The 57,671-nt window shown below is 69.8% G+C and carries 42 protein-coding genes (2 of these 42 cut by a window edge); 28 read left to right on the forward strand and 14 right to left on the reverse strand.

Annotation, left to right across the window (positions count from 1 at the left end; all coding sequences use genetic code 11):
• Window positions 1-531, forward strand: the 3' end of a protein-coding gene (locus ACTWPT_RS32065; RefSeq protein ID WP_443181232.1) for a glycoside hydrolase family 95 protein. 1,884 nt of this gene lie to the left of the window's left edge; only the last 531 of its 2,415 coding nucleotides appear in the window; the start codon falls outside the window, past its left edge; the stop codon is at window positions 529-531.
• On the opposite strand, the gene ACTWPT_RS32070 is transcribed toward ACTWPT_RS32065, so the two are convergent.
• Window positions 507-932, reverse strand: coding sequence for a glutaredoxin domain-containing protein (locus tag ACTWPT_RS32070; RefSeq protein WP_443181233.1), 426 nt, complete (start codon window positions 930-932; stop codon window positions 507-509). The genes ACTWPT_RS32065 and ACTWPT_RS32070 overlap by 25 nt on opposite strands.
• A 121-nt stretch (window positions 933-1,053) precedes the next feature.
• Complete coding sequence (locus ACTWPT_RS32075) at window positions 1,054-2,169, reverse strand: FCD domain-containing protein (protein WP_443181234.1); 1,116 nt, start codon at window positions 2,167-2,169, stop codon at window positions 1,054-1,056.
• A 162-nt stretch (window positions 2,170-2,331) separates the two neighbouring features.
• Here ACTWPT_RS32075 and ACTWPT_RS32080 point away from each other — a divergent pair, with 162 nt between their 5' ends.
• The 9 genes from ACTWPT_RS32080 (at window position 2,332) to ACTWPT_RS32120 (ending at window position 17,168) form a co-directional block, all read left to right on the forward strand.
• A complete protein-coding gene (locus ACTWPT_RS32080) occupies window positions 2,332-3,615 on the forward strand; it encodes an ABC transporter substrate-binding protein (RefSeq protein WP_443181235.1) in 1,284 nt (427 codons plus the stop codon).
• Between the two features lie 26 nt (window positions 3,616-3,641).
• Window positions 3,642-4,544, forward strand: coding sequence for a carbohydrate ABC transporter permease (locus tag ACTWPT_RS32085; protein WP_443181236.1), 903 nt, complete (start codon window positions 3,642-3,644; stop codon window positions 4,542-4,544).
• Complete coding sequence (locus ACTWPT_RS32090; protein ID WP_443181237.1) at window positions 4,541-5,347, forward strand: carbohydrate ABC transporter permease; 807 nt, start codon at window positions 4,541-4,543, stop codon at window positions 5,345-5,347. Before ACTWPT_RS32085 ends, ACTWPT_RS32090 begins: the two co-directional genes overlap by 4 nt.
• Before the next feature lie 2 nt (window positions 5,348-5,349).
• Complete coding sequence (locus ACTWPT_RS32095) at window positions 5,350-7,257, forward strand: hypothetical protein (RefSeq protein ID WP_443181238.1); 1,908 nt, start codon at window positions 5,350-5,352, stop codon at window positions 7,255-7,257.
• A 63-nt stretch (window positions 7,258-7,320) separates the two neighbouring features.
• Window positions 7,321-8,088, forward strand: coding sequence for a hypothetical protein (locus ACTWPT_RS32100; protein ID WP_443181239.1), 768 nt, complete (start codon window positions 7,321-7,323; stop codon window positions 8,086-8,088).
• The gene (locus tag ACTWPT_RS32105) at window positions 8,085-9,902 is read left to right on the forward strand and encodes a right-handed parallel beta-helix repeat-containing protein (protein WP_443181240.1); all 1,818 of its coding nucleotides are present in this window, start codon (window positions 8,085-8,087) and stop codon (window positions 9,900-9,902) included. Before ACTWPT_RS32100 ends, ACTWPT_RS32105 begins: the two co-directional genes overlap by 4 nt.
• Window positions 9,899-11,680, forward strand: coding sequence for a right-handed parallel beta-helix repeat-containing protein (locus tag ACTWPT_RS32110; RefSeq protein WP_443181241.1), 1,782 nt, complete (start codon window positions 9,899-9,901; stop codon window positions 11,678-11,680). The genes ACTWPT_RS32105 and ACTWPT_RS32110 overlap by 4 nt, the downstream gene beginning before the upstream one ends.
• A gap of 159 nt (window positions 11,681-11,839) precedes the next feature.
• Window positions 11,840-14,779 carry a glycosyl hydrolase gene (locus ACTWPT_RS32115; RefSeq protein WP_443181242.1) on the forward strand — a complete coding sequence of 980 codons (2,940 nt, stop codon included), beginning with the start codon at window positions 11,840-11,842 and terminating at the stop codon, window positions 14,777-14,779.
• Between the two features lie 97 nt (window positions 14,780-14,876).
• Window positions 14,877-17,168, forward strand: coding sequence for a hypothetical protein (locus ACTWPT_RS32120; protein ID WP_443181243.1), 2,292 nt, complete (start codon window positions 14,877-14,879; stop codon window positions 17,166-17,168).
• On the opposite strand, the gene ACTWPT_RS32125 is transcribed toward ACTWPT_RS32120, so the two are convergent.
• From ACTWPT_RS32125 to ACTWPT_RS32145, 5 genes are all read right to left on the reverse strand, one after another.
• Entirely contained in the window at window positions 17,165-19,411 is a 2,247-nt protein-coding gene (locus ACTWPT_RS32125; RefSeq protein ID WP_443181244.1) for a BTAD domain-containing putative transcriptional regulator, read from the reverse strand. The two genes, ACTWPT_RS32120 and ACTWPT_RS32125, sit on opposite strands and share 4 nt — an antisense overlap.
• Window positions 19,412-19,587: 176 nt before the next feature.
• Window positions 19,588-20,652, reverse strand: coding sequence for a hypothetical protein (locus tag ACTWPT_RS32130; RefSeq protein WP_443181245.1), 1,065 nt, complete (start codon window positions 20,650-20,652; stop codon window positions 19,588-19,590).
• A 96-nt stretch (window positions 20,653-20,748) separates the two neighbouring features.
• Entirely contained in the window at window positions 20,749-23,679 is a 2,931-nt protein-coding gene (locus tag ACTWPT_RS32135; RefSeq protein WP_443181246.1) for a BTAD domain-containing putative transcriptional regulator, read from the reverse strand.
• 144 nt (window positions 23,680-23,823) lie between these two features.
• Complete coding sequence (locus ACTWPT_RS32140; RefSeq protein ID WP_443181247.1) at window positions 23,824-24,231, reverse strand: hypothetical protein; 408 nt, start codon at window positions 24,229-24,231, stop codon at window positions 23,824-23,826.
• Window positions 24,232-24,255: 24 nt separating this feature from the next.
• Entirely contained in the window at window positions 24,256-24,789 is a 534-nt protein-coding gene (locus ACTWPT_RS32145; RefSeq protein WP_443181248.1) for a hypothetical protein, read from the reverse strand.
• Window positions 24,790-25,024: 235 nt separating this feature from the next.
• Between ACTWPT_RS32145 and ACTWPT_RS32150 the strand changes: the two genes are divergently transcribed.
• Window positions 25,025-25,234, forward strand: coding sequence for a hypothetical protein (locus ACTWPT_RS32150; protein ID WP_443181249.1), 210 nt, complete (start codon window positions 25,025-25,027; stop codon window positions 25,232-25,234).
• 60 nt (window positions 25,235-25,294) lie between these two features.
• Window positions 25,295-26,743, forward strand: a complete 1,449-nt coding sequence (locus ACTWPT_RS32155; RefSeq protein WP_443181250.1) for a serine/threonine-protein kinase — start codon at window positions 25,295-25,297, stop codon at window positions 26,741-26,743.
• A 519-nt stretch (window positions 26,744-27,262) separates the two neighbouring features.
• On the opposite strand, the gene ACTWPT_RS32160 is transcribed toward ACTWPT_RS32155, so the two are convergent.
• From ACTWPT_RS32160 to ACTWPT_RS32170, 3 genes are all read right to left on the reverse strand, one after another.
• Complete coding sequence (locus ACTWPT_RS32160) at window positions 27,263-28,018, reverse strand: DUF998 domain-containing protein (protein WP_443181251.1); 756 nt, start codon at window positions 28,016-28,018, stop codon at window positions 27,263-27,265.
• Between the two features lie 279 nt (window positions 28,019-28,297).
• On the reverse strand, window positions 28,298-30,403 hold the full coding sequence (locus ACTWPT_RS32165) for an ATP-binding protein (RefSeq protein ID WP_443181252.1): 2,106 nt from the start codon (window positions 30,401-30,403) through the stop codon (window positions 28,298-28,300).
• Window positions 30,400-32,730 (reverse strand): ATP-binding protein, encoded by a 2,331-nt coding sequence (locus ACTWPT_RS32170; RefSeq protein ID WP_443181253.1) that lies wholly within the window; start codon window positions 32,728-32,730, stop codon window positions 30,400-30,402. The genes ACTWPT_RS32165 and ACTWPT_RS32170 overlap by 4 nt, the downstream gene beginning before the upstream one ends.
• Window positions 32,731-33,093: 363 nt before the next feature.
• Between ACTWPT_RS32170 and ACTWPT_RS32175 the strand changes: the two genes are divergently transcribed.
• The 3 genes from ACTWPT_RS32175 (at window position 33,094) to ACTWPT_RS32185 (ending at window position 37,311) form a co-directional block, all read left to right on the forward strand.
• Complete coding sequence (locus tag ACTWPT_RS32175; RefSeq protein ID WP_443181254.1) at window positions 33,094-34,554, forward strand: pectinesterase family protein; 1,461 nt, start codon at window positions 33,094-33,096, stop codon at window positions 34,552-34,554.
• Between the two features lie 29 nt (window positions 34,555-34,583).
• On the forward strand, window positions 34,584-35,822 hold the full coding sequence (locus ACTWPT_RS32180) for a hypothetical protein (RefSeq protein ID WP_443181255.1): 1,239 nt from the start codon (window positions 34,584-34,586) through the stop codon (window positions 35,820-35,822).
• Window positions 35,823-36,288: 466 nt separating this feature from the next.
• Window positions 36,289-37,311, forward strand: a complete 1,023-nt coding sequence (locus tag ACTWPT_RS32185; protein WP_443181256.1) for a sugar-binding transcriptional regulator — start codon at window positions 36,289-36,291, stop codon at window positions 37,309-37,311.
• Here ACTWPT_RS32185 and ACTWPT_RS32190 read toward each other — a convergent pair.
• The gene (locus tag ACTWPT_RS32190) at window positions 37,301-37,459 is read right to left on the reverse strand and encodes a hypothetical protein (protein WP_443181257.1); all 159 of its coding nucleotides are present in this window, start codon (window positions 37,457-37,459) and stop codon (window positions 37,301-37,303) included. The genes ACTWPT_RS32185 and ACTWPT_RS32190 overlap by 11 nt on opposite strands.
• 340 nt (window positions 37,460-37,799) lie before the next feature.
• On the opposite strand from ACTWPT_RS32190, the gene ACTWPT_RS32195 reads away from it, so the two are divergent.
• The 13 genes from ACTWPT_RS32195 to ACTWPT_RS32255 are packed head-to-tail and all read left to right on the forward strand — an operon-like array spanning window position 37,800 to window position 55,674.
• Window positions 37,800-40,094 carry an Ig-like domain-containing protein gene (locus ACTWPT_RS32195; protein ID WP_443181258.1) on the forward strand — a complete coding sequence of 765 codons (2,295 nt, stop codon included), beginning with the start codon at window positions 37,800-37,802 and terminating at the stop codon, window positions 40,092-40,094.
• A 22-nt stretch (window positions 40,095-40,116) separates the two neighbouring features.
• Window positions 40,117-42,093: an ABC transporter substrate-binding protein gene (locus ACTWPT_RS32200; RefSeq protein WP_443181259.1), complete on the forward strand. Its 1,977-nt coding sequence runs from the start codon at window positions 40,117-40,119 to the stop codon at window positions 42,091-42,093.
• Complete coding sequence (locus tag ACTWPT_RS32205) at window positions 42,093-43,088, forward strand: ABC transporter permease (protein WP_443181260.1); 996 nt, start codon at window positions 42,093-42,095, stop codon at window positions 43,086-43,088. The genes ACTWPT_RS32200 and ACTWPT_RS32205 overlap by 1 nt, the downstream gene beginning before the upstream one ends.
• The gene (locus ACTWPT_RS32210) at window positions 43,085-44,218 is read left to right on the forward strand and encodes an ABC transporter permease (protein ID WP_443181261.1); all 1,134 of its coding nucleotides are present in this window, start codon (window positions 43,085-43,087) and stop codon (window positions 44,216-44,218) included. Before ACTWPT_RS32205 ends, ACTWPT_RS32210 begins: the two co-directional genes overlap by 4 nt.
• Complete coding sequence (locus ACTWPT_RS32215; RefSeq protein ID WP_443181262.1) at window positions 44,196-45,185, forward strand: ABC transporter ATP-binding protein; 990 nt, start codon at window positions 44,196-44,198, stop codon at window positions 45,183-45,185. Before ACTWPT_RS32210 ends, ACTWPT_RS32215 begins: the two co-directional genes overlap by 23 nt.
• Window positions 45,182-46,219, forward strand: coding sequence for an ABC transporter ATP-binding protein (locus ACTWPT_RS32220; protein WP_443181263.1), 1,038 nt, complete (start codon window positions 45,182-45,184; stop codon window positions 46,217-46,219). The genes ACTWPT_RS32215 and ACTWPT_RS32220 overlap by 4 nt, the downstream gene beginning before the upstream one ends.
• The gene (locus ACTWPT_RS32225) at window positions 46,216-47,289 is read left to right on the forward strand and encodes a sialidase family protein (RefSeq protein WP_443181264.1); all 1,074 of its coding nucleotides are present in this window, start codon (window positions 46,216-46,218) and stop codon (window positions 47,287-47,289) included. The genes ACTWPT_RS32220 and ACTWPT_RS32225 overlap by 4 nt, the downstream gene beginning before the upstream one ends.
• Entirely contained in the window at window positions 47,286-48,440 is a 1,155-nt protein-coding gene (locus tag ACTWPT_RS32230) for a sialidase family protein (protein WP_443181265.1), read from the forward strand. Before ACTWPT_RS32225 ends, ACTWPT_RS32230 begins: the two co-directional genes overlap by 4 nt.
• Complete coding sequence (locus ACTWPT_RS32235) at window positions 48,437-49,861, forward strand: ABC transporter substrate-binding protein (RefSeq protein ID WP_443181266.1); 1,425 nt, start codon at window positions 48,437-48,439, stop codon at window positions 49,859-49,861. Before ACTWPT_RS32230 ends, ACTWPT_RS32235 begins: the two co-directional genes overlap by 4 nt.
• Window positions 49,858-51,249: a DUF5060 domain-containing protein gene (locus ACTWPT_RS32240; protein ID WP_443181267.1), complete on the forward strand. Its 1,392-nt coding sequence runs from the start codon at window positions 49,858-49,860 to the stop codon at window positions 51,247-51,249. The genes ACTWPT_RS32235 and ACTWPT_RS32240 overlap by 4 nt, the downstream gene beginning before the upstream one ends.
• Window positions 51,246-52,253 carry a DUF5605 domain-containing protein gene (locus ACTWPT_RS32245; RefSeq protein ID WP_443181268.1) on the forward strand — a complete coding sequence of 336 codons (1,008 nt, stop codon included), beginning with the start codon at window positions 51,246-51,248 and terminating at the stop codon, window positions 52,251-52,253. Before ACTWPT_RS32240 ends, ACTWPT_RS32245 begins: the two co-directional genes overlap by 4 nt.
• A complete protein-coding gene (locus ACTWPT_RS32250; RefSeq protein ID WP_443181269.1) occupies window positions 52,250-54,352 on the forward strand; it encodes a hypothetical protein in 2,103 nt (700 codons plus the stop codon). Before ACTWPT_RS32245 ends, ACTWPT_RS32250 begins: the two co-directional genes overlap by 4 nt.
• Window positions 54,349-55,674 (forward strand): glycoside hydrolase family 28 protein, encoded by a 1,326-nt coding sequence (locus tag ACTWPT_RS32255; RefSeq protein ID WP_443181270.1) that lies wholly within the window; start codon window positions 54,349-54,351, stop codon window positions 55,672-55,674. The genes ACTWPT_RS32250 and ACTWPT_RS32255 overlap by 4 nt, the downstream gene beginning before the upstream one ends.
• A 39-nt stretch (window positions 55,675-55,713) precedes the next feature.
• On the opposite strand, the gene ACTWPT_RS32260 is transcribed toward ACTWPT_RS32255, so the two are convergent.
• The 3 genes from ACTWPT_RS32260 to egtD all read right to left on the reverse strand — a co-directional run.
• The gene (locus ACTWPT_RS32260) at window positions 55,714-55,908 is read right to left on the reverse strand and encodes a hypothetical protein (protein ID WP_443181271.1); all 195 of its coding nucleotides are present in this window, start codon (window positions 55,906-55,908) and stop codon (window positions 55,714-55,716) included.
• A gap of 128 nt (window positions 55,909-56,036) precedes the next feature.
• The gene (gene egtE, locus ACTWPT_RS32265) at window positions 56,037-57,251 is read right to left on the reverse strand and encodes an ergothioneine biosynthesis PLP-dependent enzyme EgtE (protein ID WP_443181272.1); all 1,215 of its coding nucleotides are present in this window, start codon (window positions 57,249-57,251) and stop codon (window positions 56,037-56,039) included.
• A protein-coding gene (egtD, locus tag ACTWPT_RS32270) for an L-histidine N(alpha)-methyltransferase (RefSeq protein WP_443181273.1) crosses the window boundary here: on the reverse strand, window positions 57,248-57,671 show its end. Its footprint extends 557 nt past the window's final position; only the last 424 of its 981 coding nucleotides appear in the window; the start codon falls outside the window, past its right edge; its stop codon occupies window positions 57,248-57,250. Before egtD ends, egtE begins: the two co-directional genes overlap by 4 nt.

Below are 57,671 nucleotides of genomic sequence, written 5' to 3' on the forward strand. Positions count from 1 at the left end.
CTGGCCGCGGCCGCCCGCCGGACCTTGCAACTGCGCGGCGAGGCCGGGGCCGGGTGGTCGCTGGCCTGGAAGATCAACTTCTGGGCGCGGCTGCTGGACGCGGCGGAGGCGTACAAGCGGCTGGGGAACCTGCTGGTGCCGGCCAGGACCGCGCCGAACATGTTCGACCTGCACCCGCCTTTTCAGATCGACGGCAACTTCGGCGGCACGTCGGGGATCACGGAGATGTTGTTGCAGAGCCATGCCGGCCAGGTGCATGTGCTGCCCGCCCTGCCGGCCGCCTGGCCTTCCGGGTCGTTCCGGGGGCTGCGGGCGCGGGGCGGCTTCGAGGTGTCCCTGGAGTGGGCCGGCGGGGCGCTGACGCGCGGCCGGATCCGCTCGGACCTGGGCCGCCGGCTGACCCTCCGCACCTCGAAGCCGGTCACGGTGACGCAGGACGGCCGCCCGGTCGAAGCCGACCGCCCGGAGCCCACCGTGCTCGTCCTCGACACCCGCCGCCACGCCGTCTACGACATCGTCCCGTCCCCCTGACCCAGCTGTCCGCGCACCCATGCGGGATCGGGGTTGACGTACGGCCGGCCCGCCAGCACCACGGTCGGCACCGTCTCGTCGCCACCGGTGGCCGCCCTCACCGCTGCCGCACCGGCCGGGTCGCGCCAGATGTCGACCCAGTGCAGCCGGCGGGCGTCGCGACCCAACCGGGTCCGCAGCCGCAGGCAGTATTTACAACCCGCCCGCCAGTAGACGATCGGCCGGCCGTCCTCAGCGCTGCGGCGTTGCGCCTCCACCGCACCGATCGACCTAGGGAAGGCCAGTGGCGAATACCGTACGGCGAGCAGGAGAAACACCACCAGGAGTACGGCGGCGACGCCCGGGGGACCCGCGGCGATCTGGCCGATCGCAACGACCGAACCGCCCAAGACAAGCACCATCGGCCAGATCCAAGCCCGCGTCATGACGACACATGCTAGCTATGGCGCGGGTCCTGCCGATCGGCGGCCGGGCGTGCGGCCCCTGGCCCACTGCCCGGTCCCGCCATGGGCGTGGAGCCTCCTACGCCGGGGCGGTGGCAGCCTCGGCGGTCGCCTCCGGGCTCGCCGTGTTGGCGTGGGCCCGGGGGCGGGTGCGGGAGGCCTCACCGCGGGCGTGGGCGGCGAACAGGCGGGCCGCCTCGTCCGAGTCACCCGATGCCAGCGCGGCGACCAAGTCGTCGTGGTGGCCGGCCATCGCCGTCCAGTCCCCCTCGTACAGCGGGTTGCCCACCACGTGCAGGCTCCACAGATTCGACTCGATCGTCCGCCACAACCTCAGCAGGAAGGAGTTGCCGCACACGGCGCACACCCGCCGATGAAACGCCAGGTCCGCGTCCCTGAACGCCCCGATGTCACCGTCCTTGGCCGCCTTCCGCATGGCCAGGACGTCGGCCGACAGCTGCCGCAACGTGTCGGCCTGGATGCGGACGGCCGCACCCCGCGCCGCGTACTCCTCCAGCAGGACCCGCATCTCGCGCACCTCCCTGGCCTGCTCGTCGGAGATCTCCGCGACGTAGCTCCCCCGGTTGGGATAGGAGATGACCAGCCCTTCGTGCGCCAGCCGCTTGATCGCCTCCCGGGCAGGGGCCTGGCTGGTGCCGACCCGCCGGGCGATCTCCGCCTCCACGAGCCGCTGTCCCGGCAGCAGCTCCCCCGACACGATCCAGCCGCGCAGCAGCGCGTAGACCCGGTCGGACAGCAGCTCCCTGGGCAGCAGCCGGTCGGCGGGCGGCGCGATCTGCTGCTCTTGCCAGATGCGCGCGACCGTGGACTGCGACAGCCCGAGCTGCCTGGCCATGGTGCGGGTGGACGGCACGGCGGAGCCGCCGGCCGCCGCCGCGATCACCCGCTCGGCCTCCTCACGCTCCGGGCTGCGCGGCCGCCCTGGCCGCGGGGCGTCGGACAGCCCGTCCAGACCCCGCTCCACGAACCTGGCCCGCCACTTGGCGACCGTCGCCGGGCTCACCGCGAGCCGCGTCGCGATCTCCTTGTGCGGCAGCCCGTCGGCGCACGCCAGCACGATGCGGCTGCGCAGCGCCAGCCCGCCGCCCGGCTCCTTCGCCTGCGCCTGCAGCGCGGACAGCTCCTCCGCGCTCAGCACCAGCCGCTTGTCGTCCTCGCCTCCGAGTCCTGCCACAGGCCCCACCTTAACGTATTTATGACTCAGTCACCGGCCAGAAACGGATTTGTCGTGACACGAAACCCCTTGACCGACCCAGGTTACCAACGTATTAAATAATCGCTAATCGAGTAACGACCCATTAAAAGGCGTCGCAGATCTCGCCCCCTTGGAGGTGCGATGCGTTCCCCCCGCCCATCCCTCGCCCCGCTGACCAGCATGGCCGCCATCGGCTGCCTCTTCCTGCTCACCGCGTGCGGCGGAGGTGGATTCACCGACGAATCCCGAGCGCAGCAGAGTGAGGGCGGCCAGGTCACGGTCAGGATGCTGGTCAACATCAGCCCCAACCTCACCCAGGCCTACTGGGACGGGCTGGTCAAGCCGTTCGAGCAGGCCAACCCGGGCATCGACGTCAAGATCGAGGCCCCGACCGGCAAGGGCGTGGCCGACACGCTGCCGCAGCAGCTCGCCGCGGGCAACGCCCCGGATGTGGTCGAGACGCTGATGGCGGACGAGACGCTGGCCAAGCAGATGCTCGACCTGACCGACCAGCCCTGGGCGGGGAACACGCCCCTTGCCGAGCAGGCCAAGCTGGGCGGCAAGATCTACTCGGTGGGCGTCGGCGTGCAGGCGCAATCGCTGGTCTTCTACAACAAGAGCGCCTTCGACAAGGCCGGGATCGGCCGGCCGCCGACGACGTTCGACGAGTTCGACGCGGCAATGGGCAAACTCAAGGACGCCGGCTACCTGCCGCTGCAGACCGGTGGAGACTTCCTCACCGGGCTGCAACTGCTCCAGCTGTCCAACCCGAGCCGGGCCCAGCTCCACCCCGCCTGGCAGCAGGACGTCAAGGCGGGCAAGCTCAAGGCCGGCGAGTCGCTGCTGCCCTACCTGGAGCGCTACCGCACCTGGATCGACAAGGGGTACGTGGACAAGAACGCCCTCGGTATGAAGTACGCCGACGCCGAGACCGCGTTCCTGTCCGGCAAGTCGGCCATGTACGTCATGGGCAGCTGGTTCACCGCCAGCGAAGCCAAAGCCCAGAAGGACTTCGAGGTCGGCGTCTTCCCCGCCCCGGTCGACAAGGGGCAGAGCCACCCCGGCCCGCAGGGCGCCACGCTCGCGGCCCCGTACATGATCCTGAAGTCCACTCCGAACAAGGACGCGGCACTCAAGCTGGTCCAGTGGCTCGTCACCGACCCGGCCGCAGTCAAGAGCCAGCTCAAGCAGGACGGCAACTTCCGCACCGGCGTCGAGCGCGAGTTCACACCGCTGGAGAAGCAGGTGCAGGAGATCCTCGACGGCGCGCCCTCCGGGGTCCCGCAGGGCGAGGGGTACGGCGACGCAACCCTGCCCAAGGGCTTCAACGCCGCGTGGAACACCGAGGTCCAGGGCTTGTACGTGGGCAAGTCCCCCAAGGAGGCGGCCGAGGGCGTGGACCGCTGGCTGGCCGGCCGCTCATGACCCTCACCCGAGAAGCACCCCCGATCGTGACCCGAGCCGTCGCCGAGCAGCCGAGAAAGCGCCATGACGGCCTGGTCACCGCGATCATGGTCGGTCCCGCAACCGTCCTCTACACGGTGATGCTCATCGTCCCGGTCGGTCTGGCGCTCTACCTGAGCCTGACCGACTGGGACGGCTTCAGCGCCAACCCGGCCTTCGTCGGCGCCGCCAACTACGCCGACCTGCTCGACGACCCCGACCTGCGCCGCGCCGCCCTGGTCACGCTGCTGATCGCGACGGCGGGCACGGCCGGGCTGAACCTCCTGGGACTCGGCTTCGCGCTGCTGGTGAACGGCGCCTCGCGGGCCAACACGTTCTTCCGCATCGTGCTGTTCTACCCGCACGTGCTGAGCGCCCTGGTCGTCGGCTTCCTCTGGTCGGCCATCCTCGGGACCGGCGGGGCGGTCAACAACCTCATCACCACCTGGGGCGGGGAGGTGATCCCGTTCCTGTCCGACCCGGCGTGGGCCACGGTCACCATGATCGCGGTGCTGGTGTGGGCCGGGTTCGGCGTCAACGTGGTGCTCTACCTGGCGGGGCTGCAGGCGGTGCCGCACTCGCTGATCGAGGCGGCGCGGATCGACGGGGCGACGCGGTGGCAGGTGTTCAGGCACGTGACGCTGCCGGCGCTCGGCCCGTCCGTGACGGTGAACATCGTGTTGTCGCTGGTGACGCTGCTGAAGACGTACGACCTGGTGGTGTCGCTGACGGCGGGCGGGCCGGCCGGTCAGACGCAGACCGTCGCCTACCTCATCCTGTGGAACTCCTTCCACGACGCCCGCCTCGGGTTCGGCTCAGCGCAGTCGGTGATCCTCATGCTGGTGACGGCGGCGCTGGCGTTCGTGGTGACGAGGCTGCGCAGGCGCGGCGAGCTGGCGGTGCACCAATGAGAAGGACCTTCCTCTGGGCGACCGTCGCGTTCATGCTCGTGCCGCTCTACGTACTGACGGTCAACGCGTTCAAGGGCCAGCAGCACATCCTGGCCGACTCGTTCGGCCTCGGCGGGCTCACGCTCGAACCGCTGGGCAGGGCACTGACGAACCCGCAGTTCAACGTGGTCAAGGGGTACGCGGTCACGTTGTTGTTCGTGGTCGCGGTCAACGTGTTGTCGGTGCTGCTGGCCGCCCCCGCCGCGTACGTGATCGCGCGTAGCCCCAAGCGCAGGTTCCGGATCCTGATGTTGTTCTTCCTGGCCGGGACGTTCATCCCGGGCCAGGTGCTGGTCATCCCGGTCGTGTACGTGCTCAAGACCCTCGGCCTGATGGGCACCATCCGGGGGTTCGTCCTGTTCGAGACCGTGTTAACGCTACCTTTCTCGATCTTCCTGTACGCCGGCTACATCGCCACCATCCCAGCCGTGCTCGACCAGGCGGCGGCCGTGGACGGGGCGGGGCGGCTACGGACGTTCTGGCGGATCGTCTTCCCGCTGATGCGGCCCGCGGTCGCCACGATGGTCATCCTCAACACCTTCTCGGTGTGGAACGACTTCGTGAACCCGCAGATCATCCTCGGCCCCGGCAGCGGCCTCTACACGGTGACGACCGGCGTATACGCGGCGGTCAGCCAGTACTCCACCGACTACACGGTGGTCTTCCCGACGCTGCTGCTCGCCATCGCTCCCCTGCTCGTCTTCTTCGTCTTCATGCAACGGCACATCATCAGCGGCCTCACCACAGGTGCGACGAAAGGTTGAAGATGCGGGAAATCCACGCGACCGTCCCGCTCGGCGAGCCGCCGGCCTGGGCGGTGCTCGAGCGCAGGCTGTTCGACACGCTCGACGAGGCCTGGCGGGCCTTCGCGGCCCGCTACTGCGGGCCCGACGGGCGGCTCATCTACCACGGCCCCGCCGCCGACAGGGACGGCGCCGACGACTTCTACGAGGCGTTCTTCAACTGGCCGGCGCTCTACCAGCTGGGCGGTGCCGACGACCTGCTCGACCAGGCCAAGCACCACTGGGAGGGCGTCACCGCGCAGCTCACGGAGCTGGGCTACCTGGTGGACGAGTTCGAGCGCGGCTACGACTGGTTCCACCAGGGCGAGTCGCTGCTGCTGCTCTACGGCATCTGCGCCGCCGACCCGCGCGACGAACGTTTCCGCGACCGTGCGTACCGCTTCGCCGACCTGTACCTGCCCGGCTCGGCGAACTACGACGCCGAGCACGACATCATCCGCGCTCCGCACAACGGCGCCGGCGGCCCCCGCTACGGACTGCAGTGGGAATGGGCGTCCTACCACACGGACCTGGTCAGCATGCGGCCGTACGGGCTGCCGTTACGCGACCTGCCGGGCATCACCGAGTGGAAGGACCTCGGTGACCCGCACAACGCCGCTCGCATGGGCGCGGCGATGAGCGAGCGCCTCGGCCGCGGTGACGTGGCCGTCAACCTGGCCGCGACCAGCCTGGCCGTCAACGCCTGGCTGTACGAAGGCGACGATCGCTACCGCGACTGGGCCCTGCGGTACATCGGCGCCTGGCAGCGGCGGGCCACGGCCAACAACGGGATCCTGCCCGACAACGTGGGCCCGTCGGGCGTGGTCGGCGAGCTGCACGGCGGCCGCTGGTACGGCGGCAACTACGGCTGGCAGTGGCCGCACGGCCTCTACAGCGTGGGCGCCGCCGCCGCGATCGCCGCGGTGAACGCGCACCTGCTGACCGGCGACGACGACGCGCTGGCCATCGGCCGTGACTCCCTGGAGACCGTGTACGGCCGAGCGATCCAGGCCAGCGTCACCGAGACCGACATGAGCATCAGCGACCGCTGGCTGGCCGAGCTGGGCGACGAGGCGGGCAAGCCGACCATGCTGGTGCCCAACCGGCACGACGACCAGGGCTGGTTCGACTTCCAGCCGCCGCAGCTGGGCCTGCCGGTCTGGCTCTGGCACGCCTCGCTGGGGCGCGGGGACGCCGCCAGGATCGACCGGCTGCGGGCCGCCGCCGGCTACGACTGGGCCACGGTGCGGCCGTTCCGTAACAAGGAGGAGGCCGGGCACGAGGCGCCCTGGCTGGAGTTCCTGCGCGGCGCCAACCCCGGCTTCCCCGAAGCGATGCTGACCACCGCGCTCGGGCAGGTGCGGCGGCGGATGGCACTCATCGAGGCCGACGCCGCCGACCCGGCCGCCATCCATGTGCACCACTGGCAGCGGCTCAACCCGGTGGTCACCGAGGCGCTACTGCAGCTGGTCACCGGCACCCCGCAGGTGCTCTACAACGGCGGACTGCTGCCTGCCCGGCTGGCGTACTTCGACGCCGACCGCCACCGCCCGGGCCTGCCGCCGGACGTGGCCGCGCTGGTCGACTCGGTACGGCCCGGCGGCGTCCGCGTCGAGCTGGCCAACCTGGGCCTGACCCGCACCCGCCGGGTGGTGGTGCAGGGGGGCGCGTTCGGCGAGCACCGCATCGACCACGTGATCGCCTCCCAGTCCGGCGACGGCGACTACCCGGGCGACCCGCGTTCCTACACCTCTCCCCCGATCACCGAGACCGAGCGGGAGGTGACGGTGGGCGGGCCGCGGCTGCTCGTGGAGCTGCCGCCCGGCCGCCGCATCCGGCTCGACCTGCACACGACCGCGCGCGTCCGCACGCCGTCGCACCAGCACTACTGAGCCCGCCCGCACTACTGAGTCGCACCCGCACTAGTGAGTCGCACAGCACTACTGAGGAGATACATGGACGACGCCATCTGGGATCTGCCTGTTCGCGGGTCGCTGCCCGCCGAGCCCGATCCCGCCCTCGTGGAGGGGCTGTCACGGATCAGCTCGGCCACCGCCTGCGCCAAGCTGCACGCCCAGGGCATCCGGCGGACCTTCATCGAGGGACCGCGTCCCCTCGCCCCAGGCCAGAAGATCGCCGGCCGGGTCCGCACTCTGCAGTTCATGCCGCAGCGCGAGGACATCGCCTCCGGGCTCGGCCAGGAGTACGTGGAGCGGCACACCGCGCTGTGGGCCGTGCTGGAGCGGATCGAGCCCGGCGACGTGCTGGTCGTGCAGGCGTATGGCAGCGCGTACACCGGCTGCTTCGGCGACATGCTGGTGCGCTACTTCAAGCGCAAGGGCGGCGCGGGCATCGTCGTGGACGGCCGGATCAGGGACCTGCCCCGGGTGCGCGGGCTGAACGTGCCGATCTGGTGCACGGGAGCCACGCCGCACTACGCCTCGCAGGCCGAGTTGTTCCCGTGGGCGTACGACGTGCCCGTGGCGGTCGGCGGGACGCTCGCGCTGCCCGGCGACCTGGTCGTGGCCGACGACGACGGACCCGTCGTGGTGCCGCGCCGGCGTGCCCAGTCGGTGTTGGAGGCGGCGGCCGACCACGAGCAGTGGGAGCGCTACAGCCGGGCCCGCATCGAGGAGGGCGGCGCCCTGTCGGACTACTACCCACTCACCCCCGAGACCCGCGCCGAGTACGAGCGGTGGCGGGAAGTTAAGGAGAGCCAGTGATCCTCAGGTCCTTGGGCGCGATCGTCTTACTCCTGGGTGGGGTGACGACCCCCACGCCGGCGGCCAGGCCCTCGTGCGACTATTACGTCTCCCCCGCGGGAAGCGAGCGGGGCGACGGCAGCGCCCAGCGCCCGTGGCAGTCCGTCGAGCAGGCCCGCGACGAGCTGCGCACGATGAAGCGGCAGCAGAAGTGCGACATCGTCGTCAACCTCAAGGCCGGCGACTACGTCGTGGACAAGACCATCACCTTCACCGAGGCAGACTCCGGCGAGAACGGCCACAAGATCATCTACCGGAGCGCCGACGGCCCCGGCAAGGCCCGCCTGCTCGGCGCCAAGCCTCTGACCGGCTGGCAGAAGCACACCGACACCATCTACAAGACCAAGATCGACCGGGCCTTCTACACACTCTTCGAGGACGGCAAGCGCGCCACGACCGCCCGTCACCCGAACCGGACGAGCGACGACCTCTGGTCGCCTTACCTGTTCTCCGTGCTGGGCGAGCCGGAGAAGGAGGCGGTGCGCCAGTGGTTGTACTTCAAGCCGGAGGACGTGCCGAAGGAGTGGGACGCCGACTTCGACCGCAACTCCCAGATCGTGGTCTGGTCGGGCGGTTCATGGAGCTGGTTCACCGACACCGTGCCGCTGGGCGGCGCCGACTTCCGCAAGAACTTCTTCACGCTCAACCACTGGGCCCGCTACTCGTTCGTCAACAGCCGCAGCGGCTCGCGGTACTTCCTGCAGAACACGCTGCGCTTCCTGGACCAGCCGGGCGAGTACTACTTCGACTTCGCGAACAGCGAGGTGTACTACTGGCCGCGTACCTCGATCGACAAGGTCATGGCCCCCACCGTGAAGACCATCATCTCGCTGGCCGGGTCCTCCCCCGACCGGCGCGTGCAGAACGTCGCCTTCGACGGGCTGGCGTTGCAGTACTCCGACTTCGTGGACTGGTATCGGGCCGGGTGGATCAGCGAGGGCGACTCCGGCTACGAGCACAAGTATCCGGTCTACGACCGGCAGATCGAGATGCCGCGCAATCGGTTCGGCATGATCACGCTGACCAACACCAGGGACATCGACCTGACCAGGCTGCGGCTGTCCGACAGCGGCTTCATGGGCGTCTACATGTTGTTCGCGAACGAGCGCGTCAAGGTGTCCGACAGCCTGCTGGAGAACATCGGCGCCGACGGCATCAAGGTCGAGGGCGGATATCCGGGCGAGGGCGACATTTCCGGACAACACACGATCTCCAATAACTACATCTCCCACGTCGGCGAGTTGGTCCCCGGCGACGCGGCCGGCATCGAGCTGCTGAGCACCGGCAACAACGTGGTCAGCAACATCGTCGTCAAGCACAGCGCCCGCTACGGCATCAGCCTCGAGGTCCGTCCCGAGGTCAAGGACGAGGACAACTACGCGCGCAACAACCGGTTCTCCTACATCCGCATCGAGGAGGCGGGGCTGGACAGCGGGGACATGGGCGCCTTCTACACCTACGGCGTCTCCAACTCCGATCCGCACCCGATCGACAACCACGTCTCGCAGATGGTGATCGGCGACGTCATCAACGACCCCGGCGGCGCGATGCCGGACAGCGGGACCCGCGGGGTGCACATGGACGCCGGCGGCTGCGGGTTCTCGTTCGAGAACATCGAGGTCGGCAAGGTCAGCGACGACAAGTACCAGAGCTACCAGTGCAACGAGGTCAAGAACGCCAACTGGGCCGCCGGCTTCGACGCCTCGAAGATGGAGTACGACAAGATCGGCGTGACGAGCGCGTTCCCGTACCCTCTTCCTGGAGCGGCACAATGAAGGCCCTGGGCGGGGTGGCGGTGCTGCTGGCGGCGCTCGTCGTCACTCCCGCGGCCGACGCGGCGGCGCCCTGCAAGCCCATCGAGTTCCACGTCTCGCCGTCCGGGAGCGACCGCGGCGACGGCAGTGCCCAACGGCCGTGGAAGTCCGTCGAGCAGGCCCGTGACCAGCTGCGGACGAAGAAACGGCAGCAGAACTGCGACATCGTGGTCAACCTCAAGGCCGGCGACTACGTGGTGGACAAGACCATCGCGTTCGCCGAGGCCGACTCGGGTGAGAACGGCCACAAGATCATCTATCGGAGCGCGGACGGCCCCGGCAAGGCCCGCCTGCTCGGCGCCAAGCCGGTCACCGGCTGGCAGAAGCACAACGACACCATCTACAAGGCCAAGGTGGACCGGAGCTTCTACACGCTCTTCGAGGACGGCAAGCGCGCCACCACGGCCCGCTACCCGAACCGCAGGTCCGACGAGGAGTGGGCGCCGTACCTCACCTCCGTGCTCAAGGAGCCGGAGAAGGAGGCCGTACAGCAGTGGATCTACTCCAACCCCGGCGACTGGGACAAGAGCTGGGACGTCAGCAACGCTCAGGTAGTGGTCTGGTCGGGCGGCTCGTGGAGCTGGTTCACCGACACCGTCCCCATCAAGAACCCGTCGTGGAACGACGACCAGATCACCCTCGCCCACTGGACGCGGTACGCCATGGTCAACAGCCGCGGCGGCTCCCGCTACTTCCTGCAGAACTCGCTGGACTTCCTCGACCAGCCCGGCGAGTACTACCTGGACTTCGCCAAGGGCGAGCTGTACTACTGGCCGCGCACCTCGATCGACAAGGTCATGGCCCCGACCGTGAAGACGCTGATCTCACTGAGCGGGAGCAGGAACCTGGCCTTCGACGGCCTGGCGCTGCAGTACAGCGACTTCGTCGGCTGGTACAGGAACGGCTGGATCAGCGCCGGCGACGCCGGCGAGCCGCACAAGTACCCGCAGTACGACCGGCAGATCGAGATGCCGCGCAACCGGTTCGGCGCGGTCACGCTCACCAACACCCGCGACATCGACCTGACCAGGCTGCACATCGCCGACACCGGCTTCACGGCGGTATACCTGCTGTTCGCCAACGAGCGGGTCAGGGTGTCCGACAGCCTGCTGGAGAACATCGGCGCCGACGGCATCAAGGTCGAGGGCGGCTACCCCGGTGAAGGCGATATCTCCGGACAGCACACCTTCACGAATAACTACATCCATCACATCGGCGAACTGGTGCCGGGTGACGCGGCCGGGGTCGAGCTCATGAACACCGGCAACAACGAGGTCAGCCACACTGTCGTCAAGCACAGCGCCCGGTACGGCATCAGCCTCGAGGTCCGCCCCGAGGTCGCCGACGGCGACGGGTACGCGCACGGCAACGTGTTCAAGTACCTCCGCATCGAGCAGGCGGGGCTGGACAGCGGCGACATGGGGGCGTTCTACACCTACGGCGTCTCCAACCTCGACCCGCACCCGATCACCAACCACGTGTCGCAGGTCGTGATCGGGGACGTCATCCCGGACACCTCCATGCCCGACAGCGGCACCCGCGGGGTGCACATGGACGCCGGCGGCTGCGGGTTCTCGTTCGAGAACATCGAGGTCGGCAAGGTGACCGACGACAAGTACCAGAGCTACCAGTGCAACGAGGTCAAGAACGCCAACTGGGCGGCCGGCTTCGACGCCACCAAAATGGAGTACGACAAGATCGGCGTGACCAACGCCTTCCCCTATCCGATCCCCGACTAGCCACCCGAGGACGAGGCGCCGCGCCCACCGGCCCGGCGCCCCGGCCACCAGGCCGAGGAGCCCGACACCCATCTACCAGGCGGATGGGCCGGGTCCCCGCCGCTCCACTCGATACCCCGCACGCGCGCCATCCCCACCGCCTGCAATCCAGGGAGCATCGTGGACGATCTCACCCGCCGTGGTTTCCTCCTCCTGGGCGCCACCGCCACACTCGCCGTCGCCGACTCCCCCGCGGCCGCCACCGCAGCACGGGCGGGTCTCTGGACCGGCACCGCCGCGGACCCTGGAGCCGGCTGGTTCGCCCAGCCACGGCGGGCCGTACGGCCCATGGTGCGGTGGTGGTGGCCGGACGCCCACGTCGACCCCGCCGAGATCCGGCGGGAGGTCGACCAGCTCGCCGACGCCGGGTTCGGCGGCGCGGAGATCGCGGCGGTGCACCACAGCATCCGCGACAAGTCCGTGCTCGACCCGGCCAGGCACGGCTGGGGCACACCCGCATGGAACGCCGGCGTCGAGGCCGCGCTCGACCAGGCGGCCAGGCGCGGCCTCACGATCGACCTCACCATCGGCCCGTCCTGGCCGGCGGCCGTCCCCACGATCACGCCCGAGAGTGAGGCGGCGGTCAAGGAGCTGGCCTACGGCTCGGTCACGGTGTCGGGCGGCGCCACGTACGCGGGCGAGGCGCCGCCTCCTGCCGTGGCCGGGCATCCGGCGCGCAAGCTTCTCCTCGTCCAGGCGGCCAGGATCGAGCCGGCGAACTCCACCCGCGACGAGACCGGCCTCGACCCCGCCTCCGTGGTCGAGGTGACCGTGGACGGCGGGCAGGTCAGCTGGACCGCGCCGGCCGATGGCGAGTGGATGCTGATCGCCTATTGGGAGCGCGGGTCGGGGCAGCGTCCGGAGTCCGGGCCGCACACCGCGCCGGAAGCGTACGTGGTGGACCACTTCAGCCAGTCGGGCACCCAGGCGGTCATCGACTACTGGGAGTCCACGCTGCTCACCCCTGCCGTCCGGAGGCTGCTGAAACGTTCGGGCGGCGCGTTGTTCGAGGACTCCATCGAGATCGAGACCGACGCCCTGCCGTGGACGCCCGGGCTGCTCGCCGAATTCGAGCGGCGCCGGGGCTACGATCTGGCGCCCTTCCTGCCGGTGATCGTGCTCGCGAGCGAGGACCCGGTCTTCTCGTACGGGGCCGTGCTGACCAGGCACGCGCGCAAGGACTACTGGGACACGGTCTCCGAGCTGTTCAACGAGAACCATTTCACGATGCTGCGCGACTGGGCCCACTCGATCGGGCTGGAGCTGCGGGCGCAGCCGTACGGGCTGCAGACGGACGCCATCGCCGCGGCGGCGATCATCGACGTGCCCGAGGGCGAATCGCTCGGGTTCAAGAACCTCGACGACTACCGGTGCCTGGCGGGCGGCCGGGACCTCGCCGGGCGGGAGGTGATGTCCTGCGAGGCAGGGGCGTACCAGGGCGGGGCGTACACCACCACCTGGAAGAAGCTGCTGCGCACCATGGGCGGCGCGTACGCGGCGGGGCTCAACCAGACCGTGCTGCACGGTTTCTCCTACGCCGACGCACCCGGCGCGGCCTGGCCCGGTTTCGCGGCCTTCACCCCGTACAACGGGACGGCGGGCTATGCGGAGTCCTGGGGACCGCGCCAGCCGACCTGGCGCCACATGGCCGACCTATCTGGATATTTCGCCCGAGTGCATGCCGTCATGCGGGCGGGCACGCCCCGCGCCGACGTGGCGGTCCTGCGGCAGACCGGTTACACAAAGACTGGCATCGGCGCCTCCTGGTTCACCGCGAGCGGCGTGCCTCTCGGCTGGACCCACCAGTTCATCAGCGCTCCCCTGCTCGGCCTGCCCGCCGCCAAGGTCGCGCGCGGGCGGCTGGCGCCGGACGGGCCGGCGTACAAGGCGTTGTTCGTCGAGGGCGACAAGTTCTACGCGGGCGAACGCACGATGACCGTCGACGTGGCGCGACGGCTCCTGGAGTATGCGGGGGCGGGACTGCCCATCGTGCTACAGGGCGACTGGCGGGCCGCCTCGGTGCCCGGCGTTGCCCAGGCCAGCGAGAACGAGCAGCTCAGGACCCTGATCGGTGAGTTGCTGAGCCGGCCGTCCGTGCGCATGGTCGCCACCCAGGCCGACGTCCCCGCCGCGCTCGACGCGCTCGGTGTGCGCCCCGACGTCCGGTACGCCACCGCGTCCACCCTTCTCACGGCCCGCCGCGTAGCCGGCGACGTCGACTACTACTACCTGTGCAACGGCAAACACGTCGAGAATCCCAAGCCGCCTCTGGCCCCCATCGACCACGACGTCACGCTGGCCCGCACGGCCCGGGACGGGGTGCCGTACCTGCTGGACCCGTGGACGGGGCGGGTCCAGCGGGCGGCGCTCTACACGGCGGACGGCGTGGGGATCCGGCTGCGGGTGGCGCTGCGGCCGGGCGAGTCGATGGTCGTGGCCATCGGCCGTCCCGGCCTGTTCGGGACCTCGGCGCGGACGGCGCCGCACGTGGTCGCGACGGACGCCGACCTGGTCAGGTACGACGGGGGCACTCTGGTGGTGCGCGCCTCCCGCGCGGGGACGTACACGACCACGCTGTCCGACGGCCGGACCGTCACCTCCGTCCTCGGGCCGGTGCCCGAGCCGGTGGTGCTGTCGTCGTGGCGCTTGGAGGTGGCGGACTGGCGGCCCGAGGGCACGGTCACGCAGCGGGTGGATCTCGACCGGCTCATGCCCTGGTCGGACATTCCCGAGCTGGCTGACGTGTCAGGTATCGGCGTCTACACCACAGACGTCCATGTGGACGGCGGGGCCTATCTGGAGCTCGGCGAGGTGACCGACACCTGCCGGGTGCTCGTGAACGGCCGCCGCCTGGACCCCGTGAACCAGCTCAATCCGGTCGTCGACCTCGGGCGCGGCGTCAAGACTCTTCAGGTGGAGGTGGCGACGCCGCTCGGCAACCGGCTCAGGGTGGCGGATCCGGCGGTGTACGGCGGGCTGGCCCGCCAGCCGTACGGGCTACTCGGGCCCGTACGGCTCGTGCCGTATGGGGAGGCCCGCGTACGCGAAGCCGGGCCGTGAGCCGGGTCGCGGCGGACACTCGTCGCCTACCCGGGGCCCGGTCCACCACGCCCCCGGCGCTTAGCGAGTCGTTAGCGCTGCCTGGCAGGGTCGGCGGGTGATATATACGCGGATCCTCGCCCGCGCGGGCACGGCGTTAGCCCTGGTCATGCCGCTCTGCACCGGGACGGTGGCGGCGTCGGCCGCGGCAGGCGAGACAATCTTCACGGAGCATTTCAGCAACCCCGCGGGCGGACTGCCGCCCGGATGGACCGGCAGCGGCAAGATCGTCACCGACACCGGATACGGCGAGCCGCGATCGCTGCGCATCGACGACACCTCGACCACCGCCTACGCAGGCGCGCGGAGCAAGCTGATCGCGGTCAAGCCCGAGTCCTACTACGACCTGACCCTGTACACCCACACCGACCACGCCGGCGACGGCGGTGTCATCCGGGTCATCGTCGAGCAGTTCGCCACCACGCCGAGCCAGCCGGTGGGCGACCGCATCGGACTGCGATGGCTGGACATCCCGGCGACCCGGACCTGGCGGCTCAACACGCTGAACTTCACCACCGCCGGCCGCGCCGCCTCGATCAGGATCGGACTGTACCCGGCCTACGTCGGGGTTGAGCATCAGGGCCGGGCCTGGTTCGACGAGCCGACGGTCACGACGGCCGCGAGCGCGACTGACCCGTTGCTGGACGCGACCGGCGACCGCGTGGCCGTCTCCTCGGTGGTCGACGACCCCCAGCCGCTGTCCCCCGGGATCTTCTGGAAGAGGATGCCCGAGGCCCCGGCCGACCCGGCGGTCAGCGAACGGTCGCTGTGGTCCTATCCGCTGCTGCGCCGTCACTTCCTGGCCCTGAACCTGGCCATGCCCCGGGTGGTCAAGGCCGCACACGACACCATGGAAGCCAACGCGCTGGACACATCGAAGTACGTCCAGGCGCCCAAAACCGGCGAAGTGATCACACCAGAGGCGCAGCGCGTGGTCGCCGAGGACATCAGATACCGCCCGATCGTCAGCCCGCACCCGTACAACACCGGAAAATACACCCCGGTCTACTATCCGCGCCGGATGCAGGACTACCTCGCCGACGACGTGGAGGAGTCCCTGCTGCCCGTCATGACGCTGACCGGAGACCCCGCCTTCACCGCGCGAGCCGGGGAGCTTCTGGCGTTCCTGCGCTATTCGCAGTGGACGGCCGACGGCGACAACGACTTCAACCGGCTGGAATATCCGGCAGAGTTCACCGCCACCCCGGGCTACCGGGGCGGCTGGGACTCGATGTTCAACTGGAGGTGGCTGGACGCCTACGGCTACACCTGGAAGCTGCACGAGCCCGACCACCACGTCAACGCCGATGTCGCCAAGGCGATGGTGCGCGCCTTCGAGCTCACCGGCGATCGGACCGGGCTGGACGCCGCCACCGAGTTCGTGAACCACCAGATCCCGCGCTACGGCTGGCACACCGGCTTGTGGCAGGGCAAGCGCTACTACTGGACCGAGTACAACCCCTCGGGCGGGACCAACCCCAAGCTGGACGCCACCGACAACGTCCAGGCGTTGGTCGCGCGGGCCGCGGCCATGGTGGGTTACCACCGGCAGGACCGGCGAATGCTGGAGTACGCCCGCGGCCTGCTGTGGTACTGCGTCCGCGAGTGGGTCTCCGACGGGCGCTGGTACTACGACGGCGCGGAGAACCCGATGAACCAGCGCGCCTCCGTCTCCCACGACATGGCGGTGCTGATCCCGTTGCTCGACACCACCGCCTACCTGCTCAAGGCCGGCATAGGACTGGACGACGCACTGCCGGCGCTGACCCGGGCGTATGAGTACTACCAGGAGCCGCGAGTGCACGAGGTCGGCAAGCCGCCGTTCCGGGCGGCGCCGTTCAACCGGATCCACGACGGGCAGGGCGCCAAGCTCGCCCCGGAGTGGGACGGCGAGGCCTGGAAGGTGACCGCCTTCTTCACCGCGAACCGGGCCGGCACCGGGCTGACGGTCGCCGACATCCCGCCGACGCTGTCTCCGGCCGGGTCCCTCACCGGGGAATTCCCGGTAACGGTGACCAAGCTGATCCCACCGCAGAGCGCCACCGGCGAGTGGACCGCCGAAGAGCACACCTTCACCACCACCCCCGACCAGTTGCGGGCCGGGGTGGCCACCGGGCTCAGCGTCCAGCCGGGCGATCTGTTCCGGCTGAGTTATCTGGTGCCAGGCGAGCCTGGTTCGTGGATCTCGATTCCGACCGCGGCGTTCAGCTTCCAGCTCGGCGGCGAGACGCGCACCGTGCGGACCACTGTGCCCAGCCCGGCGTTCCCCACCGTGGTGACCGCGGACACCTACATCAGCATGGCGAGCAGGCTGTCGTTGCCCCGGCAGGCGTCCTTAGCGATTGGTTAGCGGCACTTCGTACGCTCACGCCGTCTCGAGTGATGAGAGGGCCTGAGCATGAGCACTTTCGGCAAACGAGGGTTAAGACATCTAGCGATCTTATCGGTGCCCGCGCGGTCCCCCGCCTGCTCCGCGGCCCGTAGGCCGTCGTGCAGGATCACGGTCAGCTCGTCATATCGTCCTCGGATGTCAAGATAGGTCGTGGCGCGTTGCGCCAGGGACCAGGCCACCTGCGGGAATCCCTGATCGGCTGCCTGCCGGACGGCCGCGCCGAGAAGGTGCGCCTCCTCGCCGAACCAGGTCATGGGGTCCAGCGCGGCGGCCTGACGCGTCGTGGCGGGGACCCGCCACTCCGGCTCCGGCTCGGGGTCGAGGCCGTACCAGTGCGGGAGGCGGGCGTCTGCGGCGGCGGCCACATCGTGCCAACCGTGTAGCGCCCTCCCCAACGCGGCCTGTCGTTCCTGCTCGGGCTCCTCCTGGACGGCGAGTTCGCGTGCGACGAGATAGACGAGGTCGTGCAGCCGGTAGCGGGGGCCCGTGATCCCTCTGCCCACGTGCTCGACCAGGTGGACCTCGACCAGGTCGTCGAGCAGCCGGTCGGCCGCCTCGCCTCCCCCGTCCAGCAGTGCGGCGGCGGTCCAGCCGGTGAATTCGGGGGTGGCCGGCAATCCGAGCCGGCGAAACAGCCTCCGCTGCCCAGTGCCGAGCTGCCGGTAGCTCAAGGCGATGCTGGCGCGTACCGCGACGTCGCCGGCCTCCAGCCAGTCGAGGCGGTCCCTGCCGAGTTGGGCGGCCAGGTCGGCGAGTCGTGTCCGCGGGCGGTGGCGCAGCCGGGCGGCCGCGACGCGCAGCGCCAACGGGAGCCCGCCGCAATGAGCCACGAGCTCGGCCGCCGCCTCCGGTTCGGCCTCGGCTCTGTCGTCGTCGAGCAGCCCGCGCAGCAGGTCCAGGCTCTCGTCGGTGCTGAGGACGTCCAGTGGCACGGGACGTACGTCCTCGATTCCGGCAAGGCGGCGGCGGCTGGTCAGCAGCACGGCGCAGCGGGGGTCCGCGGGCAGCAGAGGACGCAGTTGTCTCTCGTCGGCCACGTCGTCGAGCACCACCAGCACCCGCCGATCGCTGAGCACATCGCGGTACAACTCCGCCCGCTCATCGAGACCACGCGGCAAGTCCCCGGGAGCGATGCCCAGCGCGCGGAGAAAGCGCGCGAGCGCGGCGCCGGGATCCGTGGGGTGCGGAGACGTACCGTGCAGGCGGAGGTAGAGCTGCCCGCCCGGGTAACTGTCGCGCACAAGATGCGCCACGTGGACCGCGAAAGCGGACTTGCCCACTCCCCCGGCCCCGGTCACCGCGACGATCGGCGGCGCCGTCCGGTCCGCGCCGCCGGTGAGCACCTCCGCCGCCTCGGCGGCAAGCGCCTCCCTGCCGATGAAGGCGGCCGGCGCCGGCGGAAGGCGGCGCGGCACGCCCCGGCGGGACGGCCGTCCCTCGACGCTGGGCCGCAATCCGGCCTCGGCGCGCAGGATCCCCGCATGGATCGCCCGCAGCGCCTCGGACGGTTCGAGCCCCAGCTCCTCCACAAGCAGGTGGTGGCCCTGCCGGTAGACCTCCAGCGCCTCCGGTGCGCGTCCCGCGCGGGCCAGCGCCGTCATCAGGTGCCCCCGCAGGCTCTCGCGCAGCGGGTGCCGGGCGACCAGCGCACCCAGCTCATTGAGGAGCTCCACCGACCGGCCGAGTGCCAGGTCGGCGGCGATGCGCTCCTCGACGGCGGCAAGCCGCAGCTCGTCGATGCGGCCGGCGGCCTCCCGCACGGCGGACAGCCCGATGTCGGCGAACGGCTCCCCCCGCCACAGGCTCAGGGCCTGGCGTAACGTGGCCGCGCCCGCCTCGGTGCGTCCCGCGCCGATCAGCCGTCGCCCTGCGGCGACCTGCTCACGGAAGCGGTCGAGGTCGCGGGCACCAGGCGCGATGTCCAACAGGTAGCCGGGAGAACGCGTCTTGATGGCGTTCCTGCCAAGCCCGCGCCGGAGCCCGGAGAGGAGGCCCTGGAGCTGGACGCGGGCGGAGGGCGGCGGGCTTCCCTCCCACAGCCGGTCGATCAGCCCCTCCATGGAGATCACCTCGCCCGGTCGCAGGAGGAGCAGCGCCAGAACGGCCCGGGCCTGAGGTGGGCCGAGAGTGAGCGGCGTCCCGTCAAAGTCGACCTGCACCGGCCCGAGCACGCGGAAGAAGAACTGCGGCTGCTCCCCCATGGCGGAATCCTCCAGAGCTGCGAATCTCAGCCGAAATTCGATGCCCGAGCCCTGCGGATGTCAGAGTTTCGCCGCGTTCTCCTGCTTGACGTCAATCCGCATCGCGCCCGCCGGGCGACACGCCGTCATCATGATGGCGGCTCGCCGCCCATTCAAGGCGTCAGTGCGGCGACTGTTCAGAAGTTGTTCATCGCGATCGCGGTCGAGTACGGTCGCAGCGGCGCCGCCCCCACCGGACCGTGCACGAGCCCCGGCCGGTTGGGCGTGCCCGTCGTATGCGTGCGGACGTACCTGGCCTCGACCTTGACCACGAAGGTCCTGGTGCATCCGTTGCCCACCTGAACAGGCACGTTGTCGATGCGCCTGTTGACCTTCAAGTGATGGATCACGCCGGGAATCGAGATGCGGTCCTTGGCGGTCCGCACCGTCGTACAGGCCTTCCCATCCTTGTTGATCTGCATCACGACCAGCGTGGTCTCCACGACGAACGGATCCATGCCGCCGGAGCTGGAGCTGAACTGGGTGCCGTGGAAGGCGTCGATGCTGCGTGCCTTGGGGTCAGCGGTCCACTGCGCGCGCAGCACCGTCGCCGTCCTGCCACCGCATCCCGCCGCCTGCGACGGTGTGTTGCACAGATAGGCGTCCTTGCCCTGGTACCACTCGGCGGCGCCGGCCTCGTCCTGGTTGGCCATGCGCAACACGGTGGCGGCGGGGTCCTCAACGATGTTCATCCACCGCTCAGGGGACTTGATCATGCCTCCGCCCAGCCCCCACAGCACGCAGCTGTACGTGCCGTCTGCAGGCGGCTTGAACAGCCACAACACCGACACGGCCCGCTTGACCCCCGCCCCGCCCTCATGGTTGCGGGTGGTCATGGCCGACCTGCTCGGATACGCCTGGGTCGAGGTCGGCTCGCCGGCGGAGCAGGTGATCCACGCCGACTGCAGCATGTCCACCCGTGCGTCCTTGCCGACCGCCTCGCCGAACGCCTTGGCCCCCGTGTACATGGCGTAGAACAACTTGGGCCGCCCCTTGTGCAACCTCAGCCCGTCGAGCCGGAGCACGGGGTACGCCTTGCCGTCCGTCCCCAGCCGCTCGCGCAGGACCGTGTGCGTCTCCGTGTGCGGCCCGCTCGCGACGACACCTGCGGCTTCTTCGGCCGCGGCGGAAGGAGCCCCTGTCAATGCGAACAGCATGGTCGCGACCACGAAGGTCGCCGCCGGCTGGATCCGGTGACGCATGAACACTCCGAACTTCTAGAGATCGATGGAGCCGGGATTCCACATCCGGCCCGCCGCATAGGGGGCATCACGTTGCCACGAGGCGCTAAGGATCCGCTAAGCGCCTCCGATCGCATGGCATTCCTCGGCTCGGTAGAGCTCGGCGGCCTCGGCATCTCCAAGGTCGTCGCTGACGACGGCCAAGGCGCGCGTGGTGGCGTCGATCCTCGACGGCACGTTCAGCTGCCGCCAGATGGCGAGCGCCTCCAGGTAGGAGGCCATGGCTGCCTGATGGTCCCCACGGTCGTGGGCCAGCCGGGCGACCGTGGACAGCGCTCTCGCGACGTTCCATGGATTGTCCTGGGTACGCGCCTGCTCCAGCTCGGCGCGCGCCAGCCGCTCGGCCTCGTCGAATCTGCTGTTGGCCGCGTACACGAGCGCGATGTCGCTGCTGGCCAGGGCGTTCTCCCCCAGCTGGAACCTCCGTATGACCGCGCGGGCCCGAGCGATGCACTCCGCGGCATCGTGGAGCCGGCGCCGCTTGAAGTAGCTCAGCCCGAGGCTCTTCACCGTCCACAGCTCGGACATCCAGGCACCGCACGCCGCGAACGCCGCCCTGGCCTCCTCGAACAGCGGCAGATAGCCGCCGCTCAGCCCGGCGTTGCGCCGGGCGAAGATCAGGTCGTACGCGGCCCAGCCCACCGCCATCGGGTCGCCGCTCCGGCGCGCCTCCTCCAGCGCCTTGGTCCGCTCGGTCACCTCGGGATCGCCGGTGCGGCCTTCGTCGTCGAACACCGGCACCTCGCCGGGCGGCAGCTTGCCGTACGCCACCAGGGCCCGCTCGGCGTTGGCGAGGGCGGCGTCGTACCTGTCCCTGCTGCTTTCCACGTCGGCGAGCAGCCCAAGCATGCTGGCGCTGCCCAGCCGGTCCCCTGCCTGCTCGGCCGCTCGTAGACCGTCCCGTAGGACATCGAACCATTCGTCGTACCTGCCCCGGATGTCGAAGTAGGCGGAGACGCGCTGCGCCAGCGGCCACGCCACCTGCGGGAACCCCTCGTCGGCCGCCTGCCGCACGACACCGCCCAGCAGGTACGCCTCCTCATCGAACCAGGCCAGCGCGTTGGCCTCGACAGCGGCGCGGTTCGCCGCCGGAACGCGCCACCCCGGGGCCGGCGCCGGGTCAAGGTCGTACCAGTGCGGAAGCCTTCCGTCGGCGACCGCGGCCAGGTCGTGCCAGCCGTGCAGCACCCTGCCCAACGCGGCCCGCCGTTCGCCGGACGGCTCCTCCTCGGCGGCCAGCTCGCCGGCCGCCAGGTGGATGAGATCGTGCAGCTGGTAGCGAGGGCCGGTGACACCGTGGCGGGCGGGTTCGACCAGGTGGACAGCGACAAGCTCGTCGAGTAATCGTTCGGCCGCCCCCAGGTCAGTGTCCAACAGGGCCGCGGCCGTCCAGCCCTCGAACTCGGGCGTCGCCGACAGCCCGAGCCGGCGGAACAGCCGCCTCCTCTGCCCGTCGAGCTGGCTGTAGCTGAGCGCGATGCTGGCGCGGACCGCGACGTCACCGACCTCCAGCCAGTCCAGCCGGTCACGGCCGAGCCGGACAGCCAGGTCCGCGAGCGTCATCTCCGGGCGATGCCTCAGCCGCGCGGCGGCGATGCGCAGCGCGAGGGGCAGCCCTCCGCAGTAGGCGGCCAGCTCGCCGGCGGCCTCGGGCTCGGCGGCGACTCGGGCACCCCCGAGGACGCCACGCAGCAAGTCGATGCTCTCCCGCTCGTCCAGCAGGTCCAGCGGCACCGGCCGTACGTTCTCGATGCCCGCCAGTCTGCGGCGGCTGGTCACGAGAACGGCGCTGCGGGAATCAGCGGGGAGTAGGGGACGCAGCTGGCTCTCGTCGGCGACGTCATCCAGCACCAGCAGCAGCGAGCGGCCGCCGACCAGATTCCGGTAGAGCTCGGTCCGCTCGTCGAGCCCCGTCGGGACGGCGTCTACGGGCACGCCCAACGCGCGCAGCAGTCGCGCCAGCGCGACGGCAGGGCTGACGGGACGGGAGCGCGTTCCCTGCAGGTGGAGGTAGAGCTGCCCGTCCGGGTAGGCGTCGCGGATCTGAGTTGCGAGGTGAACCGCGAAGGCGGACTTGCCCACTCCTCCGGCCCCGGTCACGGCGATGACCAGCGGCACGGGCCGGGAACCTGCAGGTGTGAGCAGCTCGATCAGCTCTTGCGACAGCGCCTCCCGACCGACGAAGACGGACACATCAGGCGGCAGCGTATTCGGTGCCTGCAACCGTCGCGGCCGGCCCGCGGACGGGGACAGTCCCGGCTCCGCACGTAGAATCCCGGCGTGCACGGCGTGGAGCTCCGCGGAAGGTTTCACCCCCAGCTCATCCAGGAGCAGCTTGCGGCCCTGGTGGTAAATCTCCAGCGCCTCCGGCACTCGCCCGGAGCGCGCCAGCGCGGTCATCAGGTAGCCGCGCAGCCGCTCGCGGAGGGGATGACGCGCGACGAGATCGCCGAGTTCTTCGAGCAGTTCCGGCGAGCCGCCAAGCCTCAGGTCGGCATCGACACGGTCCTCGATCGCCGCCAGCCGCAGCTCGGCGAGCTGCTCAGCGGCCTCGCGGACGGCCGAGACGCGGATATCGGCGAACGGCTCTCCACGCCACAGGTCGAGCCCGGCACGCAACCTGGCCGCGCCCACCGCCACGTGTCCCTCGCCGATCAGCCGCCGGGCCTCGGCGACATGTTCCCTGAACAGGTCCAGGTCAACGGTGCCGAGTGGGATGTCCAGCAGATAGCCGGGCGCCCGGGTCACGATCAGCCCCTTCCCGAGCCTGCGGCGCAGGTCGGAGAGCAGCCCTTGCATCTGGACCCGCGCCGACGGCGGCGGCTGACCCTCCCACAGCTGGTCGGCAAGCTTGTCCATCGAGACGACGTCACGCGGCCGGAGCAGAAGCAGTGCCAGTACGGCGCGCGCCTGAGGCGGGCCCAGCGCCAGCGGCGTCCCTTCGACGTCGGCTTGTAAGGGCCCGAGAACACGGAACGACGGGCTCATGCTCCGGGAACTTACCACCGGCCTTACAGGGGTGAGGTTCGCCGGAAAGTACGGCCCGGCTGAGTAAAGCGAGAAGGTCGTCCGGTGTCTCTAGGGCGAGCTCATTGAAGTGCCGGTCAGCCCTCATGACCACCGCGCACACCGTCAGTCGAGCGACCGCCGCACGCGCCTGGCAGCCACGGTCAGCACGGTCAACCCGGCCAGCGCGAGCAGCGTGGTGAACATCCACTCCCCTGAGCCGCCCGGTCCGTAGACGCGGGTCTCGCGCCCCGTGTCCACGGCCTCGGTGGTCTGTCCGGCTGCGAGCACGTTGCGATCGCTGCCGTACAGCTCGACATCGCGCCGCAGGACCCGCCCGTCACCCGAGGCGAAGTCCCCGGCCCAGACGCAGGACTCGTGCCCAGGATGCTGGACGCACCGCAGCTGCTTGGCGGTGAACACCCCGCTCACTCCGTCGGCGCGCGCGGCCCGAATGGCCGGGCCGAGTGCGGGGACGGACACGAACAGCAACAACAGTCCTACAACGGCAAGCGCCACCGTGAACCCACTCAAACGCCGCTTCGTGACCGTCATGACCTAGTGTGCGAGCGCGCAAGTGCAGGAGGCCCCGGCCTGCTCGGCGGGGCGGCGGTGGAGCAGCATTGCCACCACCATCGGCGCGAAGACGAGGGCGTTGTAGAAGAGGTGCAGCTCCATCCTGGGCAGGACCAGTTGCAGAACGCTCGTCGGGACCGGACGGCCCATCAGGTGCAGGCCGCTGAGCTTCTGCACGAGCAGCAGCAGATGCTCCAGGTGGTGCCACACCTGGATGCCCAGAGAGATGTTCCACCATGTACGCGACCTGCCGGTGAAGCCCTTGCGCAACATGACCAGGCCTACAAGCATGAGCAGCGCGTACCCGTAGTGCATCCACTCCGAGGTCACCAGCCACGGTAACGGCATGCCGAGCACGCCCCGAGCCTCGCTCAGCGGCCAGCCCCAGGCGTAGACCTGCACGGCCTGCGCCACGTGCTCGGCCCAGTGGGCCACCACGATGACCATGAAGATCGTGAGCGCGGTCTTGTGATGGCGTCCGTTGAGAGTGGACGCGCTGATCGTCATCGTCGCCATTTCTCACCTCGTGTTTCTTGCGATGGAGCTGCCTGAAAGCCCTTCCCCCGCCAGGCCTTTCCCGCAGCAAGGAGCAGCACAGGCAAGATGATCTCGGATGGCACTAGCAAGCTGGTTGCAACGTCTTGCAGTTGACTGGTAGCGGGGCCACGCCCCGAGGGAGGCTTGCTGAGCAAGTTGCAGACGAACGGGTTCGCCAAGTGCGGCGGCGGCCCCGTCACGGTCGGCGAGCCGGGTGGCGACCGCTGCCACCGCCAGCCGCTCCGGTAGCACGGCGGCGAACTTCGGCATCTACAGCACCATCAGCGCCGACACCGAGGCCTGGGAGGCCCTGCCCCGTGGCTACCTGCTGCAGCACGGCCGGTTAACCAAGATCGATGTCCCGGGCGCGATGCGGCCGCAGCCCCCCGACATCGATAACAAGGGCGAGATCGTGGGCGAGTAACGCAGCGGCAAGGTCAATAAGATCGTTGCTGTTGTGATGATCCGGCGATCGGGAGCCTCGATGAGTGACCCCGGAGGCTTCGGCCCTCTGGCGATGGACGAGCGCGAGACGATCGGTCCCTACCGGATCGTGGGCCGCATGGGGGCCGGCGGTATGGGGGTGGTCTACGCGGGAATCGCGGCCGACGGCACGCGGGTCGCGGTCAAGGAGATCCATCCGGGGTTAGCAGCTGATCCCCACTTCCGCGCCCGCTTCGTCCGCGAGGTCGATCTCCTGTCCCGGGTGCGTGGACGTTGCACGGTCTCGGTGCTGGCCTCCGACACCGCCGCGATTCCTCCCTGGCTGGCAACCGAGTTCGTCCCCGGCGCGGCGCTCAATACATACGTGCAGGACAACGCGCCGCTGCGGCCACATGAGCTGCTCTCGTTCGGCATGGACATCGCCGAGGCTCTCACCGACATCCATCGGGCCGGCATCGTGCACCGCGACCTCAAGCCCGGGAACGTGATCCTCTCCTCCTCCGGCGCGAAGGTACTGGACTTCGGCATCGCCCGGGCCCTCGACGAGAGCGGGCTCACGGGCACCGGCGCGTTGATCGGGACGCCCGGCTGGATCAGTCCCGAGCAGTACCGGGGCGACCAGGCGGACGCCGCCGCCGACGTCTTCGCCTGGGGCGCGCTGATGGCGTACGCCTCGACGGGGCGCCCGCCGTTCGGCACCGGCGCCCCCGACGTCCTCGCCTACCGCGTCATGAGCGTCGACCCCGACCTGTCCGGGGTGCCCGCCCAGGTCCGCGACCTCGTACGAAGCGCGCTCGCCAAGGATCGGGCGGCCCGGCCCGCCGCGCACGAGCTGCTTGTCCGGGTCACCGCGCTCAGGGCAGGCACGACCCCCATGCAGGTGCCAGCGCGCGACAAGCGCCTGGCGGTGCCGCTGTGGCGGCCGGCCGCGGCCGTCATGGTGGCGGTCGTGGCCGTCGGCGCGGCGTTCGCGGTGAACTCGGCGAAAACGCCGCAAGTACTTCAGAGCCCGAGCGGCCCTCCCGCGTCCACGCTCGCGGAGAACCTGGAGCCGGACACGAGCGAGGACCCGGACGAGGAGACGACAGCGGGCGAGACCCCCGAGGAGACGCCCACCGCGAGGGAGGCGACAGAGGAGTCGCCCACCGCAAAGGAGAAGACGAGCGCCAGCCCGAGCGCTCGCCGCTCGGCCACCGGCGTGCCGTGCGTATCCAACGACTCGATACTCCGGCAGGCTGCCGCGCTGAACGGCGGCAGCCTGCCGGACGACGCTGTGGTCGCGCGCAAGATGTGCGTGGGCACCTGGGTCGCGGCCGAGCTCGACTCCCCAAGCGTCGGCGGGATCGACCTGATCGCGAAGCGGAACGCGACCCGATTCGTCGACGGTGCGATCGGCAGTTACTTCTGCTCGCTGGAGCAGCGGCCGGCGCTCCTCGCGAGCGCACCAGACGGCATCAAAACCTTCCTCTGCCCCAACGGCTTCGACTGACCCGGCCCTCTTCTGACGTCTTAGGGGCTTGAGCGTGATCTCCTTAGAGCCATGATCGAGAACAAGGAGGTGTGTGAGCTGCCACGTCCGTCCGTCCGGGGCAGTGGCCCACTCGTCGGCGGAACTGGCCGGAGATCCCGGCTTCAGCGAGGATCTTCGCCCTGGATCGTCAGGGGTGCCCATCCCCGGCCTGTTCGTCTGTGGCGAGATTGGTTCTGCTGACACGGGGGCTCACGGGGGGCGGTGCTGTGCGCGGTCGACCCGGAGACGACGACGGTCGTCTCATTCGCGTCAAGGAGCGCGGACCGGCGGCCGCGCAGCGCGGTCGCGAAGGACGGTGCCTGCCCCGACGCATCGGCACGACGTGCATCCAGCAGCTGACCTCAGCCGTCATATGATCTCTGCTGGCTCACCCGGATCGCCGTCGATCGAGCACTGGGGCGTTCGGGCATTCCGGTGCGCGTGAGCTGACGCGGGCGCGCATCCCAGCCGCCCACCCACACAGCTTGCGCTCGGCTTTTACTCCTCGCCGGGTCGGGTCAGCCGGCGCGCGGCCAGGAGCGACGTCCAAGTCAGGACGAGCGCGATCGCGACGGCGAAGGCGACATTGGCCGCCCGGTTGCCTGGCAGCGCGAAGGTCGTCATCCAGGTCCCCAGGAAGAGCACGCCGGTCACCGTGCTGAAGGCCGCCCAGCCGCGACGGCCGGCCGCGGCGAACCGCCGGGCGAACACGAAGCACGCGGCCATCAGCGCGAGGAAGGCGATCCCGGCGACGAGGAAGTGCACCATGCCGTGCCAGCTGATGCTCGTGGGCGGGCCGACCGGCGTACCCGGCGGGAAGCCGTCGACAGGATCGGCGGAGAAGACGGCCGCGGCGACCATCCCGATGCCGAAGACGCCGACCAGCCGCGGTCCCCAGGTGCCGCCCCGGCCCGCCACCGGACCCAGCACCCGGTGCAGCCCGATCGCGCACGCCACGAACAGCAGGCCGCTGACCGCGAAGTTGGCGATCTGGATCCATCCCTGGTCACCGTTACTCAGCATGCTGGCCGGGTGCCGGCTGATGTCGAACCCGTCCCTCGTGAGCATCTGCAGGACGACCACGCCGATGTAGAGCGGGCCCGCGACGATGCCGCAGGTCAGCAGCGTCCTCGTCGGCCCTGCGGCGGCACCGGGCGCCCTACGGGTGGCTGTGGTGATGTTCTCGGTCATTGGTTTGCCCTTCTCGTCCTGTTCGCGGCGCTCGCGCCGGCCGCGCGCGAGTTCGGTGGCCAACGCGTCCAGGCGCCGGCTCCAGCACCGACGTGAGCGCTCCAGCCAGATGTCGACCTCCCGCAGTGGCCCCGGGTCCGGCGTATCGCCGGGCGCCGAGCACGTCGAACGCGTGCATGGTCTCGAGAGTTTCAGCTTCAGCTTATATAAGTCAAGACTGAATAATCGGTCGACACCAGCAAGGTGCCCACTTGCTCGGAACGGCCGCAGAGAACGTGAACGAGCTGGGCGAGCCGCTTGGGCGCGGCCCTGACCGGGAACGACGTTGTCCGGCGGTGCTCGTCATGGCTCTTCCAGCGCGTAGGCGACCGCCCGGGACAACTTGAGCCTCGTACCTTCCCGGAAGGCAGCCGTGTACGCCTGGGCTCCCAGCGCGCGACGTGCCCGCTCGACGCACTCCCGGTGTGACTTCACCTGGAACCGCGGCCGCGACGGAGAGGCGGTGACCACCCGCCACAGGTCGTGGGCGGCCCCCAGCAGCCGGGCGGCCCGCTCGTGCTGCCCGGCTGCCCCAGCGGTCCAGCCCAGCACCTCCAGGCACTGGAGAAGACCCCACCGGTCGTCGACGGCGCCCCAGTACGCGGTCACTTCCCGCATCTTGGCCTCGGCCTGGCGCCAGTCGCCCTGTTCCCAGCGGGCGATGCCCAGCGCATACAGTGCGTAAGCGCGGAAGAGCGCCGCGTTGCGCTCTTCACACATCATCACCAGTTCCTCACCGTACGCCGCGGCCCGGTCCGGACTCAGGTGGGCGGCGAAGAGAGTGGCGAAGTAGAGCGTGACCCCCACGGCGTGGACGTCGTCTCTCGCACGGTGACGGGTGAGAGCTTCCTCCAGAAGTGCGAGCCCGCCCTCAGGGTCGCCCTCGGCCAGCACCGCGACGCCGGACATCTGGGTGGCGAACGCGAGCACCGCCTCGTCCCTCGACTGCCGCGCAAGTGCCAAGCACTCCCGCAGGTCGGCTCCGGCCGCCGGATCGCCCTGGTAGAGGGCGAACAGCCCGCTGGCCCACAGGCCCATCGCCCTGGTGGCGTTCGGTCGTGACACGAGCGCGAGACCGCGTTTCAGCCAGTGCCGGCCTTCGCTGAACGCCCCGGCGACGAGCCAGTGGGCCCACAGCGCGGACGCGATCTCCAAACCGGCGGGCGCGTCACCGGGCCTGCCGAAGCAGAAGTCCAGGGCGACGCGCACGTTGGGAAGCTCCGCGTTCAGCGTCCGGTGGTGGTCGATCTGGCCTGGCTCCATCCGGTCCACGCGCACTCGCCCCGTCAGCCGGCGATAGTGGTCGATATAGCGCGCACGCAACGCCTCCGCGTCCGTGGCGGGCAGCCGTTGGCGGCCGTACTCGCGGATGGGCTCCAGCATGCGGTATCGGACTCCGCCGCCGTGCTGCTCCGCTCTGCACAGGATGGACTTGTCCGCCAGGCCGGCTATCAGATCCAGCACGTCCTCGCGTGCCAGACCCTGCCCGGAGCAGACGGCCTCGGCGGTCTCCAGATCCACGCCCCCCGGGAACATCGACAGCCGCTCCCACAGTCGTTGCTCACCGGACGTGCACAACCCGAAGCTCCAGTCCATGGTCGCCCGCAGGGTCTGGTGGCGTGCCAGCGTGCCGGGGCCGATCTCGGCCGGCACGTCCAGGCACTCCTCGAGCTCGTTCGCCAGATCTTCCACCGATACCGTGCGTAGCCGTACCGCCGCCAGCTCGATGGCCAGCGGAATCCCGTCGAGGCGCCGGGCCAGCCTGGCGACCGCCCAGGCGTTGGCCGCGTCGACGAGGAAACCCGGCCGGATGGTCGCCGCCAGCTCCGCGAAGAGGCGCACGGCGTCGCGCCGGGCGATGTCGCGCGTGGTGTCGCCGGGCTCGGGGACGGAGAGCGACGGCACACACAGCACCCGCTCGCCGTACACCCCGAGCGACTGCCGGCTGGTGGCCAGGATCCGCAGCCATGGGGTGTCACGCAGGAGCCGCTGCACCAGGCGGGCGCACGAATCCAGCAGATGCTCGCAGTTGTCCAGCACCAGCAGCATCCGTTTGTCGGCCAGACGCTCCACCAGCAGAGCCACGACGTCCGGTCCGGTGTCACGGATTCCCAGCGCGGCGGCCACGGCCGGGGCCAGCAGGTCCTCGTCGTCGATGGTGGCCAGCTCCACCAGCCGAACCCCGTCCCGGTACTTCTGCTGCGCGATCTCGCTGACACGTCGCGCCAGCCGCGTCTTGCCGACACCGCCCGCGCCGGTCAGGGTCAACAGGCGGGTCTTGGGCAGGATCCGCCTGACTTCGGAGATCTCATGCCTTCGTCCGACGAAGGCAGGGCTGTCGGGCTGCGACCAGTCCGCCACCGGCTGTTCGGCGGCCGGGACGTTCCGGATCGTGTCGTTCGCAGTCATGCTCGTGCGCCGCCGGGAGGTTCCTCGCCGGAGAGGCGGGCCTGCTCGACGACCCAGCCGGCGATCTGGGCCCTGGACTTGAAGCCGAGTTTGCGCAGGATGTGCTGGGTGTGGCCCTCGGCGGTGCGCTGAGCGATCACCAGCGCCGACGCGATCTCCTTATTGCTCATTCCCTGGGCGATAAGGCGGGCGATCTCCATCTCCCGTTCGGTGAGGGGCGAGCGCCAACCAGCCTCGCCGGATCGGCGGCGGGACGGCGCCTCCTCCATGAGGGCATAGGCGACCGCCTGCTCACGGGAGAGCCTGGCGCCCCGCTCGACGGCGGCCTGGAAGGCCGGCTCGCCAAGCGCGAGACGCGTACCGGCCTCGCATTCGTCGTGGTATCGGATGAGGTGACCGAATCCCAGGAGTGGCGCGCCGATCGACTCCCAGAGGTCACGCAGGATGCCCAGCAGCTCGCCGGCCCGCGTGAACTCCCTCTCCGAGGAAGCGATCCAGGCCAGCACCTCGACGTTGACCCCCACCCCGACCGAGTCGTCCAGCGCGTGAAAGACGCGCAGGCTCTGCTGTTCCAAGGCGGTCGCGCGCCGCGTGTCGCCTTGGCGCCAGAACTCGATGCCGAGCGCCGTCATCGCGTACGCCTTGTGCCAGCTCTCGCCATGAGCGTCGCAGACGGCGATGCTCTCCTCGGCAGCGGCGACGGCGCGTTCTGAGTCGCCGAGCAAGGAGTGCGCGAAGGAGAGCCAGGTCAGCGCCTGGACCTCGCCTGCTGGGTCTGCGGCGACGCGATGACGGGCCACCGCGTCCTCGAAGTATCCGATGGCCGATGCGGCGTCTCCCACCTGCATGGCGATCATTCCAGAGTAGAGCGCGACGTAGCCGAGGACCGGTTCGAGCCCGAGTTGCTCGCCGAGCGCTCTGCTCTCGGCGAGCAACTCGGCGGCCGAGGCCTGATCACCCTGGATGATGGCGAGCCGGCCGCATGCCCACAACGCCCGGGCCCTGACCTCGCACAGGCCGGCGGTGTCCGCGAGTCCCCGTTCGAGCCAGTCGCGTCCTTCGCCCAGATGACTGCCGGCGATCCAGTGGTAGAGGAGGTCGCTGGCCATGTCGATACAGAGCCCGGCGTGCTCGTCGTGGCAGTATTCCAGAGCCGTGCGCAGGTTGGGATGCTCGACCCGCAGCCGGTTCAGCAGTTTGACCTGGGCGGGGCCGAACAGCTGGGCCCGCGCCTCGCGTGACAGCTCCCGGTAGTAGTCGCGATACCGGCGTTTCAGCTGCTCCTCCTGCCCGGAGGCCATCAGCCGCTCCCTCCCGTACTGCCGGATCGTGTCCAGCAGCCGGTATCGCACTCCGCACGGATGCTCCTCCCCGATCAGGACGGACTTCTCCGTCAGGCCGACCACAAGGCCGACGATCTCGTCGCGGGTGATGCCGTCCCCGGCACAGACTGCTTCCGCCGCCTCCAGATCCAAGCTGCCTCTGAACACCGAGATGCGTGCCCACAGCAGGCGCTCCTTCTCGGTGCACAGCTCGTGGCTCCAGTCGATCAGGGCGCGCAGCGTCCGGTGGCGCGGCGCGGCGACAGTCGATCTCGCGGTGAGCAGCCGGAAACGATCGTCCAGCCGGTCGAGCAGTTGGTGGACCGAGAGCGCGCGCAGCAGCACGGCGGCGAGCTCGATGCCAAGCGGCAGGCCGTCCAGGCGGCGGCAGATCCGCTCGACGATGTCCTGGTTCTCGTTCGTGACGGTGAAACCGGGCAGGACGGCCTCGGCCCGGTCGGCGAAGAGCCGGGCCGCGTCGGACATGGGGTACGGCCCGCCGTGCTGGGCATCGGGGCCTAGCAGCGTCGGCACGGCGAACGCGTGCTCGCTGGTGATCCCCAGCAGCTGCCGGCTGGTGGCCAGGATGCGCAGCTCCGGGGCGGAGCTCAGCAGCGCCTGGGCCATCATGGCGGACTCGTTGAGTACGTGTTCACAACTATCCAGGAGGACCAGTGCCCGCTGCTCGCGCAGGTGATCCGTGAGCACCTGGATGGGCGGGTGGGGGGAGTGATCCTGGATCTTCAGCGCGCCGATCACGGCCTGAGGCAGCAGTGCGGGGTTGTTGAGCTCGGCGAGTTCGACCAGCCAGACTCCGTCGGGGAATGCCCGTCGCAGGTCGGCGGCGACGCGCAGAGCCAGCCGGGTCTTGCCGACGCCACCGGGACCGGTGAGGGTCACCATGCGGGCGTCGGCCATCAGGCGCTTGACCGTCGCCACTTCGTGCCGGCGCCCGATGAAACTTGTCAGCTCGGCAGGTAGTCCGTCGGTGTACGTGTGCGCCATGGGGCGCAATGTGGCATTGGTCATCGATGCCTCGCATCGGCTCCGGCGAGTAGGCGACCGCACGCGAAACGAGCCGACCTAACCAACATATGCCCCATGGCGTGTCCTGGACACCGGACGATATGCCTGGTCATCGCGTATGCCGGGGCCATATACCCGATCGCCGGCAACCCATGGCGAAGGTCGGACTCGCACATGGGACAGATTTTGCGAGGACCTGCCCGGCGCCGGTCCGGGCGCAAGCCGACCGCTTGATCAGGAACACCATCGACCGGCGCGCACAGACGAGCCTCCTGGCCTTGACCGACGCCGTGAAGCGGCATACATATATATTCACCAATCGATATCCATACGGAGCTGCGTGTGAAGGCGACACTCACGGTGGTCATGGCAGCAGCGGTGCTGATCGTTGGCCCAACGGCGGCGACGGCGGATCCGGATGCGGGCGTGCGGTTCTCGGTGCCGGGCCGGGTGGGAGGGGCCTGCGTGGATGCGCCCCTGCAGATCACCTTTCCGACACCCCCGGCGCTCGGCTCCTCGGGCGCGATCGAGGTGCGGCGCGCCGACGGCACGCCGGCCGACCGCGTCGAGGCGGCCTCGGCCAAGGACGACAGGAAGAACATCGGCGGCGCCGTCTCCGACACCGGGCTGCCACACGACTTCTCGTACGAGTCGATCACGATTGACGGGCGCACCGCGCGGGTCCATCTGCACCGTCAACTCGAATACGGGCAGAGCTACTACGTCACCGTCGACCCCGGTGTCTTCGCCGGCTTCGACGGCGTGCAGGAGCCGCGGAGCTGGCGCTTCACCACCCGCGAGCGCCCACATCCCTCTCGCCACCTGACGGTCTCCGCCACCGGGTCCGGCGACTTCTGCACCGTGCAGGGCGCCGTCGACGCCGTCCCGACCGGCAACGACCGGCCGGTGACCATCGACGTGCGACCCGGCGTCTACCACGAAATCGTCTACGTGCGCGAGGACCGGCCGCACATCACCGTGCGGGGCGCGGGCGCGCGGCGGACCGTGATCCAGTACGCCAACAACGACCTGCGCAACGGCGACGCGGCGCTGCGCGAGGACGGCGGACCCGCGGACGTGTGCCCGCGCCGCGTGCTGGAGACCTCGGACATCCACAACTGCTGGCGGGCCATGGTCGGGGTGGACGCGGCGGACTTCCGGATGAGCGACATCACGCTGCACAACACGACGGCGGACGGCGGGTCGCAGGCCGAGGCGTTCCGGGGCAACAACGAGCGCATCGCGCTCGAGCGGGTGAATCTGGTCAGTCATCAGGACACGCTGCGGCTGCAGGGCAAGGGGTTCGTCACCGACAGCCGGATCAGTGGTGACACCGACTTCGTGTGGGGCACCGGGACGGTGTTCATCCAGGATTCGGTGCTGGAGTCCACGGATGCCGGTTACATCTCGCAGAGCCGCAATGACGCCACCCGGCCGGGCGCGGTGTTCGTACGGACGCGGCTGACGCGGGCGCCGGGCGTGCCGGACGGGTCGGTCGTGCTGAGCCGGAGCGCGGTGTGGCGGTTCACGCACAGTCAGGCGGTGTTCATCGACACCGCGATGGACGCCCACATCGCCCCCGTGGGCTGGCAGATCGACCCGAACGACTGCGCGCAGGCGTCGACGCTGTCGTTCTGGGAGTACCGCAGCACCGACCTGGCCGGGCAAGCGGTCGACACCTCGCGGCGGCTGGCGTGCTCACGCCAGCTCACGACCGAGGAGGCGGAGCGGTGGAGTGAGCCCTCGTTCGTGCTGGGCGGCTGGGATCCCGAGGCTCGAGCGGAAAGGCGTCCCGAACAGTGACACGAGAGACCACGGGAAGGGAGCCGGGATTGGACAGGCCGGAGACGTTGTCGACCAGGCGCGGCGTGTTGGGTGGGGTGCTGGGCGGGCTCGGCGCGGCCGTCGTGGCGGGGGCCGCGGCGCGACCCGCCGCGGCGAGCGCGGCGGGCGACTTCGACGGTACCGCCGGGCGCGGGGGCAGGAGTGCGCCGCGTCCCGTGGCGCCGGTGAACCAGGAGGCCGCCGCCAGGTTCGGCCCCGAGTACAAGACGCTTCCCGCGGCCGCCGCCGGCGTGGACGTCGAGCCCCTGATCGGCATCGCGGCGATCGCCGACATCGAGGCCAGACGCAAGGCCATGATCGACTACATCTGGAAGGGCGCGGGCCGGCCGGACTCGCTGCCCGCCGTGGAGAGCGGCGTGGCCGCGCCCGAGTTCGCCGCGTTGACCGGCGTACGCAGGATCGACCGGCTCAAGGTCCCCCTGCGCTACCGGGTCACCGCGACCGTCTACGACCTCGTGCCGCATCGAGCCTGGAACCGCCGGCTGGCGCTGTACCACAACGGCCACGGCGAGCCGTTCGACACCATGCTCCGTACCGTTCAGGCGCTGCTGGAACGGGGTTACCGGGTGATGGTGTACGCGATGCCGTTCCACCATTGGAACCAGCAGCAGATCGCGGACCCCGCGGACCCGGCCAAGCTGCTGCCGAACCCCTCGCACCGCGAGCTGCCGCCATGGGAGACGGCCGGGTTCTCGGCGCTGACGTTCTTCCTCGAACCGCTCGCCGTCACGCTCAACTACGCGCAGGCCTCGTACCGGCCGCTGTCGGTGGAGATGATCGGTCTATCCGGCGGCGGCTGGACGACCACCGTCTACGCGGCGCTGGACCCGCGCGTGACGCGCAGCTATCCGGTGGCCGGGTCGCTGCCGTTCTTCCTGCGCCCGGCCGCGCCGAAGCCCCGGCCGACGATCGGCGACTGGGAGCAGACCAAGGAGGCGCTGCCCGGCTTCTACACCGGCTCCTCCGACGCCTACCTCGACATGTACGTCATGGCGTCCATCGGCCCCGGGCGCGGGCAGCTGCAGTTACTCAACCGGTTCGACGAGTGCTGCTTCAACGGGGTCGGGCACCGCGCCTACCAGGCGCCGGTACGGGACCGGGTGGCCTTGCTGGCGGAAGGGCGGCCCGAGGGCGGGCGCTGGGACCTGCTGGAGGACGCGACACACGACGACCACACGATCTCACCGCACGCGCTGTCCGTCATCCTGTGGGATCTTGACACCTGACATATCCCATTCAAGGGGATGCGGAAAATGACGCGGACGATCAATTCGCCATTGTGCAGCGCGATCCTTTCACTGAGCCTGGATATCCGAGTGCCGGCGGCCGCATATTTCGGCACAGGCGCAGGCGTACGCGTACCAGCATGGAGGAAAGCCGGGCGGAAATCGACCTGCCGCTGCGTTCGATGAAATGCGACGGTCAGCGGACGGCGCGCCCCGCGGCGGGCTCGGCGACTACCTCGTGACGCGCGGTTCATCCACGCTGGGAACCAGTAAGGGGTGGGCCGTTTGTCGGCGTAGTGCCGCATTCGGTGTATGGTCCCGCCGAGGGCTGTTGGGACCGTCAAGGCCGCAACCAGCCTTTCCTCGTGCGAGCGTCGCCGCGCGCTAGCAGAATGGCACTCGGCAGTGGCCCGGGCTCGCCACCGGACCAGCAGGAGCGGCGGAGCCGAAGCGGAGGCCAATGATCGTGGGAGCTGAAGGTCAGTTCGAGAAGGGCCGTACCGGCGGCGAGCCCGTGAGGCTCAGTGGCCGCCGGCTCAGCCAGGAGTCCGAACGCATGCGGCTCCTGGTGCGGGTCGCCCGCCTCTACCACGAACACGGCGTACGCCAGCCGCAGATCGCCGCCCAGCTGCGCATCTCGCAGCCCCGGGTGTCGCGGCTGCTCAAGGAGGCCGCGGAGATCGGCATCGTGCGGACGGTGGTCGTCGTGCCCAGCGGCGTGCACGCGCTGCTGGAAGAGGACCTCGAGCGTAAGTACGGCGTGGAGCAGATCATCGTGGTCGACGCCGCGGGCGACGACCACGACGTCGTCGCCGCGCTGGGCTCGGCCGGCGCAACCCATCTGGACGCCACCCTGATCGGCGGCGAGCACCTGGGCATCTCGTCGTGGAGTGCCAGCCTGCTGGCCACCGTCGAGGCGATGCAGCGGCGGCCGGTACGCGTGGCCGAGGAGGTCGTCCAGCTCATCGGCGGCGTGGGCAAGGGATCCGCGCAGGTCCAGGCCACCCGGCTGGCCGCCCACCTGGCCGACCTCACCGGCGCGGAACCGGTCTTCCTGCCCGCGCCCGGCCTCGTCGGCTCCGCCGCCGCCCGCCAGGCCCTGTCGGACGACCACGTGGTACGCCAGGTCGCGGAGGCCTGGTCGCGGCTGACGACGGTGCTGGTCGGCATCGGCGGCCTCGACCCGTCCCCGACACTGCAGGACAGCGGCAACGCCATCTCGGCGGAGGACTTGGAGACGCTGCGCGGGCTCGGCGCCGTGGGCGACGTGTGCCTGCGCTTCTTCGACGCCGAGGGGCGGCTGATCGACTCGCCGCTGGAGGAGCGCATTCTCGGCATCCCGGCCGCCGACCTGCTCCGGGTGCCGCGGCGCATCGCCATCGCGGGCGGACGCCGGAAGACGGCGGCCATCCGGGCTGCGTTGCGGGGCGGGTGGGTGAACACGCTCATCACGGATGTGGGTGTGGCGGAGGAACTCCTCAAGGATTGACGCCCGGCCGCAGCCGCCGGCCCCGGCGCGGGGCGGTGCCCGCGGTCACCAGGGCGGCGTCCGCGCCGCCCGCGCCGTTGTCAGCCCCGGTGCCGTCGGTGTTCTCGCCAGGCGCGCCGACGGCGCGGATGTTGCGGTGCGCCGACAACGGCCGCGACCGACACGGCGAGCCATGCCCGGAGTCCGCGCCGCCGGCGGTCGAGACCGCGGTAACGAGTGAGACGCCGACGCACGCGGAAAAGTTCGGCAGCGGTGGTCGGCGGGACAGCGCTCTCCCGGGTCGCGGGGGGCGAGCGGTGCCGTGGTTTACCGGGAAGCTGTCTCGCCGGAGAAGTGGTCTTGACAGTCACTAGCGGGTCGTTCACGATGTGATGAATCCACTCCATTCATGGCTGAATAAAAATTCTCAACGGCTACAGCATGGTCCGGAGTAATGCCACTCCGCGGCTCACCCTGCCTATTTCCGAGGCGGAAAGAGAGCGTTTCGCATGACCGAGGCCCTTGGCTTCGATCGCCAGGAATCTGAATTAAGCCGCCGCGATTTCGTGCGCTCCGCGGCAGTGGTCCCGCCCGCCATGGCATGGGGCGGGACGGCGGCGGCCGGCTCCAGCGGGGAGGTGCGGCAGGCGAGCACTGGCAGCAAGGTGGTCCCCGCCTTCCCGGGGGCGGAGGGCGCGGGCATGTACGTCACCGGCGGCCGCGGCGGCGCCGTCTACGAGGTGACCACGCTCGATGACGACGGCCCCGGCTCGCTCCGGGAGGCGGTCGCGAAGTCGGACGGGACGATCGTCTTCCGGGTCTCCGGCAACATCCATCTCAAGGGCGGCCTCGACATCACCGGCTCGAACCTCACGATCGCCGGCCAGACCGCCCCCGGCCACGGCATCAGCGTCAACGGCAACGAGACGAAGATCGCCGGGAACAACATCATCATCCGCTACCTGCGCTTCCGCGGCGGCGACGAGCTGGGCACCCCCATCGACACGTTCACCGCCCGCGGCGTGCGCGACGTCATCATCGACCACTGCTCGATCAGCTGGGGCGTGGACGAGTGCTTCTCCGTCTACGGCGTCACGAACGTCACCGTCCAGTGGTGCATCATCGCCGAGGGCCTGACGAACTCGGTCCACCCCAAGGGCCGCCACGGCATGGGCGGGCTGTGGGGCGGCGACAACGTCAGCTACCACCACAACCTGCTGGTCCATCAGTCCGCCCGCAACCCGCGCTTCAGCTTCACCGAGGGCATGGACATGGTGGTCGACCACCGCAACAACGTGATCTACAACTACGGGCACACGTCCTGCTACGGCGGCGAGTGGTCCAACGGGGTCAACATCATCGGCAACTACTACAAGCCGGGCCCCGACACGCTCGACCAGATCGCGCCGGTGATCGTCGCCCCGGGGCGGTTCGGGCAGTGGCATGTGAGCGCTAACCATGTCGCAGGCCATCCTGACGTCACCAGGGACAACAGCCGCGGGATCACCTATCCGGTGGGTGGCATCACGTTGCTGCCCAGGCCGGTGGAGCTGGAGCACGGCATCACCGAGCAGACGCCGGAGCAGGCGTACGCGGCGGTGCTGGACCAGGCCGGCGCCATCCTGCCGCGCCGCGACCCGATCGACGCCCGGCTGATCCACGAGGTGCGGACCGGCACCGGGCGGGCCATCAACTCGCAGCGGGACGTGGGCGGGTGGGCGCCCCTGCCGTCCGAGCCCGCGCCGGCCGACAGCGACCACGACGGCATGCCGGATGAGTGGGAGCGGGCGCAGGGGCTCGACCCGGGCAACGCCGACGACCGCAACGCGGTGGACGGCAGCGGCTACACCAACCTGGAGCGGTATCTCCATTCCATCCAGCGGGTAGGCAGCCGCAATCCCGAGATCGCGATCACGCAGCCCAAGCCGGATCAGGTGTTCACGGGCCCCCAGAGCGTGACCGTCCAGGCCGCGGCCAAGCCCGTGGATGGGGCGGGCATCGCCAAGGTCGAGTTCTTCCACGAGGACAAGAAGATCGGCGAGGCGACGGCGGCGCCTTACCAGGTGACCTGGGCGAATGCGCCAGACGGGTCCTACTGCCTCACGGCTCGGGCCACCGACACCACCGGGTCGGCGACCACGTCGTCGATCGTGCCCGTTCACGTCAATCGCAGCACCGGTGGCGTCGCACCGTGGCGGGCGCAGGACATCGGCGCCGTCCCCATTCCGGGCCACACGGCGCTCGACGGCGAGACGATCATCCTCAAGGGGTCGGGGAAGATCGCCGGGTGGAAGGACTCCTTCCACTTCGCCTACCAGGCCGTCGGGTTCAGCAAGCGGGGCGAGGTCATCGAGATCACCGCCCGGATCGACGAGGTGAGCAGAGCCCACATCGACGCCGTGGCCGGGGTGATGGTGCGGGAGGACCTCGCGGCCGGGTCGCCGTTCATGCTGGCCGCGCTCGGGTGGTCCGAGGACGGCAAGCGGGCCAAGGCGGTCCGGGCGGCCTCCACTGGTACACAGGCCAGCGTCGGCGTCTATCCGGCCACGTCGCAGGACCCCCTCAAGGGGGACACCGCGTACTGGCTGCGCCTGGTCTGCCGAAGCCTGCCGACCGGGGGGGACAACGAGTTCGAGGCGTTCCTCTCGGACAGCTCGCTCAACTGGACGCGCATCGGCTACGAGCGCATCGCGATGCGTACCGGCCGGTTCTTCATCGGCCTCGCCGTGGACGGCAACCAGGAGGCGAACGCCGTCCACCACTACACCACGGCCCGGTTCAGCCAGGTCAAGGTCAATCGCTAGACCGGAACGGAGCACGGACGACATGACAGAGCAACCGTTGACGAGGAGGAATCTGCTCGCCGGCGGAGGACTTCTCCTCCTGGCGTCGGGGTGCAGCTTTTTCGACACCCGGCCCAGTACGGGCGGGGCGGCGCAGGCCGCGGACCTGTCGGCCAAGGAGGCGCCCGCGCTGGCCGAGCTGGTCAAGAGCGGCAAGCTGCCGCCGCTGGAGCAGCGCCTGCCGAAGAACCCCCTGGTCGTCACCCCACTCCAGAGCCTGGGCAAGTACGGCGGCACGTGGGCCTCGGCCCTGGTCGGCGATGACGACATCGACTGGCTGACCAACACCATCGGCTACGAGCCGCTGGTCAGGCTCAAGCCCGGCACGAACGGCCAGCAGGGCGAGGGCGACATCGTGCCGAACGTGGCCGAGTTCGAGGTCAAGAACGGCGGCCGCGAATACGTCTTCCGTCTCCGCGAGGGCCTGAAGTGGTCCGACGGGCAGCCGTGCACGGCCGACGACATGATGTTCGCCTTCGAGGACGTCGCCACCTATCACGACCTGCACACGACCGGCATCTACGACCTCTACCTGGAGAACGACAGCACCACGGAGCGGGTCAAGGTCGAGAAGGTCGACGAGCTGACCGTCCGGTACGTCTACAAGCAGCCAAAGGCTGGCTTCCTCTTCCAGATCGCGGTCGCGACGTTCGAGCGGCCTGGCCCGATCGGGTTCCTGCTGCCCAAGCACTACCTCAAGCAGTTCCACAAGAAGTACAACCCGGACGCCGACCAGCTCGCCAAGGCGGAGCAGCTGGAGGACTGGGTGCAGTTGTTCATGCAGAAGCAGGACCCGTGGCACAACGCCGACCAGCCCACGCTGCACGCCTGGAAGGTGACCCAGCCCATCGGCAAGGGCACGGCGCTGGTGGCCGAGCGCAACCCGTACTACTGGAAGGTCGACCAGCAGGGGCGGCAGCTGCCGTACTTCGACCGGTACAGGGCGGACATCCTCGGCGACGTCCAGGTGGAGCTGCTGAAGATCATGAACGGCGAGCTCGGCCTGCAGCTGCGGAACTTCAACACGCCGGAGAACAAGCCGGTGGTGGCGCAGAATGCGGCCAAGGGCAAGTACCGGCTGTTCAACGTGCCGAGCCGGATCTGCAACGCGATGATCATCCAGTTCAACCAGACGCACGCGGACGAGAAGCTGCGCGAGTTGTTCAGGAAGAAGGACTTCAGGATCGGGCTGTCGTACGCGATCAACCGCAGGGAGATCATCGACGGCGTGTACGCGGGCCAGGGCGAGCCGTGGCAGGCCGCGCCCTCCAAGCGCAACGCGGTCTACGACGAGACGTTCGCCAAGCAGTACACCGAGTACGACGCCGCCAAGGCGAACGAGCACCTCGACAAGGCGGGGCTGACCAAGAAGGACGCCGACGGCAAACGGCTCGGCCCCGACGGCAAGCCGCTGATGATCACAGTCATGGCCAGCACCGAGTTCCCGCACCACGTCGAGGCGCTGGAGTTCGTGAAGAAGGGCTGGGACGCGGTCGGGGTCGGGCTGCGCGTGGACCCGGTGTCGCCGACGTTGTTCACCGAGCGCACGATGGCGAACCAGCCGCAGGCCAGCACCTACACGTGCAACGACTTCGACATCATCACCGGCACCGGCGGCGACCACTACTACGTGCCGAGCAACTCCGGCAGCGCCCGTTATGCGATCCGCTGGGCGCAGTGGTACGGCAGCCACGGCGAGAGCGGCGACGAGCCGCCCGAGCGGGTGCGCGAGCAGCTCGACCTGTTCACCAAGATGCGTACGGAGGTCGCCTACGACAAGGCGCTCGGCTACGCCAAGCAGGTCGTGGAGATCTCTGCGGAGCAGTTCTACGCCATCGGGATCAGCTCGTACCCGGACGAGTACGGCGTCGTACTCAACAGTTTCAAGAACGTGCCGGAAGCGATGTCCGTCTGCCCGGTGAACCCCGGTCCGACCCAGCCTGAGCAGTATTCGCTGTAATGCTGGGATATTTCGGCCGCCGCCTCCTCTACGTGGTAGTGACGCTGTGGGCGATCTCCATCGTCACGTTCGTCGTCATCAACCTGCCGCCCGGCGACTACGTCTCCACGCTCGTCGCCAACGCGCAGGCAGGCGGCGAGGGCATCACCCCGCAGGAGATCGCCAACCTCAGGAACCGGTACGGCGTCGATGATCCGATCCTCGTGCAGTATTGGCGCTGGATCAGCGCGATCGTGCTTCACGGCGACTTCGGTCAATCGTTTGCCTGGAAGCAGCCGGTGTCCACGCTCATCGGCGAGCGGGTCGCACTGTCGGCGATCCTGTCGATCAGCTCGCTGCTGATGGTGTGGGCGATCGCGTTCCCGATCGGCATCTACAGCGCGGTCAAGCAGTACTCGTGGGGCGACTACACGGCCTCCTTCTTCGGGTTCATCGGGATGGCGGTCCCGGAGTTCATGCTGGCGCTGGTCCTCATGTACGTGGGGTTCCGGTTCTTCGGGCAGAGCGTGGGCGGGCTGTTCTCTCCCGAGTTCCAGGAGGCGGACTGGAATCTGGGCAAGGTCCTCGACCTGCTGGGCCACCTGTGGGTGCCGATCGCGGTGATCGCGGTGTCGGGCACGGCCGGCATGATCCGCGTCACCCGGGCGAACCTGCTGGACGAGCTCTACCGGCCCTACGTGCACACGGCCAGGGCCAAGGGGCTGCCGGAGTGGAAGCTGCTGCTGAAGTATCCGGTGCGCATGTCGCTGAGCCCGTTCTTCAGCACCGTGGGCTGGCTGCTGCCGGGCCTGATCGGCGGGGAGACGATCGTGTCGGTGGTGATGAGCCTGCCGACCGGCGGCCCCCTGCTGCTGAGCGGGGTCATGAGCCAGGACATGTATCTGGTCGGCAGCTTCATCATGATCCTCAGCATGCTGACCGTGATCGGGACGCTGCTGAGCGACCTGGCGCTGGCGTGGTGGGACCCGCGAATCCGCAGACGATACACCTCATGATCCTCAACAGGGAGCAGCGGATGAATGACGCGGGAGCTCTGCCGCAGTGGCGGCTGATGTGGCGGCAGTTCCGCCGGCACCGGTTGGCGCTGGCCGGCCTGGCCATCCTGGTGCCGGTGTACTTCGTGGCCGTCTTCGCGGAGTTCTTCGCGCCGATGTCCAGTTCCACCGCGAACACGACCATGACGTACGCGCCGCCCCAGATGCCGCGCTACGCCAGCGACCTCGGCCTGTACGTGTACGGCTACCGCACCGAGCGCGACCCGATGACGTACGAGCAGCGCTACACCGTCGACGAGAGCAAGCGCGTCGACGTCGGCTTCTTCGTGCACGGCGACGAGTACAAGCTCCTCGGCCTGATCCCGTCCGACGTACACCTGGTCGGCTCGGTCACCAAGGGGCAGCCGTTCTTCCTGCTGGGGTCCGACCAGAACGGCCGGGACCTGCTGTCCAGGCTGATCCACGGCGCGCGGGTGTCGTTGTCGATCGGGCTGGTCGGAGTGGCGGCGAGCTTCTTGCTCGGCATGCTCATAGGCGGCATTTCCGGATATTTCGGGGGCGGCGTGGACAACGTCGTCCAGCGCGTCATCGAGTTCATCATCGCGATCCCCACGTTGCCGCTGTGGATGGCGCTCTCGGCGGCGATGCCCCAGGACTGGGGGCCGCTCACGCGGTACTTCGCGATCACCGTGATCCTGTCGCTGATCGGCTGGACCGGGCTGGCCAGGGACGTGCGTGGCCGGTTCCTGTCGCTGCGCGAGGAGGACTTCGTCACGGCGGCGCGGCTGGACGGCGTGGGCCGGCTGTCGATCATCTTCCGGCACATGATCCCGTCGTTCGCCAGCCACATCATCGCGTCGTTGTCGCTGGCCATCCCCGGCATGATCCTCGGCGAGACCAGCCTGAGCTTCCTCGGCCTGGGGTTGCAGGCGCCGGCGGTGAGCTGGGGCGTGCTGCTGGAGGGCGCGCAGAACGTGCGCGTGGTGGCGAACGCGCCCTGGCTGCTGGCGCCGGGCGTCGCGGTGGTGGTCGTCGTGGTGGCCATGAACTTCTTCGGTGACGGGCTGCGGGATGCCGCAGATCCTTACGGGAACAGGGGGATGCGGCGTGCCCGCCGACGTGTTGCTTGAGATCGAGGACCTGCGTACCCACTTCCTGCTCGACGACGGCGACGTGCGCGCGGTGGACGGCGTGGATCTGACGGTGCGCAGGGGTGAGACGCTGGCCATCGTCGGCGAGTCGGGCTGCGGCAAGAGCGTCATGGCCCGCTCGATCCTGCGCCTGGTGGACCGGCCGGGGCAGATCGTGGGCGGGCGGATCACGCTGCACCGCGACGGCGGCCCGGTCGAGCTGGTCGGCGCGGACCGCAAGGTGCTGCGGCAGGTCAGGTGGCGGGACATCGCGATGGTGTTCCAGGAGCCGATGGCGTCGCTGAGCCTGGTGCACACGATCGGCAGCCAGATCGTGGAGGCGGTCCGGCTGCACGAGAACGTCGGCAAGGCCGCCGCCCGCCGGCGCGCCATCGAGATGCTGGAGCGGGTCGGCATCCCGATGCCGCAGCGGCGGGTGGACTCCTACCCGTTCGAGCTGAGCGGTGGGATGCGGCAGCGGGCGATGATCGCGATGGCGCTGGCGTGCCGGCCGGGGTTGCTGATCGCCGACGAGCCGACGACCGCGTTGGACGTCACCACCCAGGCGCAGATCCTCGACCTGCTGGCCGACCTCCAGGAGGAGTTCGGCATGGCGATCATGCTGATCACGCACGACCTCGGGGTCGCCGCGCAGGTGGCCGACAGCATGGCGGTCATGTACCTGGGCCGGGTCGTCGAGTACGGACCGGCCGAGCGAGTGCTGGGCGAGCCGCGGCATCCGTACACGCGGGCACTGCTGCGGTCACTGCCACGTCTGGGGCGCAGAACCCGGTTGTCAGCGATCAAGGGCATGGTGCCGCCGCCGTACGCGCGGCCGGAAGGGTGCGCGTTCCATCCGCGCTGCGACAGCGTGCTGGCGGGGCGGTGCGAGACGGTCATGCCGCACCGGATCCCGGTGGGTGACCGCGAGGTCTCCTGCCTGCTGTTCGAGGAGGAGCCGGCATGACACCGCTGCTCCAGATCGAGGGCCTCACGAAGCACTTCCCCGTCCGCAGCGGGTTGCTCGGGCGGCAGGTGGGCGCGGTGAAGGCGGTCGACCACGTGGACCTGACCATCGCGGCAGGCAGCACGCTCGGCCTGGTCGGCGAGTCGGGCTGCGGTAAGACCACGCTCGGGCGGTGCATCGTGCGGGCGCACGACCCGACCGGCGGGCGCATGCTCTACCGGTGGCCGGACGGCTCGATGATCGACGTGGCCGGGCTGAAGGAGAAGGAGCTCAAGCCGTACCGCGCGCAGGTGCGGATGATCTTCCAGGATCCGCACTCGTCGCTCAACCCACGCAAGACGCTCCGCGAGATCATCGGCGAGCCGATGCGGGCCCACAGGTGGGGCACGAAGGACGAGATCGACGCGCGCGTAGGCGACCTGCTCGAGCGGGTGGGCCTGCGTCCCGAGTACGCCGACCGCTACCCGCACGCCTTCAGCGGCGGCGAGCGGCAACGGGTCGGCATCGCGCGGGCGCTGGCCCTGGAGCCGCGGCTGGTGGTCGCGGACGAGGCGGTGAGCGCGCTGGACGTGTCGGTGCGGGCCCAGATCCTGAACCTACTGGCCGACCTGCGGGAGGAGTCGGGTCTGGCGTATCTGTTCGTGAGCCACGACCTGAGCATCATCGAGCACGTCGCGGACGTGGTCGCGGTCATGTACCTGGGCCGGGTGGTCGAGCAGGGCAAGACCGAGGAACTGTACGGGCGGCCGCTGCACCCGTACACGGAAGCGTTGTTGTCGGCGGTGCCCGATCCGGATCCCGCAGCCAAGCGGCACCGTGAGCGGATCAAGCTGCTGGGCGACGTCGCCGACCCGGCGCACCCGCCGCCCGGCTGCCCGTTCCACCCGCGCTGCGTGTACGCGAAGGACGTGTGCCGGACGGACGCGCCGCCGCTCCGCGAGGTTCAGGGGCGCAGCGTCGCCTGCCACTTCGCCGAGGAGCTCGAGCTGCGGGGTGTGCCGGACCCGGACCTGCGTGAGGACGTGAGCGCATGAGCGAGCGAAGCGAGCGACCAATCAACAGAGCCGACCCCCGTTTCGACGGCATCGTCCGAGCCACGTCGCCCGGCACCCGTGAGGCGCTGCTCCCCGCGCCGCACGGGCCGGACAACCACGCGGCCAACCTGCTGCGCACGCGTGCCGGCGACCTGCTGTGCGCCTGGTTCAGCGGCCCCGAGGAAGGCCATCCCGGCACGAACGTCGTGCTCGCCCGCCTGACCGACGGCCGCTGGGAGCCCCCTCGGCTGGTCGCCACCGACCCGGAGCGCAGCGAGCAGAACCCGGTGCTGTTCGAGGGCGGCGACGGGCAGATCTGGCTGCTGCACACCTCCAGCGAGCCGTACGACCAGACGACGGCGCACGTCGTGGCCAGGACCTCGGCGGACGCGGGACGTACGTGGAGCGAGCCGCGCGTGTTGTTCGCCGAACCCGGGATCTTCGTCCGGCACCCGCCGCTGATCCTCGGCGACGGGACCTGGCTGCTGCCCGCCTACCACTGCGGGACCTCTGGTGACCGCAGCGTCGTCACCATCAGCGAGGACGGCGGCGGCACATGGCAGGAGCACCCTGTTCCCGGCAGCGGCGACCTGGTGCAGATGACGATCGCCGCGCGACCCGACGGCGGTCTCCTGGCGTTCTTCCGTGATCGGCGGGCGGGCCGGATCCACGCCTCGACCTCGACGGACGGCCGCTCGTGGAGGCCGCCTGAGCGGACGGCGCTGCCGAACAACGACTCCTCCGTCCAGCTCACGAGGCTCGGCGACGGACGGCTCGCGCTCGTCTACAACGACGCGAGCCTGGAGCGCGACCAATTCAGATGGGTGACCAAGAACGGGAAGCGGCGCAGGAAGGCCCTGCGCACCCCCTTGGCGCTCGCGGTGTCGGAGGACGGCGGCGCGAGCTGGCCGTACCGGCGGGTCCTGCAGGACGCCGACCGCGAGTACCGGCAGAACGAGCTCGGCTATTCCTATCCGAGCGTCATCGACGGCGGCGACGGCGCCCTCATGCACGTCGCCTTTTCCTACCTGCGGAAGACCATCAAATATCTGGAGATTGCAACGCGATGAAATTCCGGCAGAGCATTTTGTACGGCGCCCTCGCGGTGGCCGTCGGAGCGGTCCCGTACCTTTCAGGGGACGAGACGGTGGTGGAGCCCACCGGCGGGTACGCCTGCCGCCAGGACGTGGCACCGCCCGACCCGGCCGTGCGCAGAGTGCACTCCGCGACCCTGGCGCAGGCGCCGCAGGGCGACCTGCTGACCGTTTACTACGGCGGGACCAACGAGGGCGCCTCCGACCAGGCGCTCTATCTGTCCCGCCTGGCGGCGGGCAAGCGGACGTGGTCCAAGCCGGAGGTGGTCTTCGACGAGCCCGGGAAGGCCGACGGCAACCCGGTGCTGTGGTCGGACGGCAAGCGGGTCTACCTGTTCTTCGTGACGATCGAGGGGCACGGTTGGGAGCAGGCCGCGATCCGGCTGATCACCTCGGACGACGGCGGCCACACCTGGAGCGCCCCCGCCTCCATCCGCAAGGAGTGGGGGTGGATGGTCGGCACCAACCCGATCCGCATGTCCAACGGCGAGGTGCTGCTGCCGATCTACGACGAGGCCGGCTCCAGCTCCGGGTTCTACGTCTTCAGCCAGGACATGACCTCGTGGCAGCCGTACGGCTGGATCCGCACGCCGGAGGGCTCGATCCAGCCGTCGGTGGTGGAGGTGGAGCCGGGACGGCTGGTGGCGTACCTGCGTACAGGCGATGGCGCCATCTACAAGAGCGAGTCGACGGACTTCGCGCGCACCTGGAGCGCGCCCGTGGCCGAGCCCATCGGCAACCCGAACTCGCGGATCGCCGCACTCAAGCTGGACAGCGGCAAGCTCGTGCTCGCCTACAACCCGTGGGTGCAGCACCGCTCCCCCATGCGGCTGTCGCTGTCGCCCGACAAGGGGCGGACGTGGGAGCACACGGTGGACGTGGAAGCACAGTCCGGGCCCCAGTTCACCTACCCGCTGCTGACCCAGAGCAGCGACGGTTACGTGCACATGGTCTATTCCTACAACCGCAACAACATCCGGCACGTCGTCTTCAACGAGCAATATCTGCGCGACGCGGTCGGCCTGCTCTCCAATTACCCGGAGCACACCATCACCGAATTCAAGAACGGCGTCCGGCGAAATGTCGTGCGCCAATGCAGCTATGCGCCCTCGAAGGAGACTGCATGACCGGGAAGGCCCTCGCGCTGCTCGCGCTCGCCGCCACCGTGATCACCGTCCCCGCCGACGCCTCCGCGGCCGCCTGCACGGACATCCCGAACAAGTACAACAAGCCGTTCAGCGTCTGCGACGACGAGCTGTTCGTCTTCGCCGCCAACTACAAGCCGTTCGAGGGGACCGTCGACGCGAACCGGCAGGGCACCAGGGTCTTCGACGAGGTCATCGGCAACAGGCTGCGGGCGGCGTTCCCCAACGTCAAGATCAAGTACGCGACGTGGGACCTGCCGATCCGGTACGAGGACATCAAGAAGGCCGGCGTCGTCCCCGACATCGTCATCGACGACCCGCGCACCCGCATCGACCGGGACCTGGAGCCGCTGGGCTGGGTGGGCGACCTCACGCCGTCGCTGCAGCAGGCCGGCATCGACCTGGGCACGCTCAACAAGGCAGCGGTCGAGCTGGTCAAGTCGCGTTCCGACGGCGGCGTCTACGGGGTGCCGCTGTTCATCGACGAGCACCTGCTGCTCTACAACAAGAAGATCTTCGACAAGTTCCGCGCGCCGTACCCCAAGCCGGGGATGACGTACGACGAGGCGTACAGGCTGGCCAAGCGCCTGACCAGGGACGACGGCCTGGACCACTACAAGGGCTACATGCAGCACCCCGACCAGTATCTGGAGTTCAACCAGCTGGGGCTGTATCCGTTCCAGCCCACGACGGGCGAGGAGCCCAAGCCCGAGGACGTCAAGGTCAGCATCACCGGCGACGGCTGGAAGCAGCAGGTGGAGAGCCTGTACCGATTCCTGCTGATCCCGCGCAACGAGTTCACCACCGTCAACGACTTCTTCAAGGGCGACATGAGCAGGCCGGGCCACCTGGCCATGGCGGTCGAGACGCTGTCCAGGCTGAACATGTACGCCGGACACGAGCTGTTCATCGAGGACGGCGACGAGGAGTCGTTCGCCGAGTCGGCCAAGAGCGTCGACATCGGCGTCTCGGCGGTGCCGGTGCTGACGGCCGGGTCGAAGGCGGTCTACCAGCCGAACGTGCGGGCCGCGTTCATTCCCCCGGGGTCGGCGAAGAAGGAGCAGGCGCTCGCCATCGTGAAGTGGCTGGTGTCCGAGGAGGGCCAGACGGAGCTGTCCCGGCAGGGCGTCAAGGCGGTCCTGCAGACCCCGGGCGTGGTGTCGAGCTTCGGCAAGAGCGTGCCCGAGCTGGCGAAGATCGACACCACGGCCGTGTACTGGGGCGAGAACGCCGCCGTGACGAACTACCAGAACACCGAGTACTGGGACCTGCCGCTGTGGCAGGTGTTCCGCCAGCATGTGCTGCGCGACGGCATGACGCCTGAGCAGTCGCTGACGGTGGCCGAGCAGCAGGACATCCCCGCCTACATCAAGGCGCAGGCCGCCGCGGGGAAGGACTGGTGAGCCATTCCCCGTCCGTGGAGCGCTGGGGCGTCCACGAGATCAAGCTGGCCGGTCCTGCCGACGGGAACCCCTTCGCGGAGGTGCGCCTGTCGGCCCGGTACCAGTACCGCAACCGGATCGTGGAGGCCGAGGGCTTCTACGACGGCGACGGCGTCTACCGCGTCCGGTTCATGCCGGACGCGGTGGGTCCGTGGCGGTTCACCACCGTCAGCAATGTGGATGAGCTGGACGGCGTTTCCGGAGGGTTCGAGGCGACCCCGCCCGGTGCCGGGAACCACGGTCCGGTGCGGGCGGTGGCAACGGGGTTCGCGTATGCGGACGGCACGCCGTACCTGCCGTTCGGCACGACCTGCTACCACTGGACACACGACATGGACGAGGCCCGGGAGCGCGAGACCTTGCGCACGCTCGCGGTCTCGCCCTTCAACAAAGTCCGCATGTGCGTGTTGCCGACCGGCCGGATGAAGCCGCCGGAGGTGCCGTTCGCCGGCGAGGATCCGCACGGGCTGGACAAGACACGGTTCAACCCGGTCTTCTTCCGCCACCTGGAGGCCAGGGTCGCCGACCTGCGCGATCTCGGCGTCGAGGCCGACGTGATCCTCTTCCACCCGTACGACGAGGGCCTGCGCGGGATCGAGGACATGGGCCGCGACACCGACCACGCCTACCTGCGGTACGTCATCGCGCGGCTGGCCGCGTACCGCAACGTGTGGTGGTCGGCCGCCAATGAGTACGACTTCAACCCGGCCAAGACGGTCGCCGACTGGGACGACATCCTGCGCACGATCCAGCGGCTGGACCCGTACGAGCATCTGCGGTCCATCCACAACGGGACGCGCATGTACGAGGTCGCGACCCTGTACGACTTCACCAAGCCCTGGGTGACGCACCAGAGCATCCAGCACTGGGACGCCACCCCGACCGACGCCTGGCTACGGGCCTGCCAGAAACCAGTGGTGATCGACGAGATCGCCTACGAGGGCGACGCGGGCAAACGGTGGGGCAACATCACCGGGGCCGAGCTGGTGGAGCGGTTCTGGGAGGGCATGGCGCGCGGCGGGTACGTCGGGCACGGCGAGGTGCTGAGCGGCGGGCCCGGGCGGCCGTGGCTGGGCAACGGCGGCACGCTGCTCGGGGAGAGCCCGGCCAGGATCGCCTTCCTTCGCACGATCATGGAGGAGCGCCGGGACGGCACGATCCTGCGGTACCTGGGGCGGCGGCAACCCGCACAGGTCACGGTCGAGCTGCCGCCCGAGCGCGGCTACAAGGTCGAGCTGATCGACACGTGGAACATGACCATCACCCCGGTGGACAGGGGGCACCGGGGCCGGGTGCGGGTGGGGTTGCCGCGGCGGCCGTACCTGGCGTTGCGGATGACGAGGACATGATGATCTTCACTTCCATGGGGACCACGGCGCTCGGCTGGCATCTGCACGGCGAGAAGCGGCGCGCGCGGACGCTCGCCGCGCTGGAATCGTCGCCGTTCGACCGGGTGCGGATGGCGGCCTTCGCCTCACGATGCTCGCTCGACTCCCTGGAGGAGCGGGTGGCCGAACTGGGCGCGATCGGGGTGACCGCGGAGCTGGTGCTGCTGCATCCCGGCGACGGGGTGGCGGACGCGGGGGCGGCGGCCCGGTACGTGGCGGAGGTGGTGCCGCGGTTCGCCGCGTACCCGAACGTGTGGTGGTCGCTGACCACCGACCCTTCACCTTTTCCCGATATTTCCGAGCATGACTGGGTGCGGCTGGCCGAGTTGGTGGCCGAGGAGGACCCCGGCCACCGTCCCGTGTCCATCACCGTTCCGGCGGACTCGCCGCTGCTGTGGCGGCGGGCGTTCACGCACGGGAGCGTGCGTGCGCGCAGTCCGCGGGACGCGTGGATGGAGACGCGGGATCACCACAAGCCGGTGTTGATGGACATGTGCGGATATGAGGGTGATGTGGATGACCCGTGGCGGAGCCTGACCGCCGAGGAGGTTGTCGCCCAGGCGTGGGACGGGGCGGTGCGCCGCCGGCCTGTGACGCATGGGGAGTCGTACCTGGACGAGGACGGTCTGACCTGGGCGGAGGCCGGAGGGACGCTGGCGGGCGCGGCCGTGGCGCGGCTGGCGGTGCTGCGGCGGGTGCTCGCCGAGACGCCGGTGGAAGCGCGTTACCGGGACAGGGACGCGCCGATGCTGGAGGTTCCCGGCGAGTTCTACCTGGAGTTCTGCGGGGAGCATCGGTTTCCGCAGCGGGAGTTCGACGTGCCGCCGGGGAGGTACGAGGTCGAGGTGATCGACACGTGGGAGATGACGGTCGACTCGCTGGGGGTGCGGGAAGGCGGCACGCTGACGGTGCCGCTCCCGGCGACCACCGGCCAGGCCATCCGCCTGCGGCGCCGCCGCCTATGACGTCAACGGGGTCCGGGGTGGTGGCCGCACTCGCGGAGGCGGGCGGGAAGCTGGTCGAGGTCGTGGCGGGCCCAGGCGGGCCCGAAGTGTGCCTGCGTCGCCGCGACGCGGACGGCCCGCACCTGCGGGCGCCACTGCACAGCGTGCTCACTGCCTCCACGGGCCGCCCTTGGCGCATCGAGCCCGCCCGCCCGGGCTCCGTCCGGGTGCGGCAGGCGAACCCGCCCGGCAGGACCGCCGTGCTCGCCGCCCCGACCGGCGTCGCCACCGGCGCGGCGGGCGGGGTCGTGGTGGTGACAGCCGGGATCGGGCCGCTCAGTGCCCGGCTGGAGCTGACTTTCACCCCCGATGGCCTGCTCGCCGTCACCACCACGTGGCGCAACGACTCCGACCGCGAGATCACCGACGTGGCGGTCGGGCTCCTGCTGCCGATCCCCTGCGCCGACGCCCACGTCACCATGCCCGGCGTCCTCTACAACGGCAACCCCTCCTCCGACCCCGACCGCCGGGTCCCCCGCATCGACCGCGGCGGTTACGTGTGCGAGGAGCACCGCCTGCCCATCCCCGCCGTCAACGCCGCCTGGGACGGCCGCTACGTCAGCCTGTTCGCCCACCCCACGGCCCGCCGCGCCCAGGACGGCACCGTCGCCTACGACTCCTTGGGCGTGGTGCGATCACCGAATGGCCTCACGGCGGCGGCCATGTCGGGTGTGATCATGTTCGACGGCGAGCCGGACGTCTGCTACGTGAGCAAGGCTGAGGTGGCGGACCGGCCGATCGGCTACCGGGACCTGGCCCCCGGGGAGACGATCAGCACCCGCCACACCCTCGATTGGGGCTCGGTCGAGCCGCGCGGGTTCGGGTTCAGGACGCTCGTTCATACAGCCCCTCGCCTCTATCAGGAGACAGGGGCCAGGCCGCTCCCCCTCACGGAGATCATCCGGCTGAAGACGACGGCCATGGACGCACGCTGGGCGGGCACCGGCTACCTCGCCTACCAGGGCACCCGCCACCGCCGCCCCCGCTCGTACCTGTACGGCTGGACAGGACAGTGCATGAAGCTGGCCCGCTGCGACGCCCTGCTGGGGCTCGACTGCGACGAGCCCGAGCGGGTCGAGCGCGCCCGCCGCGCCGCGGACTTCTACGTCGAGGGCAGCGCAACGCCGGTGCGCGGCGTGCGCTCCGGCCGCTACCTGCTCGACGACGGCACGTGGGAGATGTTCCGCAAGGACGGCGCCGAGTTCGTCTCCAGCCGCGCCCACGGCGAGACGATCGCCGACCTGGCCGAGTTGGCGCTCCAGTTCCGGGAGGCGGGCCTGGAAGTACCGCCGGCGTGGGAGGAGGCGGTGGAGGACGCCGCCGCGCTCTTCTGGCACACGAGGCTGCCCGAGGGCGTCGTCCCGCTCGGCTGGACCCCGGAGGGCACGCCGGTCACGCGCCTGGTCTCCGCCGCGGGAGCCGCCTGCGTGCAGGCCATGCTGGGGGCGTACCGGCTCAGCGGCGAGCGCGTGTGGCTGCTGCGGGCCGAGGAGGTGCTCAGCCGCTACCACCGGCTGCACGCGGCCACGTTCGAGCGGCCGTTCGCGCACGCCACCCTGGACGCCTCCGGCGAGGACAAGGAGGCCGGGATGTACTACTTCCAGGCCGCCTTCGACCTGTACCGCCTGACCGGCCGCGAGGTGTACGCGGAGTGGGCGGAGGCGGCGGCCGCATGGCTGCTGACGTTCGTCTACGTGTGGTCGCCGGAGTTCGACGCGGGCAGCACGTTCGAGCGGCGCGGCTTCAAGGCGTGCGGCTGGCCGTCGGTCAGCGTGCAGAACCACCACCTCGACGTGTTCTTCCCAACTTCCGAGCTCATGGAGTTCGGCCTGGCGACCGGCCGCCCCGGGTACGCGGAGCGGGCAGAGACGATCCTGCACGCCATGGGCCAGGGCGTCTGCACCGAGCCCGGCGACTGGGGCTTCGAGACGCCCGGGGAGCAGGGTGAGGGGTTCTTCCAGACCAACTGGCAGCGCAAGGGCGAGGCGAACACGTGGAACCCGTCCTGGGTCATCGCGCTGCCCCTCTATCACGCGCTGCGCATCAGGAAGGTGTCATGAACGAAGCGGAGGCCTGGCGGTACGCGGACGAGATCCGGGACCGGGTCCGCCCGCCCGAGTTCCCCGACCGGTGGTTCGACCTCACCGACTTCAGTTCTGGGGAGGAGTGGACCAGGGCGTTCCAGGCCGCCATCAAGGAGTGTCACGAGGCGGGCGGCGGCCACGTGCGGGTGCCCGCGGGGACGTACCCGACCGGCGCGATCCACCTGCTCAGCAACGTCGACCTGCACGTGGAGGCAGGCGCCCGGATCCTGTTCAGCACCGATCCCGCCGACTACCTGCCGGCCGTGTTCACCCGTTTCTCGGCCATCGAGTGCTACAACTACTCGCCCTTCATCTACGCGCACGGTCAGGAGAACATCGCCGTCACCGGTGGCGGGGTGCTGGACGGCGCGGCGGGGCCGGAGCACTGGTGGCCGTGGGTCGGGACGCCGGAGTTCGGCTGGCGACCGGGCATGCCGCACGAGGCGGAGGACTGGGCAGAATTGCAACGTATGGCGGCGGAGGGGGTGCCGGTCGAGGAGCGCGCGTTCGGGGCGGGCCATTACCTGCGACCCAACATGATCCAGCCGTACCTGTGCCGCAATGTGCTCATCGAAGGCGTCAGGATCGTCCGCTCCCCCATGTGGGAGATCCATCCGGTACGGTGCGAGAACGTCCTCGTGAGAAACGTGTCGATCCACTCGCGCGGCCCCAACAACGACGGCTGCGACCCGGAGTCGTGCCGGTCGGTGGTGATCTCGGGCTGCGTGTTCGACGTCGGCGACGACTGCATCGCCATCAAAGCCGGACGAGGCCCCGACGGACGGCGCGTCGGGGTCGCGTGCGAGGACGTGCTGATCGAGGACTGCGACATGCGCTACCGATACGGCTCGGTCGCCATCGGCACCGACACGACCGGAGGCATCCGCAATGTGTTCGTCCGCCGTTGCCGCTGGGGCGGACCGGGGCTCTACTTCGGCCTCTACATCAAAACGAACTCGGTGCGCGGCGGCTTCGTGGAGAACGTCTTCGTGAAGGACGTGGAGATCAGCGAGCTCACCAAGGAGGCGGTCTCGATCGACCTCTATCACGGCGACGGGCACACGGGCGACGAGAGCCCGGTGGTCCGCAACATCAACGTGACGGGGATACGGAGCGACCGGACGCGGAGCGCGTACCTGCTGCGGGGCTATCCCGAGCAGCCGCTGCGGGAGATCACGATCAGGGACAGCTCGTTCAACCGGGTCGAGCGGGCCGACGTGGCGAACGACATCAAGGGCTTCGCGGTGTCGGCCGTCACGGTGGGCGGATCGCCGGTCGAGCTGGAGCCGGACGTCTAGCAGGCTGTCCAGCCTGCGACGCTGCGATTACACAGAAGCTCAGAGCTTGATCACGTCGAGACCGGGCATCTCGTCGTAGGCCGAATCCTGAGTGACGATGACCATGGGTTCAAAGCGCCCGGCGAGTTGGTGGGCGGACAGCCGCCGGGCCGATGTCTCGGCGTCGCGAGCCTGGAGCACACCTAGCCTGAGCTCGCCGAGTGTCACCACTGAGACGCCCCATTCGTAGTCCACGAACCGAGCGGTACCTCGACAGCAGAGACCCACATGCCACAAGCGTAGAAGCTGCGCGACGTCCGTAGCAAGATCTACATGGCTAACCACTCGTGAACGTGGCCGGCGGTCTCGTTCTCCTCGATCTCTCAGCCCGTGAGGACGCGGGCGAGGGTGTGCAGGATCTCCGGGGCCGTTCCGGGTGGTGGGGAGACGCGGAGCACGGGCTCGCGTAGATCCAAAGGGGCGCGGGCGACGGGTGCGACACCCACGAGCAGGCCCGCCTGGGCCGCGCGTGATCGGGCGCTGTCGGTTGAGTCGCCCGGCGGCGGTCTGAGGGTCACGATGGCGGAGGGCTCGTCGAGCGGCTCGACCACCCGCCAGCCGCCGACGCCGTCAAGGATGCGCCGCGCCATGCCGCCGAGGCCCGCCAGGTGGGCGTGCACGGCGGCGGGATCGAGGGCTCGGTGTTCCTGTGCCGCAACGCCGAGCCCGATCCGGGCCGCGATCGCGCCCTCCGAGCCTTCGTACCGGATCGCGCCGGGCAGCGGAGACAGCTCGTCCAGGATCGCCCCCGTCGGAGACGGCTCGTCGCCGAGCGCCCATGATGGCCGGCCAGCCGCCCAGACGTGGCCGCCGAGCGTCGGGGCGGCGGCGTCCATCTCCGGGGTGAGGCCTGGCACGATGAGGAAGCCGACGCCGCGCGGCCCGGCCAGCCACTTGCGGGACGTGCCCACATAGGCGGTCGCGCCCACGTCGCCGACGCGTACCTGGCCGACGGACTGGCAGATGTCCAGCACCAGCGCCACCCCGGCGGCCCGGCACAGTGCGCCGATCTCCGCGGCGGGCTGCACGACTCCCCGGTGGGAGGCGATGTGGACCACGCTGACCAGGTCCAGGCCCGCCGACAACATGGATCGCAGCCCGTCCAGGTCGAGGCGGGAGTCGTCGTCCGCGGGCAGTTCGACGAGCGTCCAGCCACGTTCCCAGGCCAGGCGGCGCAGCAACATCAGCGTGCTGCCGTACTCCGTACGGGCGAAGCCGACGCGGCTGCCCGGTGGCAGCCGCCAGCCGCCGAGCAGCGCCGCCATCGCCGCCGTCCCGCTCTCCAGGAACGCGACGTCGGCGGGACCCGCCCCGACCAGGGCAGCCAGCGCCGACCGGGCCGGGATGAGGTCCGGCTGGGCCGCGTAGCCGCCGCGCTCCCGCTCCAGCCGCAGGTGGGCGACCACGGCGTCGAACGTGCGGTCGCTGGGCACGTTGCACCCGGCGGCGTCCAGCAGCCCGGGCGGCACGACGGTCCGCGCCGCCCGCCAGGCCTGCGCGACGACGGTCTCCCCGTTCAGCCGGCTCGCGGCGGTCACGCCTCGGCCAGGAGGAGGGCGAAGTCGCCGGCCGGGTCGGTGTACCAGCGGCGCATGGCGAAACCGGCGGCCGCCAGTTCGCGGCGCAAACCGTCCGGGCGGAACTTGGCGCTGATCTCGGTACGCGTCTCCTCCCCTTCGGCGAAGTCCACGGTCAGGCCGAGCCCGCCGATCCGCACCCGCATGGCCCTGGAGGCGCGCAGCCGCATCTCGATCCAGTCGTTGCGCTCGTCGTACAGGGCGACGTGCTCGAAGGCGTCCGGCTCGAACCCGGCGTCCAGCTGCCGGTTGACGACGTGCAGCACGTTGCGGTTGAAGGCGGCCGTCACCCCGGCCACGTCGTCGTAAGCCGCGACCAGCCGCCCCCGGTCCTTCACCAGGTCCGCCCCGAGCAGGAACGTGTCCCCGGGGAGGAGGCTG

Source organism: Nonomuraea sp. 3N208 (assembly GCF_052245935.1).
Taxonomy (GTDB): domain Bacteria; phylum Actinomycetota; class Actinomycetes; order Streptosporangiales; family Streptosporangiaceae; genus Nonomuraea.

What these genes read in the sequence shown, in the direction of transcription:
- ACTWPT_RS32070 (WP_443181233.1), bottom strand. Translation starts at nt 932, where the DNA reads ATGGTGCTTGTCTTGGGCGGTTCGGTCGTTGCGATCGGCCAGATCGCC.
- ACTWPT_RS32080 (WP_443181235.1), top strand. Translation starts at nt 2,332, where the DNA reads ATGCGTTCCCCCCGCCCATCCCTCGCCCCGCTGACCAGCATGGCCGCC.
- ACTWPT_RS32090 (WP_443181237.1), top strand. Translation starts at nt 4,541, where the DNA reads ATGAGAAGGACCTTCCTCTGGGCGACCGTCGCGTTCATGCTCGTGCCG.
- ACTWPT_RS32095 (WP_443181238.1), top strand. Translation starts at nt 5,350, where the DNA reads ATGCGGGAAATCCACGCGACCGTCCCGCTCGGCGAGCCGCCGGCCTGG.
- ACTWPT_RS32100 (WP_443181239.1), top strand. Translation starts at nt 7,321, where the DNA reads ATGGACGACGCCATCTGGGATCTGCCTGTTCGCGGGTCGCTGCCCGCC.
- ACTWPT_RS32110 (WP_443181241.1), top strand. Translation starts at nt 9,899, where the DNA reads ATGAAGGCCCTGGGCGGGGTGGCGGTGCTGCTGGCGGCGCTCGTCGTC.
- ACTWPT_RS32125 (WP_443181244.1), bottom strand. Translation starts at nt 19,411, where the DNA reads ATGGGGGAGCAGCCGCAGTTCTTCTTCCGCGTGCTCGGGCCGGTGCAG.
- ACTWPT_RS32130 (WP_443181245.1), bottom strand. Translation starts at nt 20,652, where the DNA reads ATGCGTCACCGGATCCAGCCGGCGGCGACCTTCGTGGTCGCGACCATG.
- ACTWPT_RS32135 (WP_443181246.1), bottom strand. Translation starts at nt 23,679, where the DNA reads ATGAGCCCGTCGTTCCGTGTTCTCGGGCCCTTACAAGCCGACGTCGAA.
- ACTWPT_RS32145 (WP_443181248.1), bottom strand. Translation starts at nt 24,789, where the DNA reads ATGGCGACGATGACGATCAGCGCGTCCACTCTCAACGGACGCCATCAC.
- ACTWPT_RS32155 (WP_443181250.1), top strand. Translation starts at nt 25,295, where the DNA reads ATGAGTGACCCCGGAGGCTTCGGCCCTCTGGCGATGGACGAGCGCGAG.
- ACTWPT_RS32165 (WP_443181252.1), bottom strand. Translation starts at nt 30,403, where the DNA reads ATGACTGCGAACGACACGATCCGGAACGTCCCGGCCGCCGAACAGCCG.
- ACTWPT_RS32170 (WP_443181253.1), bottom strand. Translation starts at nt 32,730, where the DNA reads ATGGCGCACACGTACACCGACGGACTACCTGCCGAGCTGACAAGTTTC.
- ACTWPT_RS32195 (WP_443181258.1), top strand. Translation starts at nt 37,800, where the DNA reads ATGACCGAGGCCCTTGGCTTCGATCGCCAGGAATCTGAATTAAGCCGC.
- ACTWPT_RS32200 (WP_443181259.1), top strand. Translation starts at nt 40,117, where the DNA reads ATGACAGAGCAACCGTTGACGAGGAGGAATCTGCTCGCCGGCGGAGGA.
- ACTWPT_RS32205 (WP_443181260.1), top strand. Translation starts at nt 42,093, where the DNA reads ATGCTGGGATATTTCGGCCGCCGCCTCCTCTACGTGGTAGTGACGCTG.
- ACTWPT_RS32210 (WP_443181261.1), top strand. Translation starts at nt 43,085, where the DNA reads ATGATCCTCAACAGGGAGCAGCGGATGAATGACGCGGGAGCTCTGCCG.
- ACTWPT_RS32220 (WP_443181263.1), top strand. Translation starts at nt 45,182, where the DNA reads ATGACACCGCTGCTCCAGATCGAGGGCCTCACGAAGCACTTCCCCGTC.
- ACTWPT_RS32225 (WP_443181264.1), top strand. Translation starts at nt 46,216, where the DNA reads ATGAGCGAGCGAAGCGAGCGACCAATCAACAGAGCCGACCCCCGTTTC.
- ACTWPT_RS32230 (WP_443181265.1), top strand. Translation starts at nt 47,286, where the DNA reads ATGAAATTCCGGCAGAGCATTTTGTACGGCGCCCTCGCGGTGGCCGTC.
- ACTWPT_RS32235 (WP_443181266.1), top strand. Translation starts at nt 48,437, where the DNA reads ATGACCGGGAAGGCCCTCGCGCTGCTCGCGCTCGCCGCCACCGTGATC.
- ACTWPT_RS32245 (WP_443181268.1), top strand. Translation starts at nt 51,246, where the DNA reads ATGATGATCTTCACTTCCATGGGGACCACGGCGCTCGGCTGGCATCTG.
- ACTWPT_RS32250 (WP_443181269.1), top strand. Translation starts at nt 52,250, where the DNA reads ATGACGTCAACGGGGTCCGGGGTGGTGGCCGCACTCGCGGAGGCGGGC.
- ACTWPT_RS32255 (WP_443181270.1), top strand. Translation starts at nt 54,349, where the DNA reads ATGAACGAAGCGGAGGCCTGGCGGTACGCGGACGAGATCCGGGACCGG.